The organism is Flavobacterium gelidicaeli (assembly GCF_013294005.1).
Classification (GTDB): domain Bacteria; phylum Bacteroidota; class Bacteroidia; order Flavobacteriales; family Flavobacteriaceae; genus Flavobacterium.
In genome coordinates this window covers 346,030-403,700 of the sequence record NZ_JABSNK010000002.1, presented here as the reverse complement: position 1 = coordinate 403,700, position 57,671 = coordinate 346,030, and the positions used below count along the sequence as shown (strand labels likewise).

At 34.0% G+C, this 57,671-nt stretch carries 47 protein-coding genes (2 of these 47 only partly in view); 21 read left to right on the top strand and 26 right to left on the bottom strand.

What is annotated here, in order from left to right:
* From HNP99_RS04430 to HNP99_RS04395, 8 genes are all read left to right on the top strand, one after another.
* Positions 1-259: the 3' portion of a gliding motility lipoprotein GldH gene (locus HNP99_RS04430; protein WP_173851686.1), read on the top strand. Its footprint begins 221 nt before the window's first position; only the last 259 of its 480 coding nucleotides appear in the window; its start codon lies off the left edge, out of view; its stop codon occupies positions 257-259.
* A 6-nt stretch (positions 260-265) separates the two neighbouring features.
* Complete coding sequence (locus HNP99_RS04425) at positions 266-2,569, top strand: penicillin-binding protein 1A (protein WP_173851684.1); 2,304 nt, start codon at positions 266-268, stop codon at positions 2,567-2,569.
* 124 nt (positions 2,570-2,693) lie between these two features.
* Entirely contained in the window at positions 2,694-3,392 is a 699-nt protein-coding gene (locus tag HNP99_RS04420; protein WP_173851682.1) for a CoA transferase subunit A, read from the top strand.
* An 85-nt stretch (positions 3,393-3,477) separates the two neighbouring features.
* Positions 3,478-4,134, top strand: a complete 657-nt coding sequence (locus tag HNP99_RS04415; RefSeq protein ID WP_173851829.1) for a 3-oxoacid CoA-transferase subunit B — start codon at positions 3,478-3,480, stop codon at positions 4,132-4,134.
* Between the two features lie 28 nt (positions 4,135-4,162).
* Positions 4,163-4,903 carry a prolipoprotein diacylglyceryl transferase gene (locus HNP99_RS04410; protein WP_173851680.1) on the top strand — a complete coding sequence of 247 codons (741 nt, stop codon included), beginning with the start codon at positions 4,163-4,165 and terminating at the stop codon, positions 4,901-4,903.
* The gene (locus tag HNP99_RS04405) at positions 4,893-6,287 is read left to right on the top strand and encodes a radical SAM protein (protein ID WP_173851678.1); all 1,395 of its coding nucleotides are present in this window, start codon (positions 4,893-4,895) and stop codon (positions 6,285-6,287) included. Before HNP99_RS04410 ends, HNP99_RS04405 begins: the two co-directional genes overlap by 11 nt.
* The gene (locus tag HNP99_RS04400) at positions 6,284-6,481 is read left to right on the top strand and encodes a hypothetical protein (RefSeq protein WP_173851676.1); all 198 of its coding nucleotides are present in this window, start codon (positions 6,284-6,286) and stop codon (positions 6,479-6,481) included. The genes HNP99_RS04405 and HNP99_RS04400 overlap by 4 nt, the downstream gene beginning before the upstream one ends.
* Before the next feature lie 629 nt (positions 6,482-7,110).
* Positions 7,111-10,293 (top strand): M4 family metallopeptidase, encoded by a 3,183-nt coding sequence (locus HNP99_RS04395; protein WP_173851674.1) that lies wholly within the window; start codon positions 7,111-7,113, stop codon positions 10,291-10,293.
* A 130-nt stretch (positions 10,294-10,423) separates the two neighbouring features.
* Here HNP99_RS04395 and HNP99_RS04390 read toward each other — a convergent pair whose 3' ends face one another.
* The 6 genes from HNP99_RS04390 to hemB all read right to left on the bottom strand — a co-directional run bounded on the left by HNP99_RS04390 (position 10,424) and on the right by hemB (position 16,142).
* Entirely contained in the window at positions 10,424-12,112 is a 1,689-nt protein-coding gene (locus HNP99_RS04390; protein ID WP_173851672.1) for an ABC transporter ATP-binding protein, read from the bottom strand.
* 49 nt (positions 12,113-12,161) lie between these two features.
* Positions 12,162-12,875 (bottom strand): 3'-5' exonuclease, encoded by a 714-nt coding sequence (locus tag HNP99_RS04385; protein WP_173851670.1) that lies wholly within the window; start codon positions 12,873-12,875, stop codon positions 12,162-12,164.
* Positions 12,876-12,994: 119 nt separating this feature from the next.
* A complete protein-coding gene (locus HNP99_RS04380) occupies positions 12,995-13,465 on the bottom strand; it encodes a methylated-DNA--[protein]-cysteine S-methyltransferase (RefSeq protein WP_173851668.1) in 471 nt (156 codons plus the stop codon).
* Positions 13,466-13,629: 164 nt separating this feature from the next.
* Positions 13,630-14,043: a c-type cytochrome gene (locus tag HNP99_RS04375; RefSeq protein WP_173851666.1), complete on the bottom strand. Its 414-nt coding sequence runs from the start codon at positions 14,041-14,043 to the stop codon at positions 13,630-13,632.
* Positions 14,044-14,172: 129 nt separating this feature from the next.
* Complete coding sequence (locus HNP99_RS04370; RefSeq protein WP_173851664.1) at positions 14,173-15,096, bottom strand: hypothetical protein; 924 nt, start codon at positions 15,094-15,096, stop codon at positions 14,173-14,175.
* A gap of 50 nt (positions 15,097-15,146) precedes the next feature.
* A complete protein-coding gene (gene hemB, locus HNP99_RS04365; RefSeq protein WP_173851662.1) occupies positions 15,147-16,142 on the bottom strand; it encodes a porphobilinogen synthase in 996 nt (331 codons plus the stop codon).
* A gap of 210 nt (positions 16,143-16,352) precedes the next feature.
* Between hemB and HNP99_RS04360 the strand changes: the two genes are divergently transcribed.
* Together HNP99_RS04360 and HNP99_RS04355 are read left to right on the top strand one after the other, a co-directional pair.
* Positions 16,353-16,982: a hypothetical protein gene (locus HNP99_RS04360; RefSeq protein WP_173851660.1), complete on the top strand. Its 630-nt coding sequence runs from the start codon at positions 16,353-16,355 to the stop codon at positions 16,980-16,982.
* Positions 16,983-16,987: 5 nt separating this feature from the next.
* Positions 16,988-18,955, top strand: a complete 1,968-nt coding sequence (locus tag HNP99_RS04355; RefSeq protein WP_173851658.1) for a hypothetical protein — start codon at positions 16,988-16,990, stop codon at positions 18,953-18,955.
* A 57-nt stretch (positions 18,956-19,012) separates the two neighbouring features.
* On the opposite strand, the gene hemF is transcribed toward HNP99_RS04355, so the two are convergent.
* The 10 genes from hemF to hemA all read right to left on the bottom strand — a co-directional run bounded on the left by hemF (position 19,013) and on the right by hemA (position 28,198).
* Positions 19,013-19,915: an oxygen-dependent coproporphyrinogen oxidase gene (gene hemF, locus HNP99_RS04350; protein ID WP_173851656.1), complete on the bottom strand. Its 903-nt coding sequence runs from the start codon at positions 19,913-19,915 to the stop codon at positions 19,013-19,015.
* Between the two features lie 13 nt (positions 19,916-19,928).
* Positions 19,929-20,975, bottom strand: a complete 1,047-nt coding sequence (locus HNP99_RS04345; protein WP_173851654.1) for an OmpA family protein — start codon at positions 20,973-20,975, stop codon at positions 19,929-19,931.
* Positions 20,976-21,381: 406 nt separating this feature from the next.
* Positions 21,382-22,386 carry a carboxypeptidase-like regulatory domain-containing protein gene (locus HNP99_RS04340; RefSeq protein ID WP_173851652.1) on the bottom strand — a complete coding sequence of 335 codons (1,005 nt, stop codon included), beginning with the start codon at positions 22,384-22,386 and terminating at the stop codon, positions 21,382-21,384.
* A 95-nt stretch (positions 22,387-22,481) separates the two neighbouring features.
* Positions 22,482-23,018 (bottom strand): GNAT family N-acetyltransferase, encoded by a 537-nt coding sequence (locus HNP99_RS04335; protein ID WP_173851650.1) that lies wholly within the window; start codon positions 23,016-23,018, stop codon positions 22,482-22,484.
* 8 nt (positions 23,019-23,026) lie between these two features.
* Complete coding sequence (locus HNP99_RS04330; protein ID WP_173851648.1) at positions 23,027-23,404, bottom strand: hypothetical protein; 378 nt, start codon at positions 23,402-23,404, stop codon at positions 23,027-23,029.
* 6 nt (positions 23,405-23,410) lie between these two features.
* Positions 23,411-24,436 (bottom strand): uroporphyrinogen decarboxylase, encoded by a 1,026-nt coding sequence (gene hemE / locus HNP99_RS04325; protein WP_173851646.1) that lies wholly within the window; start codon positions 24,434-24,436, stop codon positions 23,411-23,413.
* A 62-nt stretch (positions 24,437-24,498) separates the two neighbouring features.
* A complete protein-coding gene (locus tag HNP99_RS04320) occupies positions 24,499-25,191 on the bottom strand; it encodes a uroporphyrinogen-III synthase (RefSeq protein ID WP_173851644.1) in 693 nt (230 codons plus the stop codon).
* The gene (hemC, locus tag HNP99_RS04315; RefSeq protein WP_173851642.1) at positions 25,191-26,117 is read right to left on the bottom strand and encodes a hydroxymethylbilane synthase; all 927 of its coding nucleotides are present in this window, start codon (positions 26,115-26,117) and stop codon (positions 25,191-25,193) included. Before hemC ends, HNP99_RS04320 begins: the two co-directional genes overlap by 1 nt.
* A 304-nt stretch (positions 26,118-26,421) precedes the next feature.
* Positions 26,422-26,829, bottom strand: coding sequence for a GxxExxY protein (locus HNP99_RS04310; protein ID WP_173851640.1), 408 nt, complete (start codon positions 26,827-26,829; stop codon positions 26,422-26,424).
* Positions 26,830-26,941: 112 nt separating this feature from the next.
* Complete coding sequence (gene hemA / locus HNP99_RS04305; protein WP_173851638.1) at positions 26,942-28,198, bottom strand: glutamyl-tRNA reductase; 1,257 nt, start codon at positions 28,196-28,198, stop codon at positions 26,942-26,944.
* 228 nt (positions 28,199-28,426) lie between these two features.
* Here hemA and HNP99_RS04300 point away from each other — a divergent pair, with 228 nt between their 5' ends.
* The 7 genes from HNP99_RS04300 (at position 28,427) to HNP99_RS04270 (ending at position 35,292) form a co-directional block, all read left to right on the top strand.
* A complete protein-coding gene (locus HNP99_RS04300; RefSeq protein ID WP_173851635.1) occupies positions 28,427-29,299 on the top strand; it encodes an AraC family transcriptional regulator in 873 nt (290 codons plus the stop codon).
* A 145-nt stretch (positions 29,300-29,444) separates the two neighbouring features.
* Positions 29,445-30,476, top strand: a complete 1,032-nt coding sequence (gene hemH, locus HNP99_RS04295; RefSeq protein WP_173851633.1) for a ferrochelatase — start codon at positions 29,445-29,447, stop codon at positions 30,474-30,476.
* On the top strand, positions 30,477-31,835 hold the full coding sequence (locus tag HNP99_RS04290) for an MATE family efflux transporter (RefSeq protein ID WP_173851631.1): 1,359 nt from the start codon (positions 30,477-30,479) through the stop codon (positions 31,833-31,835).
* Positions 31,819-32,376 carry a CopD family protein gene (locus tag HNP99_RS04285; protein ID WP_173851630.1) on the top strand — a complete coding sequence of 186 codons (558 nt, stop codon included), beginning with the start codon at positions 31,819-31,821 and terminating at the stop codon, positions 32,374-32,376. Before HNP99_RS04290 ends, HNP99_RS04285 begins: the two co-directional genes overlap by 17 nt.
* A 130-nt stretch (positions 32,377-32,506) precedes the next feature.
* The gene (locus HNP99_RS04280; RefSeq protein WP_173851628.1) at positions 32,507-33,919 is read left to right on the top strand and encodes an ATP-binding protein; all 1,413 of its coding nucleotides are present in this window, start codon (positions 32,507-32,509) and stop codon (positions 33,917-33,919) included.
* A 9-nt stretch (positions 33,920-33,928) separates the two neighbouring features.
* Positions 33,929-34,711, top strand: a complete 783-nt coding sequence (locus HNP99_RS04275) for an enoyl-CoA hydratase/isomerase family protein (RefSeq protein WP_173851626.1) — start codon at positions 33,929-33,931, stop codon at positions 34,709-34,711.
* A gap of 179 nt (positions 34,712-34,890) precedes the next feature.
* On the top strand, positions 34,891-35,292 hold the full coding sequence (locus tag HNP99_RS04270; protein ID WP_173851624.1) for a hypothetical protein: 402 nt from the start codon (positions 34,891-34,893) through the stop codon (positions 35,290-35,292).
* Between the two features lie 52 nt (positions 35,293-35,344).
* On the opposite strand, the gene HNP99_RS04265 is transcribed toward HNP99_RS04270, so the two are convergent.
* From HNP99_RS04265 to HNP99_RS04250, 4 genes are all read right to left on the bottom strand, one after another.
* Positions 35,345-35,767 carry a hypothetical protein gene (locus HNP99_RS04265; protein WP_173851622.1) on the bottom strand — a complete coding sequence of 141 codons (423 nt, stop codon included), beginning with the start codon at positions 35,765-35,767 and terminating at the stop codon, positions 35,345-35,347.
* A 160-nt stretch (positions 35,768-35,927) separates the two neighbouring features.
* Complete coding sequence (locus tag HNP99_RS04260; RefSeq protein ID WP_173851620.1) at positions 35,928-36,581, bottom strand: HD domain-containing protein; 654 nt, start codon at positions 36,579-36,581, stop codon at positions 35,928-35,930.
* Between the two features lie 87 nt (positions 36,582-36,668).
* Positions 36,669-37,661 (bottom strand): acyl-ACP desaturase, encoded by a 993-nt coding sequence (locus HNP99_RS04255; protein WP_173851618.1) that lies wholly within the window; start codon positions 37,659-37,661, stop codon positions 36,669-36,671.
* 11 nt (positions 37,662-37,672) lie between these two features.
* Positions 37,673-38,407, bottom strand: a complete 735-nt coding sequence (locus tag HNP99_RS04250; protein ID WP_173851614.1) for a lysophospholipid acyltransferase family protein — start codon at positions 38,405-38,407, stop codon at positions 37,673-37,675.
* A 125-nt stretch (positions 38,408-38,532) separates the two neighbouring features.
* On the opposite strand from HNP99_RS04250, the gene rnpA reads away from it, so the two are divergent.
* The 4 genes from rnpA to HNP99_RS04230 are packed head-to-tail and all read left to right on the top strand — an operon-like array spanning position 38,533 to position 42,227.
* The gene (gene rnpA, locus HNP99_RS04245; protein ID WP_173851612.1) at positions 38,533-38,913 is read left to right on the top strand and encodes a ribonuclease P protein component; all 381 of its coding nucleotides are present in this window, start codon (positions 38,533-38,535) and stop codon (positions 38,911-38,913) included.
* Positions 38,914-38,955: 42 nt separating this feature from the next.
* The gene (locus HNP99_RS04240; protein WP_173851610.1) at positions 38,956-39,780 is read left to right on the top strand and encodes a DUF4349 domain-containing protein; all 825 of its coding nucleotides are present in this window, start codon (positions 38,956-38,958) and stop codon (positions 39,778-39,780) included.
* A 3-nt stretch (positions 39,781-39,783) separates the two neighbouring features.
* A complete protein-coding gene (locus HNP99_RS04235) occupies positions 39,784-41,421 on the top strand; it encodes a S41 family peptidase (RefSeq protein ID WP_173851608.1) in 1,638 nt (545 codons plus the stop codon).
* Positions 41,421-42,227, top strand: a complete 807-nt coding sequence (locus HNP99_RS04230; protein WP_173851606.1) for an OmpA family protein — start codon at positions 41,421-41,423, stop codon at positions 42,225-42,227. The genes HNP99_RS04235 and HNP99_RS04230 overlap by 1 nt, the downstream gene beginning before the upstream one ends.
* An 82-nt stretch (positions 42,228-42,309) precedes the next feature.
* Here HNP99_RS04230 and HNP99_RS04225 read toward each other — a convergent pair whose 3' ends face one another.
* The 6 genes from HNP99_RS04225 to HNP99_RS04200 all read right to left on the bottom strand — a co-directional run.
* Positions 42,310-42,756: a GNAT family N-acetyltransferase gene (locus tag HNP99_RS04225; protein WP_173851604.1), complete on the bottom strand. Its 447-nt coding sequence runs from the start codon at positions 42,754-42,756 to the stop codon at positions 42,310-42,312.
* 54 nt (positions 42,757-42,810) lie between these two features.
* Complete coding sequence (locus HNP99_RS04220; protein WP_371810432.1) at positions 42,811-43,746, bottom strand: DUF4837 family protein; 936 nt, start codon at positions 43,744-43,746, stop codon at positions 42,811-42,813.
* Between the two features lie 361 nt (positions 43,747-44,107).
* The gene (locus HNP99_RS04215; RefSeq protein WP_173851827.1) at positions 44,108-45,895 is read right to left on the bottom strand and encodes a LysM peptidoglycan-binding domain-containing protein; all 1,788 of its coding nucleotides are present in this window, start codon (positions 45,893-45,895) and stop codon (positions 44,108-44,110) included.
* Between the two features lie 108 nt (positions 45,896-46,003).
* Positions 46,004-47,191, bottom strand: a complete 1,188-nt coding sequence (locus tag HNP99_RS04210; protein ID WP_173851600.1) for a phosphoglycerate kinase — start codon at positions 47,189-47,191, stop codon at positions 46,004-46,006.
* Between the two features lie 924 nt (positions 47,192-48,115).
* Positions 48,116-49,090, bottom strand: a complete 975-nt coding sequence (locus HNP99_RS04205) for a PorP/SprF family type IX secretion system membrane protein (RefSeq protein WP_173851598.1) — start codon at positions 49,088-49,090, stop codon at positions 48,116-48,118.
* A gap of 41 nt (positions 49,091-49,131) precedes the next feature.
* Positions 49,132-57,671: the final stretch of a T9SS type B sorting domain-containing protein gene (locus HNP99_RS04200; RefSeq protein ID WP_173851596.1), read on the bottom strand. Its footprint extends 9,145 nt past the window's final position; the window shows 8,540 of its 17,685 coding nt (coding positions 9,146-17,685); the start codon falls outside the window, past its right edge; the stop codon is at positions 49,132-49,134.

Sequence of the window (57,671 nt, the reverse complement as noted above, 5' to 3'; positions counted from 1 at the left end):
TGTTTCACTGGAATTACCAAACGGATATACAAAAATTGACACTCTAGAGTACGAAATGGCTGAACCTGATGGTACACTATTAGGGAATGGATTTACTGACATTAAGGAAAGTAAATTATTCTATAAAGACAATGTCCGTTTTAGAAGTACCTATAAAGTCAATATAAAACAAGCCGTTAGAGAAACAGGTAAAGTCCCTGGAGTTACTGAATTAGATGGAATCACAGAAGTAGGTTTACGAATAGAAAAAATAGAATAATAGTATATGGCTGCTAAAAAAAACAATCAAGGTAAAAACAATACTAACGATTATAAACGTTACACAAGGAATTTTTGGAAAATTTTCCTCTATGGCCTAGGAGGCGTAATTTTGTTTTTCTTATTTGCTTCATGGGGAATCTTTGGCGCAATGCCTTCCTTTGAAGATCTAGAAAATCCAGATTCGAACCTGGCTACAGAAATCATCTCTGCTGATGGTGTTGTTATTGGAAAATACTTCCAACAAAACCGCTCTCAATTAAGATATTCTGACTTACCTAAAAACTTTGTAGATGCACTAGTAGCTACAGAAGATGAGCGTTTCTATGAGCACTCTGGTATTGATGGAAGAGGAACTTTGCGAGCACTTTCTAATTTTGGAACTAATGGAGGTGCGAGTACGCTAACACAGCAATTAGCCAAACAATTGTTTCATGGTGAAGGGTCTAAATTCCTTCCGTTCAGAATTGTTCAAAAAATCAAAGAATGGGTAATCGCCATTAGACTAGAAAGACAATATACTAAAAACGAAATACTTGCCATGTATTGTAATGTTTACGATTTTGGTAATTTCTCTGTTGGAGTAAGCTCTGCAGCGCAAACGTATTTTTCTAAAACTCCTAAACAATTAAGCATCGATGAGTCTGCAATATTAGTTGGAATGTTCAAGAATTCTACTTTGTATAATCCTATTAGAAATATTCAAGGAGTTAAAAACAGAAGAAATGTAGTCTTAGCACAGATGCAAAAAAGTCACATGATTTCTAAAGAGGAAAAAGAAAAATTTCAGGCTTTACCAATCACTTTGCACTTTAAATTAGAAAGTCATCGAGAAGGAACCGCAACTTATTTTAGAGAGTACCTTCGTGAATACATGAAAAAATGGGCACAGGAGAATAAAAAACCAGATGGCTCTGATTATGACATCTACAAAGACGGTTTAAAAATATACACTACTATTGATTCTCGAATGCAATTACATGCGGAGGAAGCAGTAGCAGCGCATATGGCTAACTTACAAGAAGAGTTTTTTATCCAAGCTAAGAAGAACAAGAACGCTCCTTTTGTAAACATATCTGATAAAGAAACGCAACGCATTTTAACACAAGCAATGAAGTCTTCTAACAGATGGTCTGTGCTTAAATCATTAGAAAAAACTGACGAAGAAATTATAAAATCATTCAATGTAAAAACTAAAATGACTGTTTTTACTTGGAAAGGAGAGAAAGATACTATTATGACTCCTATTGATTCTATTCGTTATTACAAGCACTTTTTACAAACTGGTTTAATGGCAATGGAACCACAAACTGGAAGTATCAAAGCTTGGGTTGGAGGTATTAATTACAAATATTTTCAATATGATCACGTTGGTCAAGGAGCTAGACAAGTAGGGTCTACATTCAAACCATTTGTTTATGCTACTGCCATTGAGCAATTAAACATGTCTCCATGCGATTCTATTATTGATGCACCATTTACTATTCCAGTAGGCCGTCATCACGTTACTGCATCTTGGACACCACGTAACTCAAATAATAGGTACCTAGGTATGATTACTCTGAAAAAAGCATTAGCCAACTCTATTAATACTGTTTCGGCAAAATTAATGGATAAAGTAGGACCTGAAGCCGTAGTGGAGCTTACACATAAATTGGGTATAAAATCCAATATTCCATTGCAACCATCTATCGCTCTTGGAGCAGTAGACATCACTGTTGAAGATATGGTTGCTGCCTACAGCACCTTCGCAAATCAAGGAGTCTATAATAAACCCCAATTTTTATCACGCATAGAAGATAAAAGTGGCGTAGTTATCTACGAACCTATTCCAGAATCTCATGATGTATTGAATAAAGATATTGCCTTTGCAATCATAAAATTACTTGAAGGAGTAACTGAGGGTGGTTCAGGAAGTCGATTAAGAACTCAAGGTGGAGGAAATGGGTACAATAGAATTACAGGATATCCATATATGTTTAAAAACCCTATTGCAGGTAAAACAGGTACCACTCAAAACCAATCAGATGGTTGGTTCATGGGAATGGTTCCTAATCTAGTAACGGGTGTTTGGGTAGGTTGCGAAGACCGTTCGGCTCGTTTTAAAAGCATCACCTACGGACAAGGAGCAACTGCTGCCTTACCTGTTTGGGGTTACTTCATGAAACTGTGCTATGCAGATAAAGACTTAAAAGTATCTAAAACTGAGTTTGAAAGACCTGCAAACCTTTCCATAAAAGTAGATTGTTATACCGCTCCAAAAGTTAAAGACACAACAGCTATTCAAAACACTGATGAGTTTGAATTCTAAAAATTTTTAGAAGCTATTTCCAGCTCTCCGCTATATCTTTCTGGCTGAACACCGGCCACAAAGGATGTCGCTTTGATCTGGGCTAAACAATAAGCTATTAATTACACTATTATAACCACAATATATGATTAATAAAAAAGTAAACAGTGTACAAGAAGCACTTGAAGGAGTACAAGACGGAATGACCATTATGTTAGGTGGTTTTGGACTGTGCGGTATACCAGAAAATGCCATTGCCGAACTTGTAATCAAAGAAACTAAAGAGCTTACCTGTATTTCTAACAATGCAGGAGTAGATGATTTTGGATTAGGATTGCTTTTGCAAAAGCGCCAAATCAAAAAAATGATCTCTTCCTACGTAGGCGAAAATGCCGAATTTGAACGACAAATGCTTTCTGGAGAACTTGACGTTGAATTAACACCTCAAGGAACATTGGCCGAAAAATGCCGTGCCGCTCAAGCTGGTATTCCTGCTTTCTTTACACCAGCAGGATACGGAACAGAAGTAGCCGAAGGAAAAGAAGTTCGTGAATTTAACGGAAAAATGCACATCATGGAATTAGCCTATAAAGCTGATTTTGCCATCGTAAAAGCATGGAAAGGCGACGAAGCAGGAAACTTAATCTTTAAAGGAACCGCTCGTAACTTTAACGCTTGCATGGCTGGTGGCGCAAAAATCACAGTAGCCGAAGTAGAAGAACTTTTACCCGCAGGCTCATTAAACCCAAATGAAATTCATATTCCTGGTATCATGGTACAACGCATTTTTCAAGGAGAGAAATTTGAGAAAAGAATAGAGCAAAGAACGGTTAGACAAAAATAATCAACATCAATCCACAAAATTCAGGATTATTGCTCAGTAAAAAATGCAGTTAACCTTAATTCTTAATGGTTTAAATAAAAGTGATATGTTAGGAAAAGAAGAAATCGCAAAACGAATAGCTAAAGAAGTTAAAGACGGATATTACGTAAACTTAGGAATCGGAATCCCTACCTTAGTTGCTAATTATGTACGTAATGATATCGCTGTTGAATTTCAAAGCGAGAACGGTGTTCTGGGCATGGGTCCATTCCCATTTGAAGGAGAGGAAGACGCAGACATCATTAACGCTGGAAAACAAACCATAACCACCTTAGCAGGCGCATCCTTCTTTGATTCTGCTTTGAGTTTTGGAATGATTCGTTCACAAAAAGTTGACTTAACTATTCTTGGTGCTATGGAAGTAGCCGAAAATGGCGATATCGCTAACTGGAAAATTCCAGGGAAAATGGTAAAAGGAATGGGTGGCGCAATGGATCTCGTAGCCTCTGCCGAAAATATTATTGTTGCCATGATGCATGTTAACAAAAAAGGTGAATCAAAAATCCTTAAAAAATGCAGCTTACCATTAACTGGTGTAGGTTGTGTAAAAAAAGTAGTGACTGAACTTGCCGTATTAGAAATAACTCCAAAAGGTTTTAAATTACTAGAAAGAGCTCCTGGCGTATCAGTAGATCACATAATTGCAGCAACTGAAGCTGATTTAATTATTGAAGGAGATATTCCAGAGATGCAAATAGATTAAAAACAACCTTTTTGTATAAACTTATAAGATGAATATTCCTTTTGATCCCATTGTTTTAGGTTACAAAATAAATATTCATCTTGTTTTTGAATACCTAGCCTTTTTTATTGGCTATCGGTATTATCTTTTTAGAAGAAAAAAAACCACTGATTCAATACAAACAACCAACAGACTCTCCATAATTCTTGGTGCAACTATAGGCGCTTTCTTAGGGTCAAGAATTTTTGGCTTTTTAGAGAACCCTATTTTACCAACCTCATTACCGTCTTTTATTGATTTATTGAACTATAAGACAATTATGGGCGGATTGTTTGGAGGCCTACTTGGAGTGGAACTAGCTAAAAAAATTATTGGAGAGAAAGAGTCTTCAGGAGACTTATTTGTTTTCCCAATAATTTTGGGTATTTTCATTGGTCGAATTGGCTGCTTTTTATCAGGCACAAATGAGTTTACGTACGGAAAAGAAACCACTTTTTTTCTGGGAATGAATTTAGGAGATGGTCTACAAAGGCATCCTTTGGCCTTGTATGAATTGGTATTTCTCGCCGTTCTATTCTACTTTCTAACCGTTCTAAAAAGAAAAAAATTACAAAACGGATTACTCTTTCAATATTTCATGATTTCTTATTTTGGATTCCGTTTTTTCATTGAATTCCTAAAACCTAATACTTTTTTTACATTTGGTTTAAGTTCTATACAAATCTTAAGTATAATTTGCTACATTTATTATTACAAAACAATTTTAAATTTATTCAAAAATGCCAGTTAGAGATTATACTTATTACGATTTCACTTTAAGCTTATGTCCGGAATGCTTAAAACGTATTGATGCAAAAATTGTTTTTCAAGACGACAATGTTTACATGCTTAAAAGATGTCCAGAACACGGAAATTCTAAAGTATTAATTGCAGATGATATTCCTTATTATAAGAACATCCGAAATTATAATAAACCCTCTGAGACGCCATACAAATTTAATACAAAAACGGATTATGGCTGTCCTTACGATTGTGGTTTATGTCCCGATCATGAGCAGCATTCTTGTTTAACTGTTGTTGAAATCACGGATAGATGTAATTTAAGCTGCCCTACTTGTTACGCCGGCTCCTCACCTACTTATGGAAGACACAGAACGTTGGACGAAGTAAAAGCCATGCTTGACACCATCGTTCGAAACGAAAAAGAACCTGATGTTGTACAAATAAGTGGCGGAGAACCCACGATTCATCCACAGTTTTTTGAGATTTTAGATTATGCAAAATCACTTCCAATTAAGCATTTAATGTTAAATACTAATGGGATTAAAATTGCCAAAGACAAAGAATTTGCAAAACAATTAAGTACTTATGCCCCTGATTTTGAAATTTATTTACAATTTGATTCTTTTGAAAATAGTGTTTTAAAAGAATTAAGAGGAGCCGAATTAAATGACATTCGAAAACAAGCCATTGAAAATCTGAATGAACTTAATCTTTCTACTACCTTAGTTGTTACTTTACAAAAAGGATTAAATGACTCCGAAATTGGAAAAATAATCGAATTCGCTTTAAAGCAAAAATGCATTCGCGGCGTCACTTTTCAGCCTACACAAATTGCAGGACGATTAGAAAATTTCAATCCAGAAACCGACAGAATGACTTTGACGGAAGTAAGACGAAAAATTCTAGAACAAACATCCATTTTTAACCCTGATGATTTGTTGCCTGTACCATGTAATCCTGATGCTTTAGTTATGGGATACGCATTAAAATTAGGAGAAGAAGTTTTTCCATTAACTCGGTACATCAATCCAAATGACTTATTAGATAATAGCAAAAACACTATTATCTATGAACAAGATGATGTGCTACACGGTAAAATGATAGAATTGTTCAGTACAGGTAATTCAGTAACTGTAGCCGAAGAAAACTTAAAATCAATCTTGTGCTGTTTGCCTAATATTGAAGCTCCAAATCTAGGATACGACAATCTGTTTCGCATTATAATTATGCAATTTATAGACGCTTATAATTTTGATGTAAGAGCAATAAAAAAATCATGTGTTCACATTGTTGATAAAGACAACAAAATCATTCCTTTTGAAACCATGAATTTATTTTATAGAGACGATAAAAAAGAACGATTAGAAGGACTTAGAAAGCAACAAATATGATACAGTTAGAGGTAGGGAACTTAAATGGTATAGTAGTCATAATAGCATTAATTATGGTGGGGCCTCCTGTGGTTTTAACATTAATTGGGTTTGGGCTACAAAAAAATAACGCTAAGGCAGCAAAAGTATTTTATATTTTATCCGCTCTGTATTTACTAATAGGATTGGGAATATGTGGAAGTATGATGGCTTAATTCAATTATAATAGAAAACATTTCTTAAAATACTAATTGACATAAGCAGTGTAAAAGTTACTTCGCTTACTTAAAACAACAAATAGGCTGTTCAAATGAACAGCCTATTTGTTTATCTAATAATTAAAAAGCTACTAAATTTTAAATTGAGTAAAAAATAGACATTTAAAAATGTATGAATGTTCACAATTATTTTACTATAAAATCAAAACCTCATTTCTAAAAGAAATGCTATTTCTTTTAGAAATCATAAATACTAAAACTTTTTATAAAAAAATTTAATTATCAGTTCGAGTAGTATGTAGAACTACTATTGAACCTCAACTAAGTTAACTATGACTAAAATCAGGTTGAATTATAATTATTTAGAGTATAATTTACATTAACACCCTTTTTACTATTAACTAACTGAAATATAAATTACTAGAAACTATTACTTACTTAAGAAAAAACTTAATTTCATCAATTAATTAAAAACATCGCTCAACCCTCATTCTTCCTATAAAAATCAATTAAAATTATCTTTATGTTAATTTAATCCCAACTAAATCACTCAAAATGTGAGTTTTTTGTAAATATTTTGTTAAATTTGATTGCCCAAATTTTAATATTAATATAACCTACAAAAAATGAAAACAAAATTACTAGGAAAAATGGCTCTTGCCATAACGGTTTCCTTTTTGGCTTTTGAAGCACGAGGTCAGGAAACAAACAAAAATGTAAAAGAGAAAATTACCAATGAAAATGGCAAACCTTCTCTAATTGTGTTCACTGAAAAATCAACCTATAAAACCAGTGACTCACAAAAAATATTACAAGAACAGTTAGGGATAACAAATGATTCAAAATTTTCTCAAATCAAAGCAGAAACAGATAAATCTGGCTTCTTGCATGAAAAATACCAATTAAGCCATCAAGGTGTAAAAGTTGAATTTGCAACTTATACTTTACATTCAAAAAGCGGTAAAATAACCTCAATGAGTGGTGAGTATTATGATACTCAAAATGCAAATATTATTCCAGCTATATCAAAAGAAACTGCATTTCAAAAAGCATTAAATCAAATAGGAGCTTCAAAATATCTTTGGGAAAATCCTGAAAGTGCTGCAGAAATTGGATACATTAAACCTGAGGGTGAACTAGTATTTCTTCCAGATATGGATCAAAAGAAAACAAAAAAAGAGGGACAAAAAATAACACTAGCATATAAATTTGACATTTATGCAACCAGTCCAATTAGTAGAGGGGATCTATACATTGACGCAAATACGGGCGAAGCGTTATTTTACAATGCTAGAATAAAACACATAGAAAAATACAGCCACAATAAAAACGCTTTAAGTACAATTACTGACAAAAACACAAGTTTTGTTGCTGCAAATGCTGCTACACGTTATAGTGGAACACAAAGCATCCAAACTCAATTAAGCGGGTCTAGCTATATTTTATCTGATGCAACTCGTGGTAAAGGTATACAAACCTTCAATATGAATAAAAGCACCAATTATAATAGTGCAGTAAACTTTACTGATAACGATAATAACTGGACTAGTGCTGAATTTGATAATACAAATAAAGATAATGGTGCTCTAGACGCACACTGGGGAGCAGAAAAAACATATGATTATTGGTCAACTGTACATGGGCGAAACAGTTTTGACAATGCAGGAGCAGCGATAAAGAGCTATGTACATTACGACAATGCTTATGACAATGCTTACTGGAACGGTAGTGTAATGACTTATGGAGATGGTAGTGGTACTTATTTTGATGTATTGACATCAATTGATGTAGCCGCACATGAAATAGGCCATGCAATTTGCGAAAAAACTGCAAATTTAGCCTATCAAAAAGAATCGGGCGCAATGAATGAAGCATTCTCAGATATATGGGGAGCATGTATTGAATATTATGCAGCACCAACTAAAAATACATGGCTAATAGGAGAAGATATTGAAAGAAGATCCGGTCATGCAGCTTTACGTTCTATGAGTAATCCAAAATCAGAAGGGCAACCAGATACTTATGGAGGAACAAACTGGATAAACGTGAATTGTACTCCTGCAAAAGCTAATGATTATTGTGGTGTACATACAAATAGTGGTGTTTTGAATCATTGGTTTTACATCTTAGCTGTTGGAAAATCTGGAACAAATGATATTGGAAACACTTACGCGGTTACTGGTATAAATATAGACAAAGCAGCAAAAATAGCTTATCGAATAGAAAGTGTTTACCTTTCTGCCAATTCAACTTTTGCAAATGCAAGAACATATGGAATACAATCTGCGGTTGAATTATATGGCGCAGGATCTGCAGAAGTAATCGCTACAACAAATGCATTTTATGCAATTGGAGTTGGTGCTGCGTATGGAGAAACCGCATATTGTGCTTCAAAAGGAAATAGTGTATCAGATGAATACATTAGTAAAGTAGCTTTGGGTACAATTAATAAAACATCAACGGGCGGAACCGGATACAGTGATTACACAGCTACTTCAACAACATTAGCAAAAAGTAGTTCAAATACGATTACAATTACTCCAGCATGGCCTGGGACAAGCTACGATGAAGGATATGCTGTATGGATTGATTACAATCAAAATGGAGATTTTTCAGATTCTGGAGAATTGGTATGGAGTAAAACAGCATCTAAAACGACTCCAGTTACTGGAACATTTACAGTTCCTAACACTGCAAAAAGCGGAGAAACTCGAATGAGGGTTTCAATGAAATATAATGCAATTCCTACTGCATGTGAGGCGTTTTCATATGGAGAAGTTGAAGACTATACCGTAAATATAACTAACGGATCTAGTGACACTACTGCACCAACAGCGCCAACAAGTTTAGCGGCATCAGGAACAACTGCTACAACAACAACATTATCATGGAATGCAGCAACTGACAATGTAGCTGTAACAGGATACGATGTTTATCAAGGATCAACATTAAAAGCAACTGTTACTACTACTACTTATTCAGTAACAGGATTAACAACTGGTACGGCTTACATTTATACTGTAAAAGCTAAAGATCTTGCTGGCAATGTCTCTGCAGCGAGTAACGCAGTTACTGTAACGCCTAAAACTACATCTTTGACCTATTGCACAAGCAAAGGAAATTCAGCTACTGATGAATATATTGATTATGTTAGCATAGGTGGTATTGCAAATACTACTGGAGCAAATGCAGGATACGGAAACTTTACTTCTCAAGTAGGAAACTTACCATATGGATCTAATACTATTATATTTAGTGCTGGATTTAGTGGATCATCCTATACTGAATATTGGAAGGTCTGGATTGATTACAATCAAAATGGAAGTTTTGAAACTTCAGAGGAAGCAGTAACAGGATCCTCTTCTAGCAGCGCAAATTTATCAAGTACATTTACAGTTCCTACTTCTGCTTTAGCTGGAACAACACGTATGAGAGTAGCTATGAAATATAATGCAGCCCCAACAGCATGTGAAACTTTTTCTTATGGTGAAGTAGAAGATTATACTGTAAATATTGGCGGAAACACAATCACTAGTTTCACTAGTTTGAATAATAGCACTGAATTAGGGGATGAACCTTCCATTTCTGACCTTTCGATGTATCCTAACCCTGTCAATAGTTACCTAAATGTACAAATGACAGATCAAAGAAAAGGAGACTATAGAATACTCAATCTTTTAGGACAAATGGTAGGTTCAGGTACACTTTCTAAAAATGAAATTAATGTCAGCCAATTGGATGCTGGTGTATATATCATTGAAGTAAATGACGGACAAAAAACCACAACAAAAAAGATTTACAAAAACTAAAATTTTAAATTTATAATAGAAAAGCCTCACATTATTGTGAGGCTTTTTTTGATTATAATACATTGGTTTTAGATTAATTACTCATTAATACTTCTAGATTTCATTAAGACAATCAAAGCACATGCCTTGTTTAATCCCCTTTTGGTATCGCTTCAATTAACTTCTTAGTGTATTCTTTTTGAGGGTTTGCGTACAATTCGTCAGCATCAGCCATTTCCTCAATTTTCCCTTTGTTCATAACAAGTACTTGGTCACTCATGTATTTCACTACAGCCAAATCATGGGAGATAAATACATACGTAAATCCAAAATTCTCTTTTAACTCATTTAAAAGGTTCAAGACTTGCGCTTGGACTGAAATATCTAAAGCAGAAACTGATTCGTCACAAACGATTAATTTAGGCTGTAAAGCTATTGTTCTCGCAATTCCTATTCGTTGTCTTTGCCCACCAGAAAACTCATGTGGATATCTATTAAAATATTCAGCTCCTAAACCTACTCTTTCAAGAATTTCAATAGTCTTTTCTTTCCTCTCTTTATCATTTTTATGCAAACCATGTACTTTCATAGGTTCCATAATGGCTTTACCAATAGGAATTCGTGGGTTTAGTGACGAATATGGGTCTTGAAAAATAATCTGAATTTCTTTTCTCAAAGTTTTAATTGCAGTTCCACTTAACTTTGTAATATCCTGACCTCGGTATAGAATTTGACCTGCAGTAGCTTTATCTAATTGTAAAATTGCATTTCCTAAAGTCGATTTCCCACAGCCGCTTTCTCCCACTAAACCTAGTGTTTCACCTTCATACAATTTAAAACTAACATCGTCAACCGCTTTAAAACCTATTTTCTTGCCAAAAATACCTACTGTGGATAAATATTCTTTTTCAACATTAATAACTTCTAAAATAGGGGCTTGTTTATATAATTTATCATGAAATTGAGCACGATCTTCTGGAGATACAATCTCCGTATTAATTTGATTATTCAAAAAATCTTGAATTGTAGGCAGTCTTTTTAAACGCACCTCTAGCGATGGTCTTGAAGCAATTAAAGCTTTTGTATAATTATGTTCGGGATTTTTGAATATCTTTTTTACTTCACCTTGTTCTACAATTTGACCTTTGTACATCACTAAAACACGGTGGGCAATTTCAGATACTAAAGACAAATCATGAGAAATGAATATAATACTCATTCCTGTTTCTTGCTGTATGTCTTTTAATAATTGTATGATTTCTTTTTGAACTGTAACATCAAGTGCTGTAGTAGGTTCATCTGCAATAAGCAACATTGGTTTACATGCAATTGCCATAGCAATCATTACTCTTTGCTTTTGTCCACCTGATATTTCATGAGGATATTTATCAAAAATGAGTTCCGGATTTGGTAACTTTACTTTTTCAAAAAGCGACAGTGTTTCTACCTTAGAAGCTGACTTAGATAATGACGTATGCTGTAAAAGAATTTCTTGAACTTGAAAACCACATTTTAATGATGGATTCAAAGAACTCATTGGTTCTTGAAAAATCATCGCTATATCATTTCCTCTTAAGTTTTGTAATTCCTTATCAGATAAATGGGCAACATTTTTACCATCAAAAAGAATTTGACCATTAGTTATTTTCGAAATATTTACTGGCAACAATCCCATGATTGCTAATGAAGAAACTGATTTACCAGATCCTGATTCACCTACAATGCCTAGGATTTCATTTTCTCTTAAATCGTAACTAATTGTATTAATCACAGCAGAGTAAACGCCTTCTTTTTTAAAAGAAATTTCTAAATTTTCTATGGATAGTAATTGCTTGTTCATGTGGGTAAAAGTAACGATTTCAAGGGTAAATTAAATAACTCTTACGACTTTAAACGTGAATAATTTCATCCTCTATTAATAAATCCTCTTGGCGTAAGCGAAGAAATATTTGTGCTACAGCAATGGTATCTTTTTCACAATAGGTTACAATACGATCAATGTCTTTTTCTACATAAAACACATGTCCAACTTGGCTACCATCAATATCTCCCTTTGGAGAAGGTATGCCAAGCACTTTACACATCAATTTTAAAGAAGTAAAATGCTTATAATCGCCAAACTTCCATAATTCTAATGTATCTAAATGCGGAATTTCCCAAGGCTTTTTCCCAAACAGATTGAGTTTATTTGGAATTGCAATTTTGTTTATAATCATGCGCCTTGCCAAAAACGGAATATCAAATTCCTTTGCATTATGGCCACATAAAACATGTTGTGGTTGGTTAAAATGATTGTTTAATAAATTATTAAAATCTTTCAAAACTGTAACCTCATCACCGAAAAAAGACGTTACTCTAAAATTACGAACATCACCTTTATTCGCAAAATAACCAACTGAAATACAAATAATTTTACCAAACTCAGCCCAAATTCCGGCGCGGTCATAAAAATCTCCTGGCGTATATTCGTCTTTGCGCTGGTATTGCGTTTTGTTTTCCCAAAGTGCTTTCATCTCTGAATCTAAACTATTAAAGTCAGCGGTTTCTGGAACGGTTTCTATATCCAAGAATAGAATATTATTGAGATTGATTTTTTCTATCATAAATTTTATTTTGAACACTCACCTCTCCAATTTATAAAAGACAGCGTATATTGCTAAGTTGAGTTTACCAAATATAAGTAAAAAAGAGCAATCTACATTTAATGATGACCATGTTGTGCTTAAAACAAACTTTGTTGTTTTGTAGGGTTTTCATGTTCCAAAAGCCATTTTTTACGCCACAGTCCTCCTGCATAGCCAGTAAGCGACCCATCAGAACCAATGACTCTATGACACGGAACAACAATCCAAAGTGGGTTTTTACCATTTGCAGAAGCTACAGCCCGTATGGCCTTCACATCACCAAGTCTTTTGGCCTGTTCTAGATAAGTTCTCGTTTTTCCGTGGGGAATAGCCAATAAGTTGTTCCAAACTTTTTTTTGGAAATCAGTTCCTTTAGGATTTAATTTAAAAGTAAAATTGATTCTTTTATTTTCGAAATATTCATTGATTTGCTGAACAGCTTCTTGCAAATCTATTGGAATCACTGTAGAAACGGCCCCTAAATCAGAAACAGTAATAGCTGTTATTCCATTTTTATCACCAGTAATCATAGCAGTACCGAGCGGGGTTTTTATGTAGGCTATTTCCATTTTATAAAGATAAATAATATTTATTAGTAATACTCTAAAACAAAAAACGGCCTACAAGGAATATCCTGTAGGCCGATTAAAAGAGCTAGTGTAAATCTTAGTTTTCTAGCCCTTTTACCCAAAGTATGGGGAATAGTAGCAAAACCTTAAAATCTCTTTATAAATTATTTTAAATTAGAATATATATATGCCTCTAATCCTTGTAATTCTTCTGCAGACATTGCCTTTGTAATTGCAAAATTTGCTTTCATTACCTCATACTGAGTTGGATCAACTAAAGGTTTTGCATCGTCTTTTAAGAAAGCTATGATATTACCTCCCTTGGCTTTATAAACAGACGCAATCTCTTGAACACTAGGTCCAATTAATTTAGAATCTACTTTATGACATGTTGCACAAGTACCTTTTCCGTTAAAAATAGTTTCTCCTAATTTTTCTGGGGTTTGTACTTCTGCCTGCATACCTTCTGAAGAAGCTTCTGTATTTGCCGCTGGCTCTTGTTTACCAAATGATTCTGTTTCTTGTTTTTTACAAGCGAAAGCTAGAAAAACGATTCCAATAAAGATTAATTTTTTCATAATTTGAAGTATTTAAACTCAAAGTTAACACAATTGCTATTTTTATAAAATGATAATTATCAGCTTTATTTGTTTAATAACAGCTCTACTTCCTTAATAAATTAGCATTATAAAGTATTAAGAATAATACTATTTCATTGCCTCAAAAGTGTAGCCATGAAACAGCAATTTAGCTACAATTCTATTAGGTAATGTTTCTGCACCGCCATAAATTTCAAGATCTCCTTTTTCTAAACCTGCAGAACTTATTTTTTCCATACCAGATACAGCTCCTCTTAATCCGAAATATTTGTTATCCCAAGTGATTATTTCATTTTTAACACGTTTATTAGTAGTAGGGTTTTCAGATCCTAATTTTACGTCATACCAGCTACCAACAAGTCTTGATCTATTTTGCTTTCTACTATTATTATCTAATTCGCTGTATAATGAATTCACTTCATAAACTAAGCTTGGCGCAAAGCCTGCAATAAATACAATACTTTTTTTATTAATGGAGCCAATAACAACATTCACCTCTTTACCAGCAACATCTTGAAGTTGAAAAATATCGCTGTTTTTAACGGATACTTTAGCTTTTACCATCACATCATTTTCAGCCTTAAGTTCGTTTTTTGCCTTTAAATTAGCATCTCCCAAAACTTTATCAATATCTGTTGGTGTTCCATTAATAAATTCTAAAACACCTTTTTCATCTATACCTGCGGCGCTAATAAATTTGTATTTTTCATTACAAACACTCGCCACAATAGCATTTTGAAAACTCAGGCCTTGATCTTTACCATAGTCTAAAACTTCATTTGTTTTATTAGTAGACAAATCAGTTAATACACTCCAATAAACCGTTGACCCATCAATTAATGAACTTACCTTTCTCTCAATTGAAAAAATAGGCCTATTATCTAAAGAAACAATTTTATAAACTAACTTCTGTTTATCTAAAATTGCAACCTCAACATCATCAATACTGATTTTGTCCTTTTTAATTTTAATTTTTTGTGCAAATGTTGTCAAACAGGCAAACATCATAGCTACTAGTAATCCTTTTTTCATATAATTTAAATATTATTTTTTAGCGTAAAAATACGCTTTTTTTCAATCATTTATTTGTTTAATAATACCGCTGCTTCCTTAGCAAAATAAGTCGAGATCAAACTAGCCCCTGCTCGTTTAATGCACATTAATTGCTCCATCATAATTTTATCGTGATCTAACCAACCTCTTTCGGCAGCAGCTTTAATCATTGCATATTCACCCGAAACATGATACACCGTTACAGGAACATTGACTGCGTTTTTTATTTCTCGAACAATATCTAAATAAGCAATTCCTGGTTTCACCATAACCATATCAGCCCCTTCTTCAACATCCCAAAGCGCTTCCTTAATTGCTTCTATGCGGTTTGCATAATCCATTTGGTAAGTTTTTTTATCTTTTGGCACCACAACATCTGATTCTCTCGGTGCACTGTCTAGAGCATCTCGAAAAGGACCATAAAAAGCCGAAGCATACTTAGCGGAGTAACTCATGATGCCCACATTATGGAAACCTGCTGCATCAAGACCTTGGCGCAAGCGCAGTACACGGCCATCCATCATGTCTGAAGGTGCAACAAAATCAGCTCCTGCTTGAGCGTGTGAAATTGCCATTTTTACCAACGCATCATTTGTAGGATCGTTAGCGACATCACCATCAGTTATTATTCCGTCGTGACCATAAACAGAATAGGGGTCTAAAGCAACGTCAGGCATTACAACCATCTCTGGACAAGCTACTTTGATTGCACGAATAGCTTCTTGCATTAATCCGTTTGGATTCCAAGCTTCCTTACCGGTATTGTCTTTTAAATCCTCGCTAACTTTTACATAAATGTTTACAGCGCGAATACCCAAATCAAATAATTCTTTTACCTCTTTTACCGTTAAATCTATTGAACGACGAAAGATTCCTGGCATAGAAGGGATTGCTACTTGTACGTTTTCGCCCTCAGCAATAAACATGGGAAACATAAAATCGGATGGGCTTAAACTTGTCTCGCGAACTAAACTTCTAACTGATTCGTTAACACGTAATCTTCTACCTCTTTGTAATGGAAACATATATTTATGGATTAGAAATTTGCAATCAGTAGCCGTTGTCACAGCTGCTTATACAAATTATTTATGTTATTATTTTAATGCCTCAAAGTTACGGAAAAATAGCCAAGCTGATTGTGATAATAATCACAAAACAAACGAATGATTGGAACAAATTTTTGAGATTATCCCGTTTAAGCACCTGATTCTTAAAAATAGTATTATTTTTGTAAAATGAAGAAATTTCTCATTATTACAAGTTGTTTTTTACTTACAAGTTGTTTTAAAATCACTGAACGCATTAAACATCACAATGATGAAAGTGGTGAATATACACTCACCATTGATTTTTCACAATCTTGGTTTAAAACAAAATCGGCTATTTTTTTAGAAGAAGTTAACGGTGTAAAAATCCCTAATGAACAAGAAATAACCCAAAAACTAGCTGACTTTAAAAGAAAAGCAGCTACAATAGATGGAATCTCAAATGTTAGAACCACAACCAATTTTGATGATTTTATTTTTATAATTAATCTCGATTATAAAAACTTAGAAGCGCTTAATGCAGTTATGAATTCGATTAATAATCAAAAACAACAAACCAACTTTTTACCTAATAAATCTGGGGGATTTGTAAGGAATACCAATTACCCAATTCCTAAAAAATTAGGTCAAGACCCCAATAAAAAAGCAGACCTACAAGCGGCAACGATAACCGCTATTTACTCTTTCGATAAAAACATTCAGTCTGTAGGGAACTCTAGAAGTAAATTGTCTAAAAATCAAAAAACGATTTTCTTGAAACAAAACGTTTATGACGTACTTCAATACCCGTTACTAATGAACAATTCAATCAATTTATAACTATTATGAAACAATTTTCTTTTTTACTGCTCTTCCTTTGCAGTACTTTTTCTTTTGCCCAAACAAAAAATAATAATTACGACTTATTTGTACAATATAATGGTGCTCAAATAACTAAAAAAGTTAGCGCTGCTGAGGTTTTAAATCATTCGTTATTACAAAAACTCAACAAATCAAGTCAATTTATCAGCAATGATGAATTGAATGCAGTTGTAGATTTAAAGAAAAACGCCACTTTTTTAGGAAATTTTACAGATAGTATTACATATACTCAAGCTACAATACCCTTGAAAGATAGTGCTTTACTAAGAGAAATTTTGCTTCGCCAAAAAGAAAGTAATGACGTTATAGCTGATGATAATAAAATTGAAATTTTAGATTTTGGAACTTTTTCAATGATTAAATCAGATCCAAATAACAAGAAAGGAACACTTGCTTGGAATAAGGATTTTATGGTCGTCTTTGAATATACTACTAAATTTCCTCGTAACGCTTACGCTCATTCTTATGATGACGAAGATTATGATGATTACTCTGAAGAGCAAGAGGCTTACGCCGTAACTGATTCTGCGTACATTGTGGTAGACACTGCAGCTGTAGGGATTTTGAATGCTGAAGAATCTTATGAAACAGTATATGATGGACCAACGGTATATGATGGACCTGTAGAGACAGCAGTTGTTGGTGACTTAGAAGCAGCAGAAGCTTATAATACTGTTGAAGTTGTAGAAGAGACAGGTGAAGACCAATATGACACGGAAGTTGTAGAGATGGATGAGGAAGATGATAGTTACGAAACTTACTTAAACAAAAAAGCTCTATTTGAAAAAACACAAACAGAAAAACAAGTGGCCTATGTAAAATCTTTATTTAATAATGGGTTTACAGCGCCGTATTCTGACAAAATCGATAGTAAAGCTGACATCTCTTCTTGGATAAATTACGGTTCATTCCTAGAAAGCACCAGTAATATGTACAAAAATATCCGAGCTTTATCAGGTTTAACCAATTACTTTCCAAAGGAATATAAATTTGGTGATTTTGTAAAAGGAATTAATTTGAATGCTTATTTTGACAATGATAATATTCGACTAGAAGAAATAGTAGAATACAATGACGAAATGGCCAGCATAATGCAGAAGGTAACCAATAGAAAAGTAAATAAAAACATTTATGCTTATTTTCCTGCTGAAAAGCCACTAGCATACATGTCTTATCATCTTAACACAAAAGAGTTGTTGACTAATATCCCTTCATTTATCAATCAATTTTTAGGAGGAAAATCTGAATTTAATAAAGATATCGCTTTATCAATAGACTTGATTTCAACTTTAGTAGATGAAGAAGCTATTTCAACTTTGTTTGATGGTGATTTAAGTTTCTTTTTACACAACGTTAAAAAAGTAGACATTACTACCAAAACTTACGAATACGATGAAAATTATGAAAGTCAAGAAATAGAAAACACGACTACAAAATCGATTCCGTTTTTCTCAATGGTATTTACCTCAACGCATCCTACTTTTGGCGATAAACTAATTCAGTTATTGGTTAGAAAAGAATTTTTACAAGCTGATGGTGATTTATATTACTTTACTAAAACTACAGAATACGGAGATTTCTTTATTTTGAAAGACAAAGATGTAATTGTTATAGGAAACGTTCCTGATGCATTTGACAAATTTTCAAATGGCGGCTTCGTAAAAGACATTAAAAGCAAGCTGAGTAAAAACTCCTTAATGGCAGCAGTAAATTTTGAAGAGCTAGCCAAATCTTATCAAGAGCAAGTTAAAAATCAATCTAACGATGATGCCAAATTAATCAAACTTAGCCATCAATTTAATCGCTTAGAAATGCAATCTCCTAAGAAATTAAAAAACAATAAACTTAGATTTGACATGAGATTAAATGCTGTTAAAGACAACAAAAACATCATTTTGCAATTTTTAGATGCTTTTGAAGAAATGAAATAATTAATTAGTGCTATAAACAACAAATCCCTAGATTACTCTAGGGATTTGTTGTTTATATTAAATCCAATCTTTAGGATGTTCTAATACCTTGATAAGTTTCTCTTCCTCACTGCCTACTTCTGGATGATGATCGTACACCCATTGCACATGCGGCGGCAAACTCATTAAAATTGATTCAATTCTTCCATTGGTTTTTAAACCAAATAATGTTCCTTTATCGTGAACCAAATTGAACTCCACATAACGACCACGACGAATTTCTTGCCATGTTTTTTGGGCTGGAGAATACTCCAAATCTTTTCTTTTTTCAACAATTGGAACATAAGCTTGCAAGAAACTATTCCCAACTTCAGACACAAAGCTGAACCAATCTTCCATCCTCATATCATCAGTAGCTTTGCAATAATCAAAGAACAATCCTCCTATTCCGCGCGCTTCATGACGATGGGCATTCCAGAAATAAGCGTCACATTGCTTTTTATATTTTGGATAAAAATCTGGATTGTGTTTATCACAAGCCGTCTTACACGTTTCATGAAAGTGAACAGCATCTTCTTCAAACAAATAGTAAGGGGTTAAATCTTGTCCACCACCAAACCATTGTTGGATTACACTTCCGTTCTCATCGTACATTTCGAAATAGCGCCAGTTTGCATGCACCGTAGGCACCATAGGACTCTTTGGGTGCAAAACCAAGCTTAGTCCGCAAGCAAAGAAATCTGCTTCGCCTACGCCAAACATTTTTTGCATCGCTTCTGGCAATTTCCCATGAACAGCTGAAATATTAACACCGCCTTTTTCAAAAACTTTTCCGTTCTCGATTACACGTGTACGACCTCCTCCGCCTTCTGGACGATCCCAAAGATCTTCTTTGAATTTGGCTTGACCATCAACAGCTTCTAGTCCAGCTACGATTTGATCTTGTAAGTTTTGTATGTATGCGAAAAACTGATCTTTCATTCTATTTTTTATTTTAAAATTTCACTAATTCGACTCTGCGATTTTTAGCTTTGTTTTCTTCTGAATTATTAGGTGCGATTGGCTTTTCACAACCAAATCCAATTGCTTTTAACCTTTTTATATCGATTCCTTTGGCTGCAAGAGCATACATAACTGTATTGGCTCTATCTGCAGACAATTTTTTATTATGTTCTAAACTTCCAGTGGCATCTGTATGTCCCTCAATAGAGAGTTTTAATGTTTTATTTTTAGACAATAAAGCAAAAATTTGATCCACTAATTTTTGTCCATCATCTTGCAAAGTTGCTTTGTCAATATCAAAATTAATATTCAAAACTGCTTTTCCTTTCGAGTCAATTTCTTTCTGCATCTCTGAAGCAGTTGGCGCTTTAATTGTTTGCTTAAAACCTTCTAATTCAATAACTCCTATTTCAGAATGAGCCGAATTAGAACCCAACTGAATGAATATTTTTCCGTTTTTATGATTCAAAGCATAATTCCGAACTGAATTATCATAAGGACTTCCGGCAGATTGAATGTATTTGTATGCTGCTTTTTCTTCTGTTTGCTGCAGCGCATCTAACTTACTTACAGGAATTTGACCACCATATAATAAAACTGCTCCAATTTTTTTTAGATAATTATCAACGCTTTTATCAAATTTTAATTGATTAAATTCAGCATTAACATCATTCATAATCAAATACAAACTAGCTTTTTTACCTTCAGCTCTAAAAAAAGAATTGCCGTCATAGATAAACAATTTATTGAAATCGAAAAAATTTGTCATTCCGTTTTTGGCAATCTCATTATGCCCATCTTCCAAAACTACAAATCCTTCTGGAGCAGTAACGTATGGAAATACTCCAATAGCTGCTGACGATTCTGGAATTTTGGACCAATCGAATGAATCTACAAAAAGTGTTTCCTTGGAAGCTTCACTACTACCAGCAGCGTTTTCTTTTACCTCAGAAACATTCTTATTTTGAATCGCATTATTTTCTTTTTTGCAGGAGCCTATAATGATACTCAAAAAGGCAAGTGTTAGAATCTTTTTCATTTTATCTAATTAAATAGTTTACAAATAGTTATGCTTAACTAAATTACAACCTATAAAATATAAAAAGTTATTCTATCATTAATTCTAAGTTATCCCTACATCAATTTTTTAAGATTAGCAATCTTGGCAGAAGTCCCAAAAGAAAAGGTCTTACTATCTACTTTAATCTGCTCATAAATAGCTAATGTTTTAGCTTTGTAATCAAATTGGTTACCTACAGAATAAGTTAACAAAAAATCGGCAAACTTTTCTTTTTCTTCCTAGCCCATTTCGAATCTATCAAATATTTTTCTTCGATTTGGTCTATAATAGCTGTTCTTTAATGATAATTAAACCCACAATATTCTGCGTATTGAATTCTTTGATTGCGAAAGTAAAATTTATTTTTCATGTTTAACAGTAACAATTAATTAATTTTATAATTCGCTGGAAGCATATTACCCACTCTTTGCTCTGATAATTTACCCGAAAAACTTATATCATGAACATTTGAATTTAGACCAAATTGATCGATATAAAACGAAGCAGTTTCCAAAATAATTTTTGACTGACCTGCTTTTTTGTGTAACAAACTAAATTCAGCTACAAATTTTTTATTATGCAAGCCTCTTTCTTGTTTTAAGACTTCAACCTTTTTTAAACCTAAAGTATCCTTTACATTAAAACTATCCTTTGGGCTAACTTGATATGATTTTTCGAAGACTAAAAAATTGCCTTTCCCTAAGGTTTCATTTCTTAAATTTCTAAAAAATTCTAATTGTGAACCACTATAACACTTCTGTCTGTTTTTAATTATTTTGGAACTAGAATTTATTTCTTCGAAACGAGATAAACCTGAAAAAAAACTCTGTGAAACGTCTCTAGAGCTAATGCTAACTTTCCAAAATTTAGTTTGAAAACTTGATAACTCATAGGTTATCTTATATCCTAACGCACTATTAATGATTATTAAAGGATTTTGTGAGAATGCTTCTAATGTGGTTTTATCTTTATCATATACAAAATAGATATCGATTTCATTTTCAATTTTTGAAGCTTTACCAAACGAAGTATTACCTAAAAATTGATTTCTAAACAACTCCATCTTTTGCTTTCTGGTAAAAAGATCTTTTTTGATCACAACTTCATCCAAGTTCTCAGCCAATTCTTTTAAAGTGACATACAATTCATTATCCGAATCAATTTTTAAATATTGCGTTTCATACCCTAAATAACTTATGGCTAAAAGAGTATTTAATTTAAAAGTGTTGTCTATTACAAAATCCCCTTTGTTATCCGTCAATGTAGCAACTGTAGTTCCGTCAAAATATACATTTGCAGCAACAAGAGGCCTCCCATTAAGACCAACTACCTTACCCCGAATTTGAGCAAATGAAACAGTAACAAATAAAAGAAGTAAGAGTGTTTTCATAATATAAAAAATTTCAGATTTAAAACTTTAGCCGTAAAAAAATTATTCTTTTAAACCTAATCCAAATAATCTATAAATGTAAATTTAATCAAAAATTATTTCACATTTGTGTGTTCATATAATTCCATATCTAACGGAGGTTCTCCAACAGGAGTAAATTCATTTAATAACGTTCGCTTCCATATAAAATCACATTTCTGAGCCACTTTTACACTTCCTAGATTCGTTTTATGTGCGATAATCTGTAACGTTTTCAAATCTAACTCATCGTAAGCAAAACCCGAAATAGCTTTAACGGCTTTTGTGACCAAGCCTTTCCCTTCAAAATCACTCCCAATACAATAAGCGAGTTCACCTATTTTATCTTCCCAATCAATTTTTTTAATGATAATCAAACCCGCAATTTTTTGTGTATCCAATTCTTTAATTGCAAAAGTAAAGTTTACTTTTCGCTCAATTTCATTATTTTTTTCTTCAATATAGGCTACTGATTTTTCAATAGTTTCATTACTAGACAGTGTGAGTGGGAAAAATTTACTAAGTCGGTCAGTATTATTAAATAAAAAAAGATGCAATGTAGTGGCATCTTTTGCTTTTAATTGATTGATAACGAAATTCTCAGAGAGTGTCATTTACCTTATTATTTTGATTGAATAGCAGTAATTTTGTTGTATATATCAAAAGAAAAAGTCTTGCTATCGACTTGAATATGCTTATAAACAGCAATCGCTTTCGCCAAAAAGTTAAATTGATTATTAACCGAATACTGAACTAAAAAATCAGCAAATTGTTCTTTTTGAGCCCAATCCATTTCATACTTATCTAACAATGTAATCAAATCTTTCTCTTCAATTTGGTCAAGAATAGCTGTCGTTAAATCAAAATCTGTCAACTGATTATCGATTAAACTCGTGTCTTCAATATTCCAAAATTTGGGTACAAAAACCAAAGAAAGCAAAGTGCTCAACATGTTGTCGATCTTTACTTTCTTCTCGTCTCTTAATCCTTTATTTAGCATTTGCTATTATTGATTGTATTCCTTCACAGCATCAATAAACGCCTTAGCGTGATCTACTGGAATATTTGGTAAAATACCGTGACCTAAGTTCACGATGTATTTATCTTTTCCAAATTCGTCAATCATTTCGTGAACCATTTTCTTGATCACTGGAATTGGCGATAACAATCTTGATGGATCGAAATTTCCTTGCAAAGTAATGTTTCCACCAGAAAGGTATCTTGCGTTTCTAGGCGAGCAAGTCCAGTCTACTCCTAATGCAGAAGCACGGCTTTTTCCCATTTCGCCAAGAGCAAACCAACATCCTTTTCCGAAAACAATAACCGGAGCATCGTCAGCAAGTGCTTCAACGATTTGGTTGATGTATTTCCAAGAAAATTCTTGATAGTCAACTGGAGACAACATTCCGCCCCACGAGTCAAAGATTTGAACGGCATTTACTCCCGCTTTTACTTTTTCTTTTAGGTATAAAATAGTGGTATCTGTAATTTTTTGTAATAAAACGTGTGCTGCTTCTGGGTATTGAAAACAGAATCCTTTAGCTTTATCAAAGCTTTTTGATCCTTGTCCTTCTACCGCGTAGCACATAATTGTCCAAGGCGAACCTGCGAAACCAATTAATGGCACCTCATCGTTCAACATTTCCTTAGTCAATTTAATAGCATCAAAAACGTATCCTAACGTTTCGTGAACATCAGGAACAATCACGTTCTCAACATCTTGAATCGTACGAATTGGATGTGGCAAATACGGACCAAAATTTGGTTTCATCTCTACATCTATCCCCATTGCTTGTGGAATCACCAAGATATCTGAGAACAAAATCGCAGCATCTGGAGCGATTCTACGAATAGGTTGCACCGTAATTTCGGCAGCCAATTCTGGAGTTTGACAACGGGTGAAAAAATCATATTTATCACGCAGAGCGATAAATTCTGGTAAATACCTACCCGCTTGACGCATCATCCATACTGGTGGACGCTGTACTGTTTCTCCTTTTAATGCTCTTAAAAATAAGTCGTTTTTTATCATTTTATTGCTATTGGCTAGTCGCTTTTGGCTTTTAGCTGATGGTTTATCTTGTTTTATTTGTTTTAATTACCTTCTTCAGGCATTGGTGTGTAATGCTGAATTACTTCGAGAATTACTTCTTCAATAGTAGGTACTTCAGGAATTATGATATTTTTTATTTTTTTCTCTTCTAGGGCAGCAGCTGTTGTGCTACCAATACAAAAGCAAAACTCTTTTTTGATTTTATTATTCGATAAGTAACTTTCTACAGCAGATGGACTGAAGAACAGTATTCCGTCAAAATTTTCTTGATCCGAAATTTTAAACGGCGCTAATGTAGTTTGGTACACTTCGATTTCGTTAAACGTAATTCCGGCATCTTTCAAAGCTTGTGGCAACGTCTCTTTGCGCAAGTTTCCGCTAAAAAAAGTATAGCTTTGTTGGTTGTAGATTAAGGTGATAATCTCCGCTAATTCTGATGCATAGTCAAGATAAACGTCTACAGTAAACCCATTTGCTTCTAATAATTCTTTGGTTTTGATACCCACACAAAAAACTGGTTTGGTTTTTAATGCTTCCCAGCCGTTTTGCTCCATCAAACTAATAACAGCGTTTTGACTACTAAAAATTAAATTGGTATTGATTTTGTCTAGATCAAAAAGGTTATTTTTAATTTCGATAAAATCTTGTTCTAATAGATCAAAATCTGCGTCCAGAAATACTTGTCTCTGTTCGTCTGATAATGTTTTAGTGGATAAGATGCTTATTTGGCTCATTATTTCTTCAAATTATTTTTGATTTCCGTCATCAGTTTTATTCCTCCATTATTCAGCACTTCTTGAGCCGAATAAAATCCTAGTTTCTTCCATTCTTCGATAGGAACAATTTTATCAACTTCAATTTTTTCTTTTCCGTCAAGCGAAAACAATACTCCTTGAAAATGGATGGTATCTTCTTCTTCATTATAACGTGCCAATGCACCAATTGGCGCCGTACAACCTCCTTCGAGAGTTTTAAGGAATTGACGTTCTATATAGGTTACGATTTCTGTTTCAATGTCATTTAAATGCGAAAGAGCATCAAGTGTAAAGGCATCATTTTGCATCGCCACCACAAGCATAGCGCCTTGTGCTGGTGCAGGAATCATCCAATCTAAGTTGATGTAATTCTCTGGTTTCAAATTGATTCTTTCTAATCCTGCTGCTGCAAATACAGCGCCATTCCAGTCGCCTTCGTTGAGCTTTTTCATGCGCAAATTCACATTTCCGCGAAGGTCAACTACATTGTGGCTAGGATATTTGTTTAACCATTGTGCCTGGCGACGCAAACTTCCAGTGGCAATAGTTCCAGAGCCAGTAAAAAAATCAAGGTTTCCTTTGTGCACTAAAATATCTAAGGTATTGGCTCTTTCAAGAACCGCTGCCTGCACAATTCCTTGTGGCAAAGCAGTAGGAACATCTTTCATAGAATGCACTGCAATATCTACCGCACCATTAATCATGGCAACATCTAAGGTTTTAGTAAATATACCCGTAATTCCTAATTCGTACAGTGGCTTATCAAGAATGACATCTCCAGTTGATTTTACAGCAACAATTTCGGTTTTATAACCTAAATCATTTAACTTTTTCTCTACAGTATGTGCTTGCCAAAGTGCGAGTTCGCTATCGCGAGTTCCTATTCGTATTGTCTTTTCTGCCATTTTTATTTTTCACAAATGATCTAAAGCATTTGATTTTTTAACAATTAATTGTTTTCTTTCTTGAACCATTAAGAAATTAAGATTCATTAAGTTTTAACTATACATACTATCTTAAAATAGTTATTTCTTAAAGCCTAACCTTTGATTTCTTCTACAGTTTGAATTTAAAAACCATTAAGAAATTAATGTTCATTAAGTTTTAACTATGCATACTATCTTAAATTGTCGTTTCTTAAAGCCTAACCTTTGATTTCTTCTACAGCTTGAATTTAAAAACCATTAAGAAATTAAGATTCATTAAGTTTTATATTATATCTAGTCTTTTAAAATACTCATTTACAAAAGGCTTCATCGACTTTGTGATATTAGTTGTATTGAAATTAATTAACAGCCCTTGAGGTTTTTGTAACAATTTCATGTATGTTAATAATTGAGCTTCATGAATTGGCAACACATTTTCTATCGCCTTTAATTCTACTACCACACAATCATTTACCAAAAGGTCTATTCTTAAATCTGACTCTAATTCGAGACCATCGTATTCAATTTTAACTACTAATTGTTGTTTGACATCAAATCCGTTTCTTTCTAGCTCAAACTTTAAACACTGCTCGTAGACACTTTCAAGAAGTCCTGGCCCTAGAGCTTTATGAACTTTTATTGCCAAACCAGTAATTTGATACGATAAATTAGTAACCTCTTTTTGTGTCATTAAATTCTAGTTTATATCAGTTAGCAACTAAATTTACTTTTACTCTTCAAATATAAACTCTTAATGTTTCTTAATTTCTTAATGGTTTAAAAAATTTAAATTTTATCTAGCTTTACTTCGCTGCTAATCCTATTTTAAAAACTTTTTCGATCCATTCAATGCTTTCATCCACCATTGTATCATCGTCTTTTAAATGGTTAGCAAACTGTGTGGTGATTTTTTGAATAATTCGTGCAGAAATAATTTCCGCTTGTTCTTCGTTAAAATCAGCTATTTTTTTACTTTGGAAATTCAACTCAGATTTTTTGATAGCATTCAATTTTTCTTTTAAGGCATGAATTGTAGGAGCAAATTTGCGCCCTTTTGTCCATACATTAAATTCTTCTTTGATTTCTTCGATGATAGCTTCCGCTGCAGGAATATGATTTTTTCTGTTTTCTAAAGTTTCGTCCGTTAATTGCGAGAGGTAATCCATGTGAATTAAAGTCACATCCTTTAAATCCTCAACATCTGCATGTACATTTTTCGGAATTGATAAATCTAAAATCAACAACGGTTTTTTAAGATTTAATATCGCCTTGTCTACTGTAGGGTTTTGAGCCCCCGTAGCAACGACAACAACGTCTGCTTTTTGCAATTCTAAATGTAACTCTGAGTAATCTTTTACAATAAGATTTAATTTCCCAGCTAGTCGTTCAGCCTTGTCTTTAGTTCTATTAATAAGAGTGATGTGCTCGTTCTTAGTATGTTTTACCAAGTTCTCACAAGTATTTCTACCTATTTTACCCGTACCAAATAACAAGATGTTCTTATTACCAATATCTTCAACGTTCTTAATAATATATTGTACTGCCGCAAAAGAAACAGAAGTCGCTCCTGAGCTAATCTCGGTATCGTTTTTGATTTTTTTACTAGCCTGAATTACGGCATTCACTAAGCGCTCCATGAAAGTATTAGCTAATCCCATTGCTTTTGATTGCGTAAAACTGGATCTTATTTGAGATATAATTTCAAAATCGCCTAGAATCTGACTGTCCAAACCAGTCCCAACTCTAAACATATGACTTATTGCTTCTTGGTTTTTATAAACAAAACCTACTTTTTGAAACTCTTCAACGCTTCCATTACTGTTTTCACAAATCAATTTTATCAATTGAAAAGGGTGTTCTGCAAATCCGTATATCTCTGTCCTATTACAAGTAGAGGTAACAATTAAACTCTCAATCCCCTCCGTTTGTGCTTGTTCTAGCAAACGTGTCTTTGCTAAAGTATCTAAGCTGAATTTACCTCTCATCTCGGCATCCGCTTTTTTATAGCTTAGTCCAACAGAATAAAAATAGTGATGCTTTGATTGGTTGTTATTTTCCATATAAATACTTTTCAAGAAAGTTCAGCAAAATTATCACTATACTATTTATAAAAGTAACGCTAGAAGTACTTTTTATAACGCTACATGTTTTTTTATTCCTAAAGGGCTAATAATTACTAAAAAACGCTATTTTTGTACTGAAATCAAGTTATTAGCATTCATTTACTTAGAATGATTCTAAATAAAAAGAGCTGATAATTATCATCTTTTCAACATAAATATATCGCTATGAGTTCACAAGAAATTATAAAGATTGAAGACGACTTTACTTTAATTCGGTTTCAGAATGACAGTACCGAAGTTTTCAATGCACAACGTGAAGTGAGTAGCGGGTTGATTCAATTTCATTTTGGATTGAAAGGAAGTGCAAAATTTAATTTCAATCAAGGAAATTATGCCTTAGATTTAAAAGAAGAAAAATCACTGCTTTTATACAATCCACAAAAAGAGTTGCCTCTAAATTTAGAGTTAGCACCTAACTCGTGGGTGATCTCCGTAATTGTTTCTATCCAAAAATTCCACGCTTTGTTTTCTGCGGAAGCGGACTACATTACTTTTTTAAGCGGTGATAATAAAGATAAAAAATATTACAACGAAGGAAATATTAGCCCCTCAATGGCAATTGTTTTAAGTCAGTTGTTTCATTACAATTTACATCCTTCGATAAAAAACCTTTACTATCGCGGGAAAGGCTATGAATTATTAAGTCTATACTTTAACCGTACCGAAGACCCAAATGCAGAACAATGTCCGTTTCTTACAGATGAAGACAATGTAATTAAAATAAGAAAAGCCAAAGAAATCATTTTAGCTAATATGGCTGAACCACCTGGATTGCAAGAATTAGCAGATCAAGTGGGTTTGACCTTAAAGAAACTTAAAATGGGTTTTAAACAAATATATGGCGACACCGTTTATGGGTTTCTATTTGATTACAAAATGGATTTTGCTCGAAAACTACTCGACAGCGGCTCCTATAATGTCAACGAAGTAGGTTTAAAAATAGGCTATAGCACAGGAAGTCATTTTATAGCCGCTTTCAAAAAGAAATTTGCAACCACCCCAAAGAAATATTTAATGTCAATAAATCCAGCAACTTAAGCAGCATTGATTTTATATATTAAACAATAAATAAAAAATAGTTAATCCCAATTTATAAAAAAGTAAGATTCGTTACTTTTACAAAAGATTTCCAATCCGAAATTTTGGGATTCAGAAAAACAATAAAGAAAAAATTAAAATCTATATGAAAGGTGTATTATTAGTAAATCTTGGTTCTCCTGAAAGTCCAACTCCCAAAGATGTTAAACCGTATTTAGACGAATTTTTAATGGATAAATACGTTATTGACGTTCCTTTTCTATTAAGAGCATTGCTTGTTCGCGGAATTATATTGCAAACAAGACCTAAAAAATCAGCTGCCGCTTACGCAAAAATATGGTGGGATGAAGGTTCTCCATTAGTAGTGATTTCAAAAAGAATGCATGAAAAAGTAAAAAAACAAGTTGAGATACCCGTTTCCCTAGCTATGCGTTATGGAAACCCGTCTATACTAGCAGGATTACAAGAACTAAGAGACAAAGGAGTTACTGAAGTACTACTTTTCCCGTTGTATCCACAGCATGCTATGGCATCAACGACAACTATATTAGTTTTAGCTGAGGAATTGCGTAAAAAGCATTTTCCAGAAATGAAATTTACTTCGGTTCCTGCTTTTTACAACAAACCCGATTATCTAAAAAACTTAGCCGATTCTATAAAAGGACATTTAGAAGGTTTTGATTATGATCACTTATTATTTTCTTATCACGGAATACCTGAGCGACACATTCGTAAAACAGATGTAACAAAATCGCACTGTAAAATTGATGGTTCTTGTTGTAACACTCCATCACCTGCACATGAGTTTTGCTACCGTCATCAATGTTATGAAACCACAAAACAAGTGGTTAAACTATTAGGCATTCCAGAAGGAAAATACAGCCAAACTTTTCAATCTCGTTTAGCGGGTGATAAATGGTTAACACCATACACTGATGTTGAAGTAAATAAAATGCCTGAAAAAGGAATCAAAAAACTAGCTGTAGTCACTCCTGCATTTGTATCTGACTGTTTAGAAACACTTGAAGAGATTGCAATGGAAGCCAACCATGAATTCAAAGCTCACGGCGGTGAAGAATTTAAAGCAATTCCATGTTTGAATGACGGCGATGAGTGGTGTACAACAGCAAGTAACTGGATTAATAGCTGGGCGATATCTCAAAAGTTAGCTTACTAAATGGCGGTTAGTGCAGAGGAACTAGGAACCCAAGACATTAAAAAACTCTTGATAAAACAAGCAGTTCCAGCATCGGTGGGAATTTTATTTATGTCGGTTAATATTTTAATTGACACCATATTTGTTGGTCAATGGATTGGTTCTTTAGCCATTGCGGCAGTAACCGTTGTCCTGCCCATCACCTTTTTCATCTCCTCATTAGGAATGGCAATAGGAGTGGGTGGTGGCTCTGTGCTTTCACGTGCGCTAGGAGCAAATGACAAAGAGAAAGCCTTGTTCACTTTTGCCAATCAAATTATGATGACCTTTTTAATGGCATCTGTGTTTGTACTACTAGGCATGTTTTTTAGTGAAGACATGTTATTGCTTTTTGGCGCTAAAGGTGCCATTGTTAAGCCAGCAACCGAATTCTTTTTTCCCATCATATTATCTGTACCGTTTTTAGCGCTTTGCATGATGGGAAACAACATTATACGTGCCGAAGGGAAAGCAAAATTTGCCATGTATGCCATGATTATTCCGGCATTTGTCAACATTATATTAGATGTTGTGTTTATAAAAATAATGAATTTAGGGATGTTTGGAGCTGCATTAGCAACTTCTATATCCTATTTTATGTGTTTTGTTTTTGTTTTTTGGTTTTTTAGATACAAAAGCGAACTAAAGTTAAAATCAAGGCATTTTAAATTTCATTTCCCCATAATAAAAGAGATTACGACATTGAGTTTTGTTACTTTTTCGAGACAAGGCGTAATAAGTATTCTTTCTATTATTCTAAATCATACACTGTATACTTATGGAGGAGAACATTCCTTAGCAGTCTACGGAATCATAAGTCGCATGTTAATGTTTGCTTTATTTCCCGTTCTTGGAATCACCCAAGGATTTATCCCTATTGCTGGTTACAACTATGGATCAAACAATTTTGAAAGAGTAAAGGAAAGCATCCAAATATCGATTAAATATGCGGCTCTTTTAGCTGCTTTTATATTTGTCTTTATTCTATTTTTTGCAAAACCTATTGTCGCTGTTTTTACCACAGATCCACAAGTTATTGCCGAAACTCCTAATGCCTTGAGGTGGGTCTTTGCGGCTTCTCCCATTATTGCTATTCAGTTAATAGGTGCTGCTTATTTTCAAGCAGCTGGGAAAGCAAAAAAAGCATTATTCTTGACTTTAAGCAAGCAAGGTTTTTTCTTAATTCCGCTAGTACTTATTCTACCAAATTTTTTCGGTATTTTTGGCGTTTGGGTTTCTTTCCCAATTGCCGATGTTTTATCAACAATGATCACTGCTTATTTCTTAAAAAAAGAAATGAACACCAAACTAACAAAACACCCTGATGGATCAATACTATAATTACATTAAATCACTACACCTCATCTTTGTTATTACTTGGTTTGTAGGTTTATTTAATATTGTACGCTTATTTGTTTACCAAATTGAAGCTGCTGACAAACCATCACCTGAAAAGGAAATTTTACAAAAACAATTTAAGTTAATGACGTACCGTATGTGGTATATCATCACTTGGCCTTCAGCTATTCTAGCGAGCATTTTTGCTTTCTGGATGTTGTTTTTTACTGATTTAGGAAACGCTTGGTTAAAAATGCCTTGGATGCATGTTAAACTTGGCTTTGTATTTGTGTTGTATTTATACCATGCTAAATGCCACCAAATTTTCAAGCAATTGCAGGAAAACAAAGTAAATTACACTTCTAACTTCATGCGTATATGGAATGAAGGAGCAACAATTATTCTTTTTGCAGTGGTTTTTTTAGTCGTTTTAAAAAATGCCTTCAACTGGATTTATGGAGTAATAGGCATCATCTCGTTCTCGGTTATCATTATGTTGGGCTTTAAATTCTATAAAAGAATACGAGAAAAGAACAATAATTAGTAGTTCCAAACTTATAATCAAAACTGAATGGCGCAACTAAAAACTCATAACAGAATACAGACAACTATATAAAATGCTAAAAGGTTTTAAATTATCAATGCTATCACTACGAATTCGAATTTTTCTTTCGATGATCGTACTGATAATTCTAGCCTCAGTATTACTGGCTTCAATCTCGATCATTCAATTTAAAACCGAAGCAAAAGAATACCATCAAGAACGTTTAGAACGTAAAGAAAATGCGGTAAAAGAACATATTAATTATGTGCTTTCTACTACTACTTACCCCTTAACTACTGATAATTTAGATTTAATTTTCAAGGATAAAATTCACGAACTGGCACACATTCATAATATTGAAATCAATATCTATAATCTTGACGGAGTACTCTTAAAATCATCCAAAGAAAATTTTTCTGTTGATAAAGCGGCCCCACCTATACCTAAATACATTTTAAAACTCGTACGCTCTTCTATAGAAAAACGTTACGTAGATATTAAAACCGTAAACGGAGTAAAAAACCGCTCCTCTTACACCCAAATCAAAGATGATAAATTCAAACCCTTAGGTGTTTTAAACCTGCCTTACCTGGAAGATGATGGTTTCTATGACAAAGAGCTAAACAACTTTCTTATTCGGTTGGGACAAGTATATTCATTTATGTTAATAGTCGCTTTTGCTATAGCATACTTTCTATCATCTTATATCACGAAGTCTTTAAAAACAATATCCGACCGTTTAAACGAGACTAGTTTTAATCAAAAAAACAAGAAAATCGTACTCGAAGCCAGCAGTAAAGAAATTAACTTATTGATTGCTGCTTATAATCGAATGGTAGACGAGCTGGAAATAAGTGCCGTAAAATTAGCCCAAAGTGAAAGAGAAGAAGCTTGGCGCGAAATGGCGAAACAAGTGGCACATGAAATCAAGAATCCGCTTACGCCAATGCGTTTGACGGTTCAAAGTTTCCAACGAAGATTTAGTCCCGAAGACCCCAATATCATTCAAAAGATGAAGGATTACTCGGAGACCTTGATTCAGCAAATTGACACGATGAATGCGGTGGCTTCAGCTTTTTCTAACTTTGCATCGATGCCAGCACAGCAAAACGAAACGCTAAATGTGGTAGAAGTTGTTGAATTGACGCTGGATATTTTCAATGAAGAACACATTGTTTTCGAAAAAGAATCTCCCGAAATTATTTCGAAAATAGACCGAACGCAACTGATCCGAATTATTACAAATTTGGTTAAAAATGCCATTCAATCTATTCCTGAAGGTCGAAATAAAAAAGTTGCTGTAACGGTAAAAAAACAAGATAATAATGTACTAATTTCTGTAGAAGACAACGGCGTGGGGGTAAAACCACAAGATATAAGTCGTATATTCGAACCTAAGTTTACTACAAAAAGCAGCGGAATGGGCCTTGGATTAGGGATCATAAAAAACATTATCGAAAATTATAAAGGAACAATTACCTTTGAAACTGAATTTGGAAAAGGAACAAAATTTACCGTTTCTCTTCCTATAATTAACTCATAAATAAATACCATGACTTACGAAAACATTCTTATCGCTACTGATAATAGCATTACAACAATAACGATTAATCGTCCAACAAAATTGAATGCTTTAAACAAAGCAACTATTGAAGAATTGCACCTGGCGTTTGAAACTGTTGCAAAAGACAAACAAACAAGAGTAGTAATCCTTACTGGTAGTGGCGAAAAAGCATTTGTTGCCGGAGCTGATATCGCTGAGTTCTCTAACTTCTCCGTTGAAGAAGGAGTACAACTAGCCGCACACGGACAAGATTCCTTATTTAATTTTGTCGAGAAATTAAAGATTCCCGTAATTGCAGCTGTAAACGGATTTGCACTTGGAGGCGGATTAGAACTTGCCATGGCTTGTCATATTAGAGTAGCATCAGACAATGCTAAAATGGGACTTCCAGAAGTTTCTCTAGGAGTTATTCCAGGTTACGGAGGTACGCAGCGTTTGCCACAATTAGTGGGTAAAGGACGCGCTATGGAAATGATCATGACTGCCGGAATGGTAAATGCTCAAGAAGCGCACAGAACTGGTTTAGTCAATCATGTGGTTCCTCAAGTAGAGCTTATTGATTTTTGTACTGCTATGGCTCAAAAAATCATGAAAAACTCTCCAGTAGCCATCAGCATGGCAATAAATGCTGTAAATGCCAATTACAAAGAAGGAGAAAATGGTTTTGATACCGAGATAAAGTCTTTTGGAAAATGTTTTGGAACTGACGATTTTAAAGAAGGAACTACTGCATTTTTAGAAAAAAGAAAAGCAGTTTTCCCAGGAGAATAAGCTTTTAAAAAATTACAATTATAGTAAATATAAAAATCCGTAGCCTGATAGATGATTCGTCTTCAAGCTACGGATTTCTTGTTATTTAAAAATTTTCTAATAATACACGTTGCTTTTAACGAACAAAACTTAATTTTGCATCTTTCTATCTAAAGAAAATAAACCTTTAAACTACATTCATGTCATACGAGCCAGTATTTGCCCTTTTTTGGGAAAGCGTAAAACAAAGTATTCAAAACGGAACTTATGCCAAATTGACTTTGGCGAAGACTATAGGTGACACCGAATTGAAAAACATCTACATAAGACCCGTTTTGCTGGAAGAGGGTGGTTATACCCTTTCGCTATCAGCGAAATACAAGACAGAGGAAATTGAGAGTTTTCATAGTCTTGATGAGGCCTATGCTATTTTGTTCCCTTACATGAACAACCCCTTTTTAACTGCATTATTGTTTACCACAGAAAATGATATCACATTTAAATTAAACAAAAAAAGAGTGGGTAGTATTATTGAGCAAGCACCTACTTTTAAAAGTGCTTCGGATGTAATTATCGAAATGAAAGAAAAAGGGATTATTTAATACTTATTTAGATTTTTAGTCGAGAGAAACCGTAGTACTTTTCGACTAAAAATCATAATTTATTATAAATGAACAAACTATCGTTTCTAATTGAAAAAACAGCATCTTTATTAATCCCAGAAATGGGATACTTTACCTTATTATCTTCAATGATTTGTTCATAAATTGCAACGGTTCTTATATCTGGAATGTTTAGTAGTTTTTTAAAAACAGTGTCTGCATCTAAATCTTTAGCGCTATAATTTATACCACCTTCGGACTTAAACAGCAATAAGGAAACCAGTTTTTCATTACTATATACCACAGTTAAAATTGGAGTATAGACATTCTCTTTGAATTTCAATTTCTCCCCACCATATTGGTAATCGCTATTTACTTTTTTGTAACTTGTTACATTAAACTTTTGAAGTTTCTTTTGCGAACTACATGAAATTAAAACAGTAAACATTAAAAACAGTAGTAAACTAAATTTCATTATTAGCCTTTTTTTAGTTTTAAACACGTAAAAATCCATAGTAATACTATTTATAAAAAAGTCTAATTTATCAGTTCAAGCGGAGTCGAGAATCACTATTGCATTTCGAATTCATTCTAACTGATAAAATCAGCAGACTACCTCGTACTCGTCTTTACTATTACTTCTCCCCATCCCATTCAGCATAAAACTGCGAAAGAAAACCTTCCATATAACGGTGTCTTTCAGCTGCAATTGCTTTTCCTGAATTCGTATTCATTTTATCTTTTAGCAACAACAGTTTCTCATAAAAATGATTTAATGTAGGCGAATCATTGTTCTTATATTCCTCCTTTGTCATTTGCGTATTTGGAGCAATATTAGGATCATACAACGCTCTATTTTTAAATCCACCATAATTGAATGTTCTAGCAATTCCAATAGCACCTATCGCGTCTAAACGGTCTGCATCTTGAACAATAGCTAACTCAATAGAAGAGAAGTCCTTTTTAAAATTACCTCCTTTAAAAGAGATGTTCTCTATGATTTTAATGACGTGATTAATAATTGCCTCATCCACATCCTCTGATTCTAAAAAGGCACGTGCTGTTTTAGGCCCAACAGTCTCATCACCATTATGAAATTTACTATCTGCTATATCATGCAATAAAGCGCCCAGTTGTACAACTGTCAAGTTACACACTTCCTCTTTAGCAATTAGTAAGCTATTTTTATACACTCTTTGTATATGAAACCAGTCGTGACCGCCTTCGGCATTTTGAAGTTTTTCTTTAACAAAAGTGATTGTCTTGCTAACGATATCGTGGTTGTTCATGCTATTTATTTTTTAAAAAAAATGTTGATTTATAAGGATTTAACACCTTACCAATCAACATTTAGTATTCTTTATTTATTAATAAAATTACAATCTTGCTGGCTCTACCCACTTAAAGATATGTGACTCTTGAGGAATTACAATTCTATCAGAGATTCTTGCCATTCTTCCGGGCAATTTCATTAGATAGTCACGTGCTTTTTCGGCTTCATCTGTTAAACCCGTAATTTTATCTATTTCCCATTTATCAATCAATTTTTGCATGATATCAACATAATCGTGTGCGGTATAAACCCCAATACGTTGCGCTGAATCAGAAAACTGTTCAAAGGCTGTACTTATTTTTTGTCCAGATTCTCTCAAGAAATGAGCCGGCATAACAATTTTTTGCTTCATCATATATTGAAAAGCAAGCATCATTTCGCTTGGGTCTACTTGAAAAATTCTAGTCACAAATTCACTGTAAGCATGGTGGTGACGCATTTCATCTCCAGCAATCATCTTACACATTTTTGACAATTTATTATCACCGTATTTCTTAGCCATTTGCGCTACTCTATTGTGAGAAACATAAGTTGCTAATTCTTGAAAACTAGTGTAAACAAAGTTTTTATAAGGATCAGAACCTGTTCCAATATCAAAACCGTCATTGATTAAGTGCTGCGTTGTCATTTCTATCTCACGCATATTTACTCTACCAGACAAATACAAGTACTTGTTAAGCATATCACCATGGCGATTTTCCTCTCCAGTCCACTGCCTGATCCATTTAGACCAACCATTTCCTTTTCCTTCTACTTGATCGATTCCTTCTACGTCCATTAACCATGATTCATATGTAGGCAAAGCTTCTTCAGTAATGGTATCACCTACTAGAGTTACCCAAAAATCGTATGGTAAATCCTTAGCTATTTCGCGAAGTTCTTTCACTTCTTCAAAGAAATTATCTCCTTCAGAATTAGGTAAAAAATCAGATGGCTGCCAGATTTTCTCAACAGGTATTAAGTATTGATCAACAAAGCTGTCCACGTTTTTTTCTAAAAACTGCATTACTTCTAATCGAATGTTTTTTATAGACATTTTATTATATTTTAAATTTTTATTCCTTTCACTACGGCACTTTCAGCCTTTTCTATTAACTCTTCAAAGTCAAATTCACTTACCTTTAATGGGTTGTGTATTGCAAAGGTAAGGCGATTTCCTAAACCAACGGGGAAAAAACCAAATTTAACCATTTTCCAAGAGTTGTTTATGCTTATTGGAACGACATACGCATTGGGCGCATATTTGCATAATATTTTTAGTCCGCTTTGAGCAAAAGGTTTAGGGTGACCCGTTTTACTACGTGTTCCTTCTGGGAAAATTACTGCCGAACGATTGTACTTTTCAATATATTCAGACAAACCTTTTATTGCCGGTAGCGCTTGTTTTGGTTCTTTTCGATCAATTAAAACCGAACCACCGTGAGTCAAATTGTAAGAAACACTAGGTATTCCAGAGCCCAACTCTTTTTTACTTACAAATTTACAATGAAAACGTCTTAAAAACCAAATCATCGCAATGATGTCATACATACTTTGATGGTTGCATACAAAAATGATAGGTACATTCTTAGGAATGCGTTCAATACCATCAAACTTGTACCGTGTCCCCACAAGATTGGTGCACTTTATTAGAAAAAAATTCAAATAATCTACACTTTTTTTATGGGCTTGGTAGCCAAAAACATTAAAACAAACCCATTGAATAGGATGAAAAATAATTAATGTAAGACTAAAAAGTAGGTAATAAATTACCGATATAGGATAGGAAATCAGTTTTTGCATGCTTGAAAAATTAACCACAAAAGTAATAAATATATTTTTACTGCTATTTAATTATGAAACAATAATAGGTTTGACGTTTAATTGTACCTTTGCCATCTAAAAATTAGTATCCTTTCTTTATACCAATGAACTTTAGCTACCCAAAAGACGAAAAATTAAAAAGTAAAATAACCATAGGTTTGCTCTTCTCAGAGGGCAAGTCAGTTTCTAAATATCCTTTACGTTTAGTTTATTGCGCAACCCCTTTAGCTGAAGATCAAAAAATAAAAATGGGTGTTTCTGTTTCTAAAAAAAACTTCAAAAAAGCTGTTGATAGAAACCGCTTTAAACGCATCCTTAGAGAAACTTACCGTCTTAACAAACACTTGCTTATAGACAACCTTGATCAACCGTATGCTTTTATGTTTTTTTACCAAACAAAAGACCGGTTGACGTATGATGAAATCAACACAAAAACGATTCAGCTTTTTGAAAAATTCCTACTTCAAATAAAAAAAGCCGACTAGCGAAGCTATTTTTTGTATTTTTAACCTATAAAAATACATTTCATGAAGCAAATATTCTTTTTTCTTCTCTTATCGCTGTCTTTATTTAGTTGTGAAAAAGCCGAAAACAATTTCGATTCTAAAGTACAAGCGATAATGCTCCCGCCAAAATCAGAGAAATCAAAATTTACTCAAAATGATCTAGCAAGTCCAAGTAAACCTACTGAAGCAATTGAACCAAAAATCATTAAAGAAGGCAACCTTCGTTTTGAAACAAAAGACTTAGGCGCTACTTACAATCAAATTATAAAAAATATTACTGCAAACGGCGGTACTATTCAAAGTGATATTGAGGGCAATGATTATGAAAGTGTTTTCAGAAAGTTAATTATTAGAATTCCTTCTCAAAAATTTGATGTATTCATGACCAACATCACTAAAGGAGTACGCTTTTTTGATACTAAAGAAATCACTTCCGAAGACGTAACAGCTGAGTATATTGATATCAATGCGCGATTAAACGCTAAAAAAACACTGGAAAATCGTTATCTTGAATTGCTTAAAAAAGCAACAAAAGTAACTGAAATGCTAGAAATTGAAACGCAACTATCCCTCATTCGAGAAGAAATAGAAGCCAAACAAGCTTCCTTAAATTATTTGCAAAATCGTGTTGCATTTAGCACCATTACAATCGAGTTCTATAAAACTGTAGCCCAAGAAAGTGGTGCAACCGTTTCCTATGGCACTAAGATTTGGACCGCCATAACTTCTGGATTCAATTCTCTTTCAGGATTGTTTATTTGGTTGCTATCCGTTTGGCCCTATTTAATTATTACTATTGTGGTACTGTATTTTATTCGAAAAAAAATTAAGACAAAAAAATCATAAACAATGCATTCTTTCTTTAAAAAAAAATTCATCCTTCCTGTTGTCGCTTCGGGCTTTTTATTTGTTGGCGTAAGCTTTAAAAACGACTTTTTTGAAGTTGCTAAACAAATCGAAATTTTCACGACTTTATTCAAGGAACTCAATACAAATTATGTAGATGAGACCAATCCTGGAGAGTTGATGGACAAGGCTATAGGCGCTATGTTAAGTAGTTTAGATCCATATACAGTTTACTTTAACGAGCAAGATGTATTGAAATTCAAAATCAACAATACGGGAGAATACACCGGGATTGGTGCTATGATTAGCCGTAAAGATGGTAAAATTATGCTTCGCGAAGTCTACAAAGACTTTCCTGCTGACAAAGCTGGTTTTAAGCCAGGCGATGTTATAATCCAAATAGGTGATGTCGTTCTTGCCGACTTTAAAGAGGATGCTTCGGAATTATTAAAAGGGGCTAAAAATGCTAAAATAGCCGTAAAATACATTCGTCAAGGAAAAACAAACAGCACCGAGATTGTTTTGGATGAAGTTGAAATCAAGTCGGTTCCCTTTTTTGGTAAAATTGATGACAAAACTGGATATATTGTTTTAGAACATTTTAATAAAAAAGCGTCTAATGAAACTAGAATTGCTCTTGAAACACTAAAAAAACAGGGCGCTGAAAGAATCGTTTTAGATCTTCGAGGTAATCCTGGTGGTTTGTTAAATGAAGCCATAAATATTTGCAACTTATTTGTTGCCAAAGACGAAATTATTGTGACCACAAAATCTAAGATTGAGAAACACAACAATGTCTATAAAACTACTTTTGACCCTGTAGATACTCAAATACCATTAGTGATTATTGTAAACGGAAAAAGCGCTTCGGCATCAGAGATTGTTTCTGGAGCATTACAAGATTTAGACCGCGCTGTAATAATGGGGAGTAGAAGTTACGGAAAAGGGCTAGTACAAAAACCGATAAACCTAACCTATGATACCCAATTAAAAGTTACTATTTCTAGATATTACACCCCATCAGGAAGATGTATTCAAGCACTAGATTACGCACATAAAGATAAAAATGGTGCTGCAATTAGAACTGAAGAAAAAAATTACAACGCCTTTAAAACCCGAAAAGGCAGAACCGTTTACGATGGAGGAGGGATTTTACCTGACGTCATTATAGATGAATTAACGAGTAATACGATCACTAATGCGTTACAGCAAAATGACGGAATATTTAATTATGCTACTAAATATTATTACAAGAACCCAGATTTAGGCAGCAAGATTCCAACCATAACAGCTACCGACTATCAGGATTTTAAACAATTTTTAAAAACCGACAAATATTCTTTTGACACTGAAACAGAAGTTGCGCTGAGAAAAACTTTGGCTGTAGCCAAAAAAGAAAAAATAGAGGCCACGATCCAAAACGAATACAACCAATTATTAACGGCACTTCAAAAAAGTCAAGAAACACTATTGGACAAAAATCAAGATCAAATTAGTAAAATGATTACTGATGAACTTATAAAACGGTATCAATATCAAGAAGGACTTTACCAATATTACCTAACAAATAGTGCCGAAATTAAAAGAGCAGTGACCATCTTAAACGATAGTGAAGGCTACAAGAAAATTTTGAAACAATAATGAAACGGTTTTTCAAAATAGTATGCTTTTTGTTCGTGGGCTTTACAAGTGCTCAGGATAAAAAAACAGAAAGCGTCTATTTTGAATTTGACAGGTATGATCTTGACAGCAAACAGCAGCAACAAATCATCGATTTCTTAGTTAAAATTGATACCACAACAATAGAGGCGGTACAAATTTATGGGTATTGCGACGATCGCGGTGATAATGATTACAACTATAAATTATCTGAGGATCGAGTTCATACTGTGCAGCAATTACTATCCTCGAATGGTTTTGACAAAAGCAAAATTGTTGTTATAGAAGGCAAAGGAAGGGTTTTATTAGTTAAAGACGATTACTCAAAAGTGGCTGAGGCACGTACTAAAAACAGGCGTGTTGATTTGTTACTGGTCAAAAAAAATAGTTTTGGTAAGGGTATTTACAATTATATAAAAGAAAACCATAAAGTAGGCGATCGTATTTATTTAGAAACCATACTTTTTTCCATGGGCAGTAGCCAACTCAGTCTTAGAGCCAAAAAAGAATTGGACCGAATTGCTTCCATCCTAAATAAAAATAAGCAAATAGAATTTGAAATTAGAGGCCACGTGTGCTGCACCCCAAAAGATTTTACCGATGCTGTTGATAAAGCCACAAACGAAAGAAAGTTATCTGTAAACAGAGCTAAAGTTGTTTTTAAATACTTGATAGCTAAAAAAATTAATAGCTTACGAATGACTTACATTGGTTACGGAAATAAATTCACACTTAATAAAGGAAGCGAATTAGATCGTAGAGTAGAGTTTTTAATTACTAAAATATAGATCGCCAGCTCTCCTTATTAAAATATTGAAAATTATGATAGATCGAAAAGGCTGTTATCAATAGCATTTTTTTTAATAAAAATTATTCTTTAATCATTTCGATATGCGGAATGTCATCTTCAAGATACATCTCGCTTGATTGCACAAAACCATGACTCTCATAGAATTTTTTTAAATACAATTGTGCACCAATCGTGATTTTTCTTTCTCCATAATGATGCGCTACACCAGCAATTGCTTCGCGCATTAAATCATGACCCCATTTACGATCACGGTAGTTTGCATCGACAACTACGCGACCAATTGAAGCATTATCAAAACTAATTCCAGGTTTAAATAGCCGTGCATGCGCAACAACCTTGCCTTCAAACTCAGCAAACAAATGCAAAGCAACCTTGTCTTTACCATCCAGATCAAGATAGACGCAGTTTTGCTCGACTACAAAGATCTCACTTCGTAGTTTAAGCAAATCATACAACTCATTTACTGAAAGTGCCTCAAAAGGCTTTATTTTCCACTGTAGTGCCATGGATGTTTTTTTTAGATTAGTGTATTGCAATAATTATGACGACCAAATTAATAATTATCTTTTAATAACTGCAACTGATTTGATGATTGCTTCTAATTCGTGCATTAAATCTCTTTTTTCTTTGGAAGGAGAATAACAAAAGCCTTCAATAATCAAAGCTCGGTTATTATCAGGATCCATAATGCTGTAATTGATAAAGGGTCCTGACATAAAATCGTTTTTCAGTACCCAAGTTCCTTTCATCTCATATGTAAGCTTACCATCAAGTTTAATTTGGAAAAAATAGGGCGAATAAGCTTCCTCAGTAATCATATCTGTATTGGGTTCTTTACCATGTATATACAAACTACCTATAGAATCGCGCTTTTTAATAATATTACCCACTAAATTATTAGCATTTTGCAGCGATTTTAACGGCACCTCATAAATCAGGATACTGGTGTTGCCGCTAATAATTTCTTTTTTTAACCAAATAAATTTCGGCTCTTGAACTACATATTGATAATCCGAAGGTACCGCCATACTAATTTGGAACTTTTCGGTGAGCTTTTTGGTATCAAGAAGCGTCTTACGGTTTAATGTTTGACTTTCTTTAATCTCCGAATCGCGAATGGTTTGAATAATTTGTGGCGTTTTATTTTCTATTAATTCTAAAATTGCTGTTGTAGATTTTCCAGAAATGCAAAAGACATTTTGCGGCTTAGCGTATATATTTTCTTTAATTTGGAAATGATTTTCAGTATCTTTCTTTATCAAAATAATGTTTCGACTGTCCGTCATAAAGCCTTCCATCAACTTCACCGGATATTGATTAATAGTGAATAACGGCTCCTCCTGGGGTAAACCTATTACGGGAGCAGCAAATTTATTACGAATACTATCTCCTACCTCACCATTCCATAATTGATCATCGATAATAATCGAAATGGTATTGATTTTACCTGAGGTGTTTTTAAGTGCAATGCTATCTTCCTGCTTACAAGAAAACAAAAAAAGAGGTATTAAAAAAAACAAAAAACGAACTTTACTCATTATTATAAAATTACAAATAGCAGCCCTAATTTAAACTAGTTATATGTATTAACTGTTAATTTTTAACATTATACTGGGCTCGAAATTATTACCACTAATATCGTTCCAATTTTTCAAGTTTAGCAACATAGCTGTAAAAAATAATCTAACCTACGGAATTACAACTAATTTTAGTAAAAAATTAGTTATTTAATTACCTCAGGATTTTTAATTACAAATTCGGTTCTTCAATAAATGGTCTGCTTCAGAGCAAATATATTTTATTCATAAAAAAAGGGGTCTCATTCTAGAATGAAACCCCTTTTTTTTTGTTATAATCTTAACTTCTTATTTTTAATTTCATACCTGGTTTAATAGATTCGCCCTTAATATTATTCCATTTTTTTAAATCTGTAATCGAAACTCCCGGATATTTTCTTGCAATACTATACAAAGAATCTCCTCTTTTTACCGAATAAGTAAGTTGGTTTGCAGCAGTATTTTCTTTTAAAGTTGCTTTAGTTTGGATTGTATCAGTAACTGCGGTTTGTTTTTGTGCAACGATTAATCTACTTCCTTGGGCAATGGTATTGTTTTTTAGATTATTCCATTTTTTTAAGTCGGTAACTGACGTATTAAATTTACTTGCAATGGTACCTAACACATCCCCTTTTTGAACGGTATAGTTTGTATTTACCATTTCAGAGACCGCTAGAATATCATTATTTTTCGCTACCAATTGATTATTAACTTCCTTGGGTTCTGTCTTTTGATAACTTATACTTGTGGTAATAATTTTTAAACGCTTACCAGATGCAATTTTATTACTGCGTAAATTATTCCATTTTTTTAGATTAGTAATGGTGACATGGTATTTTTTAGCGATTGACCCTAAATTATCACCACGACGAATTTTATAATACTTGGTATTACGTTCAACGACTCTCTTACCACTCTTACTTGATGAGGAACTGTTCGTACTTAACCGTGATCGATTGTACGGATGTTCTTTTAAATCCTGCAGATAATCGGCGTAAGCATAAATTTTTTCTTCATTAGAAACAAAAACAGCGATTTTAGCATTTGGTAATCTTAAATAGTGGTTTTTATCATTGTAATGCGGAATCACATTTAACTTATAAGATGGATTCAGTACTTGAAGCTGTGAAACAGGAACATCTAATAAATCAGATATTTGTTTAAAGGACAGTTGCTTTCTTACCATCACAGTATCTGTAGCAAAATGTTGCATTACGGCTTCATCAGGAACGATTCCGTGTTCTTTATGGTATTCATACAAGTACATAGTGGCTAAAAAAGCAGGCACATATCCTTGTGTTTCTTTGGGTAATTTTTTTCTAATATTCCAATAATTTTGCTTTCCGCCAGACCTTCTAATTGCTTTAGAAACATTTCCAGGACCAGAGTTGTAAGAAGCTAAAACTAGTTCCCAATCTCCAAAAATTTTATACATTCTGGACATGTATTGTGCAGCAGCTGCAGTTGCTTTTAATGGATCACTACGTTCATCAACGTAAGAATCAATATTTAAATCATATTGTTTTCCAGTTTGATACATGAACTGCCAAAGTCCGGTAGCACCCATTCTAGAAACTGCTTTTGGATTTAAAGCCGATTCAACAATGGCAAGGTATTTTATTTCTAGTGGAACATTTTCTTTGGCGAAAGCCTCTTCAAAAATGGGGAAGTAATATTGGGATAAACCCATCAATCGACCGAAAGATTTTTTGCGGTATTTTAAATAGGATTTGATGACGTTCTCTAAACTCTCGTTGTATTCAATCCTGAAAGGAGATTTAGCATTCATGGCTTTCAATCTCGATTTTAACAGACTTGTAGGTAAGTCGTAATCCACTTTTTTGTCTAGATCGACATTTTCAATATCAGTGGTAATCTCGTTATATAAATCCAGATTGGTTAACTCATTCATCCAGAGGCTATCGACACAAAGTGCCATGTTGTCTTTTACGAAAGTAGTTTTTAAGGAATCAAGATAGGAAAGCGGAATTTCTTGTGTATTAACATCTTTATTTTGGGCAAATTGTTGCGCAAATGAAGATAGCGAAACACTTAACAATAGGGCAATAGTGGTATTTTTCAAAAATATAGTTTTAATTTCAACAGTAGGCTTATATAAGGCAATTATACCATTTTTTTTACAAAACCAGCCGTTGAAATTAAAAAAATATTTAAATTCTACTTACAAATGAACTACTTAGTCTAAAATAGCAGCGATACCAGGAAGAGTTTTTCCTTCTAACATTTCTAACATAGCACCACCTCCAGTAGAAACGTAGCTCATTTTATCTTCTAGTCCAAACTGTTTTACAGCAGCCACAGAATCTCCCCCACCTACAAGTGAAAAAGCACCTTTTTCAGTAGCGGCTGCAATATAATTTCCTAAAGCAATAGTTCCTTTTGCAAAGCTTTCCATTTCAAAAACGCCTAGTGGTCCGTTCCAAAGAATGGTTTTAGACTCCATGATCACTTTTTCAAAAATAGCTAATGATTTTGGACCTGCATCCAGTCCTTGCCATCCATCAGGAATTTGGTTTACATCAACCACTTTTGTATTGGCTGTATTAGAGAAATCATCAGCAGCAATTACATCAACTGGAATGTGAATTTGAACTCCTTTTTCTTTCGCTAATTTTAAAATCTCTAAAGCCAATTCCATTTTATCATCTTCACAAATAGAATCTCCTATTTTACCTCCTAGTGCTTTCACAAAAGTAAATGTCATTCCGCCACCAATAATCATGTGATCTACTTTGTCAAGAATGTTTTCAATAACAGTAATTTTAGACGAAACTTTAGATCCACCTAAAACTGCCGTTACGGGTTTTTCGCTATTTTTAAGCACTTTATTTAAACTTTCTATCTCTTTAGCCATAAGATTACCAAAACATTTTTCTGATGGAAAAAACTGTGCTATAATTGTTGTAGAAGCATGCGCTCTATGTGCCGTTCCAAAAGCATCATTCACATAAATATCTCCAAGAGAAGCTAACGCTTTTGCAAAAGCAACATCTCCAGCTTCTTCTTCAGAGTGAAAACGTAAATTTTCAAGTAATAAAACCGAACCTGGCTTTAAGTTAGCTGCAGCACGAGTTGCTTGCTCACCAACACAATCAGAAACAAACTCCACATTTACTCCAAGAATTTTTGAGGCTGTAGCCAAAATATGTTTCATAGAGTACTTTTCTTCAACCCCTTTTGGTCTTCCTAAGTGCGACATTAAAATCACACTTCCGCCTTGTGCAAGAATAGCATCAATAGTTGGTTTTGCAGCTTCGATACGTGTTGCATCAGTAACCTTAAAGTTTTCGTCCAAAGGAACATTAAAGTCCACACGGACAATTGCTTTTTTATCTTTAAAATTAAAATCTTTTAACGTTTTCATATTAGTATAGTTTTTTAGTTTTTTATTGACTGAACAACAAATATAGCTTTTTTGAAGTAGTTATAAATTGGGATTATTCAAAAAACACTGCTAAAAATTTACGAAAACGTTATAATTTTTACAAAAAATTATAATAGTAAAATAATGAGACGTCAAAGCAAAATAACTTTTAATAAAGGGAGGCAAAAATATTTAGGAAGTATAAAAAAGGTTTCGACTCCGCTCAACTTGACAAGAAATAACGCTTGGGTTATTAGTGAAATGATAATGTAGAAATATGTAAATTAAACAATGGGTTTCGACTTCGCTCAACCTGACAAGCTGTAATGATTCGTTTATGGGTAAACAAAAATAAGAAAGGGTTTCGACTCCGCTCAACCTGACAAGCTTTGACGGTTTGGATAAATGAAAACTAAAGAAAGTTTCGACTCCGCTCAACTTGACAAGAAATAGCGATTGGGTTTTTAGTGAAATGATAATGTAGAAATATGTAAATTAAACAATGGGTTTCGAGTCCACTCAACCTGACAAGCTGTAATGATTCGTTTATGGGTAAACAAAAATAAGAAAGGGTTTCGACTCCGCTCAACCTGACAAGCTTTGACGATTTGGATAAATGAAAACTAAAGAAAGTTTCGACTCCACTCAACTTGACAAGAAATAACACTTGGCTTTTTAGTGAAGTGATAATGTAGAAATATGTAAATTAAACAATGGGTTTCGACTTCGCTCAACCTGACAAGCTTTGACGGTTTGGATAAATGAAAACTAAAGAAAGTTTCAACTCCGCTCAACCTGACAAGCTGTGATGATTGCATTGTTTTAAAAGTAGCAGTGTACTTTGTTAACAATAAAAAAGTTGGGCACAAAAAAAATGCGGTAACTACAATACCGCATCTTTTACTATTAAAAATAAAATTAAGATTAGTCGTGAACTGGCCCTTCAGTACAAGGACAGTTACTAATTCCTTGTAAGAAATCAAATCCTAATGTAATCATGTGTGTTCCTGAATTATAAGATGCAAGTCCGTTTAAGGTTACTTGGTACGAATAAGCAAAATAGAACTTAGATTTCATAAAACCTACCATTGGCCCAAGGTTAAGGGGTTTCATAGGTTGGTCATTTAAGAAACGGTACGAAGCTCCTACCCAGTAGTAATCTTCGTAACGATTGTATTTTCTATATTTAAAGTTGATATCCGTACTAGAACGTTTATCACTTGCAAAATATTGATAAAAAACCGATGGTTCAAACTCTTCACGATTAGTGGCTCCTTTGAAAACCATACCGGAATACAATTGGTAATTACGAAGTAAATTAGGCTCTACACCAGAGAATTTAGTCGTATTCTTATCTAAGATGTTACTTGCATTAAAAGCAGCGTAAAAACCTTTGTTACGATACAATGCACTTACATCAAAGTTACTATTTGTAGTGAAACGATTATCCGTTACACTAGGGTCTAAAACAGGGTTCTCATAATCCGGTCTAAACTCGTTAATATCAATTTTGAAATTGTTGTAATTGTACGAAAGTCCAAATGATAAATATTGCTTAGAGTAATAATCTAAGATCAAGTGATGCGCAAAAGATACCTTAGCACCTGTTTGACGTGTATAACCGTTTTTATCATTGTACAATGAGATTCCTACACCAGAACGATCTAAAACTCTAAAATCAGCATAAAGAGATTGATTGTCTGGAGCATCTTTTATACCTACCCATTGCGTCAATCCATTGACTCTAATTCTAAGATTATCTCCAATACCAGCATAAGCAGGCGAGATTATAAAAGGATTATCAGCAAGGTACTGCGTAAAAACCGGCAAGTTTAACTCTTGACTGTAACCTGATGTGGTTACAGCCAGAAGTAAAAAAGATATTAGTATTTTTTTCATGATTGTATATTTAGTAGATAACTTCAATTAATTGGTTCTTGTTATCTATATAAAGTAAAGTGCCCTACAAACTCGCGGTTGTCTTTATTATTATTCAGTTTAATTACATACCAGTAATCTCCAGAAGGCAATTCTTCGCCTTTGTATTTACCATCCCATTTATCACCAATTCTATATTTAGCAATTGCACGTCCGTATCTATCGAATATGTCAAACGTTAAATCAGGATAATTATTAGAACAACCAGGACCCCATGTATCTAATGTACCATCACCGTTAGGCGTAAAGTAATTAGGAATACAAACATCAATGAAAGTGAACTCTCTACTTACGGTAACCGTACAACCGTTTTTATCTCTAACAGTCACAGGATAAATTCCTGTTTTGTAGAATGCGTACGTACTTTCTTTAGTGAATGCTTCACCATTAAAACTGTACTCATAGTCACCCGCACCACCAGTTGCTGTAGCTTTGATTTGGTTTAAATCACCATCATCAATAGCTAGTCCTAATGGATCAACTTGAATAATATCAAAAGGATCAGTTGCTTGAATACATCCGTTGGTATGCCTTACACTTATACTATGTGTACCTGGTGTTAAGTTTTCGAATATATTGCTTACTTGCCAGTTTCCTAATCCGTCTAGATCAAAATCTAAATCCGCTGGATCATTACTATCATCAAACCTTACTAGTACTGTATTTGCTTGTGTGTTATTCACACAATCATAAGTTACAATAGCTTCTGGATTTAAGACAACTGCGTCTGGCATAATAACTTCTATTTCAGTTTCACAGTCATTAGCATCTTTAATGTAAACATTATGTGTGCCTCCTATAAGATTTGTAAAATCAAATAATGTTTGACCTACTGCTCCTTGCGTATAAGTACCATTCTTATCGTCTAGACTTACTTTGTAAGGGGCCGTTCCACCAAATATTTCAATAGTAAATGCTCCATTTCTATCACCTGAACAAACTTCTGGAATAATTAATAAAGGGTCATAAGTAGCATATAAAATTGCAGGTTGTTTGATTTCGAAATCATGAACAATATAACAACCGTTCTCATCTTGTACAATTACTTGGTAAATACCTGCTTTTAAATCCTTAAATATACCTGAGTCAAAAAACTGATCTAAATCTGGAGAAATAGCATATTTAATTTGACCTGTACCTCCTGAACCTACAGCTGTAAAACTTCCGTCGTTTGAACCGTTACAAGTTATATCAACCTTAGTTGTCGTTGATGTTAGCGGTGTTGTTGGTTGTATTATTGAAATAGGTTCAAAATAACTACAATCTAAACTTGTTACTCTTACAAGGTAATCTCCCGCAGGAAGATTAGTAAACTCACCTGGATATAATTGTGTAGGAGTAGGAACAATAGCATTACCTAAAGGATCAACTAAAGTATATACATAATTTCCTAAACCTCCAGTTGCAATTACATAAACTGCTCCTGTTGCACTACCTGTACATTTTACATCAACCTTTTCAAGTTTGTCAAAAGTAAGTGTTGGTACTGGTGAGAATTCAATAGGATTAGATATAAAACTTGTACAACCATTTTGATCTTTTACATAATATTGATACTCTGTAGCAGTAGTGGTCATAGGTAATGTTATCACAACAGAACTTGTAAAGGCAACTGGGAAATTAATTCCATCAGTACCATAATAATAAGGTCCTGTTCCACCTGATGCTGTTAACCTAACTTGTGGTGCAACAGTACATGTCTCTGTTCTTTCAACAATCAATTCAGCTGTAACGCGGGTTGGTTCATTAAGGACCACCGTGTTTGAAGTACTAGTACAAGTCCAATCATCAGTAACGATTACTTGGTAACTTCCTGCTTTAAGATTAGTAAATGTAGTTGCTGTTTGAGGCGCAGTTGTAATAACAGTACCGTCTAACAATGTCCCAACTAAACTAAAGTTATAGTTACCAGAACCTCCTGTTACAGAATCAACTGTAACTACGCCATTAGTATCACCATAACAAGATAATAAGTTTGCATTCAAGCTTATTGTTGCAGTAATAGGAGTTGGTACAACTAGTGTAACAGTTTCTGTAGCTACACATCCTTTGCTGTCTTTTACATTTACTGTGTATACTCCGGCAGTTAAGTCAGTATAATCAGTAACATTAGAATATGCACTGAATGGTGTACCATCTTTAAGCACTTCATATTGATACTCACTTCCCCATCCGCCTGAAGCGCTAACTGATATTGAACCATCGTTATTACCTGTAATACAAGTAATCTCTGTATGCGTTTCAACTAAAGTTAATTCAGCAACTGGCTGGTCAATTGTAAATACAGTTCTCACTGAACAATAAGGAGTAGCAACTAAAGTAGCTGTAAAAGTGTACTCACCAGCTGTTAGGTTAGTCAAATTCAATGGTCCTGCTGTAGCAGAAGTTCCTGAACTTGGTGTAGGCCCTGTAACGGTATAGCTAAACGCTCCCGCATCATCAGTTGGAAGTACTTGCGTATCGATAAGTGTAATAGTTACTGCTCCTTCATTAGAACCAAAACAAATAACATCACTCGTTTTTACCGCTTGTAATTCAAAAGTCTTCGGATCATTAACGTAATGCACTGCTTGAATACTACAACCAGTAATTGAATTGAAAGCAGTAATAATATAGTTTCCTACATTCAGATTATTAAATACTCCCGTAGTATTAACAGCTTGTAATGGTACACCTGCATCATCAGCTAGTGTGTACTCAATACCTGTAACTGGGTTTCCAGCAACATCTACTGCTGTAGCGGTGATACTTTCTAAATCCCTACAAGTAATTCCAACTTTATCAATTGTAATTTTATCTAAAGCAATGTATTGATCAATAATTACAGTAGTAGTACTACCAATACAGTTGTTATCATCATAAACTTTTACTGTGTATGAACCACCAGCATAATCTGCTTCGGTATATACATTAGAAGCACTAGTTTGTACGATTGTAGTTCCTTTACTAAATTCATAAATCACATAGTTGCTTGAACCACCAGTAACTCCACTAACCGTTATTGTAGCATAATTTGCTCCGTTAGTTCCTGCAGTACAACCAAATTGTGTTACCACTGGAGTAGGTACTACAATTGCGGCTGGTTGAATTAATCTAATATCCTTACTAGCAACACAACCTCTTCCAGATCTCACAGTAACGGTATAATCACCTGCTCTAAGATTTTCGAAAACATTATTTGGAGTTGCACTTCCACTTACTGCAGTACCACCTATAGTTGTACCAAAGTATTCATAAGTGTAAACAGGATTGTCATTTACACCCACACTTGTTGCACCAATAGTTGCAGTAATGGTTCCGTTATTACCACCGTTACAAGATATGTCTGTTTTTGTAACAGTTAAATTAGTGATTGGGGTAGCTATTTCAAGATTAACAGTTATTTCTGCAATACAATTTGTAAACACGTCTCTTACAGAAACAATGTGCGCCCCTGGAGCTAAACCTGCGAAAGAAAAACTATCCGCATTTTGAACAACACCACCATCAATTGTAAATCTATAATTACCAGTTCCTGAACCACCTGTTACAGTAGCATTAATAACACCATTATTAGTATCACAACTAGGTAACGTAGTCGCTATTGCTTGTAAATTAAGTGGAGCTAAAATACTAACTAGAGCTGGTATAGTAACTTCACATTCATTTGCATCCTTAACAGTAACGTCATAATCACCTGAACTAGTTACTGTAAAAGTAGGACTAGTCTGGAAACCTGAACCAATACTGTATTCATAAGGTGCAACACCTGATGCAACATCAACTGTAAAGGTATAATCACCCGTTGCAGTAGGACATTGGCTTAAGCCAGAAATTGTAATTCCTGAAGGAAGTGGAGCTGTAGCAGTAGTAACATTAATAAAAGTTGAACAATTGTTATTGTCTTTTACATAAACATCCCAATTTGTAATTGTTTTGTCAAGTACTTTATTAGCAACTGCACTGTAATCAGTAGGAGTAGGAATTACTCCGGCGCCTACAAAAGCATATAAGTATACTGGTGTTCCACCTGATGCTGCAACTGTTACTAATGCATCTGTATTACAAGTTGCATTTACGTTACTTACTGGAACTAATATTAATGCTGTAGGTTGTTTTACAACCACTGTAGCATCAGCAAAACAATTAGTAATATTATCAGTCACTCTTAATGTATAACTATCAGCTATTAATCCTGTTATTGTAACAGTATCTCCAGTTGTAGTCATTGTCATTGTAGCGGGACTAGGCGTTAATACCGGAGTAAATCCACCTTTAAAATTAGCTGCTTTAAATTCGATGACACCATTAGCATCACCCACACAAGCCACGTCTTTAATAACTTGACCTGAAACCGTGATATTAACCACATCATCAACTGTGTAATACTGTTGTGCAGTACAGTCATTAGCGTCAGTAACTTGAAATAAATAGGTTCCTGCAACTAATCCTGCAAACACGTTAGATGTTTGAGGAGTTCCTACTGTAGGTTCAATAATATTAAAACTTAATGGTCCTACACCATTTGTATAAGTAACAGTAACTGTACTTGTTTGATTTGCAACTGGGTTACACCAGATATCAGTTCCTGTTATAGTAGTAATCACTGGAGGATCAAGAGCATCAACGGTAGTTGTTACTGCTGCTGCAATAGTACAATCATTGGCATCTTTAACTAAGGCACTAACCGTACCTGCTTTAAAGGTCTCAAATGTGTTAACATCTGTATAATTAAATCCGTTATCAAAACTATATTTATAAGGTGCTGTTCCAGTAGTAGGATCAACAGTTACCGTCACTATTGCTGGTTGGGTAGCATTTGCAGCTCCACATGACAATGGCGTAGTAACATCAATTGTTGCTGCCAATGCCGTAGGCTGAGTAATAATTACATCTTTAGTCACTGGGAAACAACCTTTGGCATCTTTTACTTCAATAGTATACGTTCCTGCAGTAAGGTCTTTGAAGACATTAGAAGCTTGAGCCGTAGCACCATTAATAGAATAGCTGTAAGGTGTAATACCATCTGCAGCTGTAATTGTGATCACACCATTATTTCCTCCAACACATTTCACATTGGTTTGTGTGAATGTAAAAGTTGGTGTTGTTTTAGGAGTAACAATAATTTCTTGAGAAATTGCTTGACATCCTGCACTATCAGTAACTCTAAATGTATAAATTCCTGGTGTGCTCGCTATATATGGCGTACCTGTAAATGTAGTATATCCAGCTCCATCAATATCTACTTCATAAGTAGTATAAGCTAATGAACCTTGAGTAGCTAGGAATGTAATTGAAGCATTATTGTCACATGTCAAATCTTGTGTTAATGTTGCTTGCAATAACAATTCTTGGTTTAGAGTATACTTTTCAGTAACGATACATCCATTAGCATCTTGCACGTAAAAGTCATACGTTTTTGGTGCCGTTAGCACAAAATCAGGTGATGATTGATAACCATTACCAATACTATATCTTAATGGTCCCACTCCTGCACCAGTAATGGTAACAGTAATAGGATTACCATCATAACAATAAATATTAGCTAATAAATCAATTGTAGGTAAAGGATCAATTACTAAAGTAAGTAGATCTTGTGCCGTACAACCATTTACATCTTTAGCGTAAGCAATCCAGTTTAGACCTAAAGTAGCATCTAAAACTGCAGTGTTAGTAGTTGTATAATCACCTGCTGCAGGTGCTGGATCTGAAGCTAAAGCAAAAGCATAAGTATATCCCGGAGTTCCATCAGAAGCGATAGCACTAACTTTTGCTCCAAAATTACAATTTGCATTTTTATCTGATTTTGCTACTAAACTTAAAGCTTTAGCAGGCTCAGTAACGGTAACGGTAAATGTTGCCGTACATAAAGAGGTTTCATCAGTAACAACAATTTGTTGCGTTCCTGCTGGCAATCCTGTTAAAGTGATTTTTGGTGTTGTTTGTCCAGAAAAAACAGGAATTCCATTAACACTATAACTATAGGTACCCACATAATTGTCTACTGTGAATTCAACAACTCCATTACTTTCACCAAAACATTTAACACCACTTATTACTTGACCCGTAACAGTAACATTAACTACTGGATCAACAGTGTAATACTGTTGAGCAGTACAACCATTAGCATCTTTTACTTCAAATAAATACGTACCAACTGCTAGACCCGTAAATACCCCTGATGTAGCACCCGATGTGTTTGTAGTAGCCGAAGCTGGTTCAAGAATAGCATAACTTATAGTACCAATACCATTTGAATGGCTAATTGTTACTGTACTTGTTGTATTTGCTACAGGCGCACAATAAATAGGCGTTCCAGTAATAGCTGTAATAACTGGTGGGTCTAAAGCGTCAACAGTTACTGTTGGAACCGTAAATAGACATCCTTTAGCATCTTTAACTATTGCATTAACTGGACCTGCTGTAAACGTTCTAAAAGTAGCATCAGATGAAAAGTTTGTACCACCATCAAAGCTATACTCATAAGGAGAAGTACCTGTACCTGCAACAACTGTTACAGTTACTACTGCCTCAGTTGCAGCGTTTGCTGGACCACATTGTAATACTGTTGTAACAACTGCTGATGCATCTAATGCTGTAGGTTGGTCAACAATTATAGAACCTGATACATAATCACATGATTTAGCATCAGTAACTGTTACTTGATAAGTAGTTCCAGCGACTAAACCAGTATAAATACCTGAAAGATCTCCTGTTGTGTTTGCTGGATTACTGGTCAATACATACGTATATGGACCAATCCCTCCAGTAACATCAACAGTTATAGTACCATCATTACCACCATTACAACTTACATCTGTGACAACAGGCGTAATGGTAGGTGTTGGAATTGCATCAACTGAAATACTTACTGTTGTAGTACATGCAGTTGCATTATTAGCATCTGTAACCGTAAAGAGATAATCTCCTGCAAGTGTAGCTGTATAAGTTTCAGATGCACCACTTGTAGGCCCACCATTGTACGAAACTTGATATGTATAATTAGCCGGAGAAGTTGTATTTCCTCCAGTAGTAGTTAAAGTAATTATTGCATCAGGAGTTCCTGTACAATCTAGTTCTTTAGTAATCGCTGCTTTTAAGTCTAACTGAGGATAAACAATATAATCCACGTTTGCAGTACAGCCGTTACCATCTTTAATCACTAAGTTATACGTTCCTGCTGCATTAAATGTAAAATCTGTACCAGTTTGAAAAGCACTACCGTTTACACTGTAAGTAGCGTCACCAACAATAGCTGGATCAACAGTACCTGCAATAGAAATAGTAAACTCATTACCATCATAACATATAGATGTTACTGGGTCAATTGTAGGTTCAGCATCTGCTAAAACGGTTACTGGAACATTTACAATACAACCGTAAGCATCTTTAGCGTACACATCATAATCAATTCCTGCAATAGAACCTGCTCTATCAAAAACAGCAGTAGTAACCCAATCAGTAGCTACAGTAGGAGTTCCTGCTGCAACAACTTGATATGTATACGGCCCTGTACCGTCTTTGGCTTCCGCCGAAATCACTCCTAGGTCATTACAATTTGATTTTTTAATTGCTGATGCGGTAAGCAATAACTGTGATGGAGATTTTTTAATATTAAATTCAGCAGAAACAGCACTACATCCTGCGTTAGGACCAGTTACTTCTTTTACTAATACATAATATGTACCAACAGTAAGTTCACTTGCTCCCAAATCTGTAACATTTAAAGTTGCTCCTGGAGCAATAGTCACTGGAACAGTTATTCCTGCACCCGCTATTAATTTATTTGTGAAAGCTTCATATACTTGGTAAGTAACTGTAACTGGAGATCCTGGTGCTGGTGTTGTATATCCATTTCTAACATCAAAGTTTACACTACCATAAGTATCACTAAAACATTTAATATTATTCTCAACTACGTTAGTTAAAGTTAATGATGTGTTTGTTGGTATTGGACCTGCAGCTGTTTCAAAATAATAACATTTAGTATTTGAATCATATACTACAAAAGTATAGGTTACACCAGGTAATAAGCCTGTGAAAGTAGTTGCTTTAGAACCAACAGCACTTTCTGCTTGCCATCCATCTGATCCATTAGTTGTAAAAAATTGACCAGGACCTCTATAAATATTAAAAGAGAATGGACCCGCACTAGCTAAACTTGTACCGATACTAACATCTGCAGTACCTCCTGAGACACAATTAGCAGAATTAATAATATTGATTACTAAATCATCAGGTGCTGATGCAATTAAAACATTATCGATAGTTACTTGACAACCATTTGCATCAGTAACTCTAATTTGGTATAATCCAAAATCTACAATATCAAAAACCACAGATGCACCAGGAGTGTTTAATTCCTCTTTATAATAGTTATTGATACCAGTAACATAATAGTTGTAGTTAGCAGTACCTCCTGTAACACCATTAATTGTTATAGAACCTTGAGAAATAGTAGGTGAACCTGGATTACATTTAATGTTTTCTTTTTCAAAATCAATAACGATTTTGGTAGGCTCAGCTATAGTAATATTTCTAGTATCAAGACAACCTTTACCAT

What these genes read in the sequence shown, in the direction of transcription:
- HNP99_RS04340 (WP_173851652.1), bottom strand. Translation starts at nt 22,386, where the DNA reads ATGAAAACACTCTTACTTCTTTTATTTGTTACTGTTTCATTTGCTCAA.
- HNP99_RS04250 (WP_173851614.1), bottom strand. Translation starts at nt 38,407, where the DNA reads ATGCAAAAACTGATTTCCTATCCTATATCGGTAATTTATTACCTACTT.
- HNP99_RS04355 (WP_173851658.1), top strand. Translation starts at nt 16,988, where the DNA reads ATGAAACAATTTTCTTTTTTACTGCTCTTCCTTTGCAGTACTTTTTCT.
- hemB (WP_173851662.1), bottom strand. Translation starts at nt 16,142, where the DNA reads ATGTTTCCATTACAAAGAGGTAGAAGATTACGTGTTAACGAATCAGTT.
- HNP99_RS04210 (WP_173851600.1), bottom strand. Translation starts at nt 47,191, where the DNA reads ATGAAAACGTTAAAAGATTTTAATTTTAAAGATAAAAAAGCAATTGTC.
- HNP99_RS04400 (WP_173851676.1), top strand. Translation starts at nt 6,284, where the DNA reads ATGATACAGTTAGAGGTAGGGAACTTAAATGGTATAGTAGTCATAATA.
- HNP99_RS04230 (WP_173851606.1), top strand. Translation starts at nt 41,421, where the DNA reads ATGAAACGGTTTTTCAAAATAGTATGCTTTTTGTTCGTGGGCTTTACA.
- hemH (WP_173851633.1), top strand. Translation starts at nt 29,445, where the DNA reads ATGAAAGGTGTATTATTAGTAAATCTTGGTTCTCCTGAAAGTCCAACT.
- HNP99_RS04225 (WP_173851604.1), bottom strand. Translation starts at nt 42,756, where the DNA reads ATGGCACTACAGTGGAAAATAAAGCCTTTTGAGGCACTTTCAGTAAAT.
- HNP99_RS04410 (WP_173851680.1), top strand. Translation starts at nt 4,163, where the DNA reads ATGAATATTCCTTTTGATCCCATTGTTTTAGGTTACAAAATAAATATT.
- hemA (WP_173851638.1), bottom strand. Translation starts at nt 28,198, where the DNA reads ATGGAAAATAACAACCAATCAAAGCATCACTATTTTTATTCTGTTGGA.
- HNP99_RS04265 (WP_173851622.1), bottom strand. Translation starts at nt 35,767, where the DNA reads ATGAAATTTAGTTTACTACTGTTTTTAATGTTTACTGTTTTAATTTCA.
- HNP99_RS04320 (WP_173851644.1), bottom strand. Translation starts at nt 25,191, where the DNA reads ATGAGCCAAATAAGCATCTTATCCACTAAAACATTATCAGACGAACAG.
- HNP99_RS04255 (WP_173851618.1), bottom strand. Translation starts at nt 37,661, where the DNA reads ATGTCTATAAAAAACATTCGATTAGAAGTAATGCAGTTTTTAGAAAAA.
- HNP99_RS04205 (WP_173851598.1), bottom strand. Translation starts at nt 49,090, where the DNA reads ATGAAAAAAATACTAATATCTTTTTTACTTCTGGCTGTAACCACATCA.
- HNP99_RS04415 (WP_173851829.1), top strand. Translation starts at nt 3,478, where the DNA reads ATGTTAGGAAAAGAAGAAATCGCAAAACGAATAGCTAAAGAAGTTAAA.
- hemF (WP_173851656.1), bottom strand. Translation starts at nt 19,915, where the DNA reads ATGAAAGATCAGTTTTTCGCATACATACAAAACTTACAAGATCAAATC.
- HNP99_RS04275 (WP_173851626.1), top strand. Translation starts at nt 33,929, where the DNA reads ATGACTTACGAAAACATTCTTATCGCTACTGATAATAGCATTACAACA.
- HNP99_RS04360 (WP_173851660.1), top strand. Translation starts at nt 16,353, where the DNA reads ATGAAGAAATTTCTCATTATTACAAGTTGTTTTTTACTTACAAGTTGT.
- HNP99_RS04240 (WP_173851610.1), top strand. Translation starts at nt 38,956, where the DNA reads ATGAAGCAAATATTCTTTTTTCTTCTCTTATCGCTGTCTTTATTTAGT.
- HNP99_RS04285 (WP_173851630.1), top strand. Translation starts at nt 31,819, where the DNA reads ATGGATCAATACTATAATTACATTAAATCACTACACCTCATCTTTGTT.
- HNP99_RS04395 (WP_173851674.1), top strand. Translation starts at nt 7,111, where the DNA reads ATGAAAACAAAATTACTAGGAAAAATGGCTCTTGCCATAACGGTTTCC.
- HNP99_RS04260 (WP_173851620.1), bottom strand. Translation starts at nt 36,581, where the DNA reads ATGAACAACCACGATATCGTTAGCAAGACAATCACTTTTGTTAAAGAA.
- HNP99_RS04280 (WP_173851628.1), top strand. Translation starts at nt 32,507, where the DNA reads ATGATCGTACTGATAATTCTAGCCTCAGTATTACTGGCTTCAATCTCG.
- HNP99_RS04375 (WP_173851666.1), bottom strand. Translation starts at nt 14,043, where the DNA reads ATGAAAAAATTAATCTTTATTGGAATCGTTTTTCTAGCTTTCGCTTGT.
- HNP99_RS04330 (WP_173851648.1), bottom strand. Translation starts at nt 23,404, where the DNA reads ATGCTAAATAAAGGATTAAGAGACGAGAAGAAAGTAAAGATCGACAAC.
- HNP99_RS04300 (WP_173851635.1), top strand. Translation starts at nt 28,427, where the DNA reads ATGAGTTCACAAGAAATTATAAAGATTGAAGACGACTTTACTTTAATT.
- hemE (WP_173851646.1), bottom strand. Translation starts at nt 24,436, where the DNA reads ATGATAAAAAACGACTTATTTTTAAGAGCATTAAAAGGAGAAACAGTA.
- HNP99_RS04420 (WP_173851682.1), top strand. Translation starts at nt 2,694, where the DNA reads ATGATTAATAAAAAAGTAAACAGTGTACAAGAAGCACTTGAAGGAGTA.
- HNP99_RS04310 (WP_173851640.1), bottom strand. Translation starts at nt 26,829, where the DNA reads ATGACACAAAAAGAGGTTACTAATTTATCGTATCAAATTACTGGTTTG.
- HNP99_RS04270 (WP_173851624.1), top strand. Translation starts at nt 34,891, where the DNA reads ATGTCATACGAGCCAGTATTTGCCCTTTTTTGGGAAAGCGTAAAACAA.
- HNP99_RS04385 (WP_173851670.1), bottom strand. Translation starts at nt 12,875, where the DNA reads ATGATAGAAAAAATCAATCTCAATAATATTCTATTCTTGGATATAGAA.
- HNP99_RS04235 (WP_173851608.1), top strand. Translation starts at nt 39,784, where the DNA reads ATGCATTCTTTCTTTAAAAAAAAATTCATCCTTCCTGTTGTCGCTTCG.
- HNP99_RS04390 (WP_173851672.1), bottom strand. Translation starts at nt 12,112, where the DNA reads ATGAACAAGCAATTACTATCCATAGAAAATTTAGAAATTTCTTTTAAA.
- hemC (WP_173851642.1), bottom strand. Translation starts at nt 26,117, where the DNA reads ATGGCAGAAAAGACAATACGAATAGGAACTCGCGATAGCGAACTCGCA.
- HNP99_RS04335 (WP_173851650.1), bottom strand. Translation starts at nt 23,018, where the DNA reads ATGACACTCTCTGAGAATTTCGTTATCAATCAATTAAAAGCAAAAGAT.
- HNP99_RS04425 (WP_173851684.1), top strand. Translation starts at nt 266, where the DNA reads ATGGCTGCTAAAAAAAACAATCAAGGTAAAAACAATACTAACGATTAT.
- HNP99_RS04345 (WP_173851654.1), bottom strand. Translation starts at nt 20,975, where the DNA reads ATGAAAAAGATTCTAACACTTGCCTTTTTGAGTATCATTATAGGCTCC.
- HNP99_RS04380 (WP_173851668.1), bottom strand. Translation starts at nt 13,465, where the DNA reads ATGGAAATAGCCTACATAAAAACCCCGCTCGGTACTGCTATGATTACT.
- HNP99_RS04405 (WP_173851678.1), top strand. Translation starts at nt 4,893, where the DNA reads ATGCCAGTTAGAGATTATACTTATTACGATTTCACTTTAAGCTTATGT.
- HNP99_RS04370 (WP_173851664.1), bottom strand. Translation starts at nt 15,096, where the DNA reads ATGAAAAAAGGATTACTAGTAGCTATGATGTTTGCCTGTTTGACAACA.
- rnpA (WP_173851612.1), top strand. Translation starts at nt 38,533, where the DNA reads ATGAACTTTAGCTACCCAAAAGACGAAAAATTAAAAAGTAAAATAACC.
- HNP99_RS04290 (WP_173851631.1), top strand. Translation starts at nt 30,477, where the DNA reads ATGGCGGTTAGTGCAGAGGAACTAGGAACCCAAGACATTAAAAAACTC.